Annotated in this window: 51 protein-coding genes and 8 tRNA genes (2 of these 59 cut by a window edge); 12 read left to right on the top strand and 47 right to left on the bottom strand. The window is 41.5% G+C overall.

All coding sequences use genetic code 11. The features are described from left to right. The 4 genes from DW019_RS05865 to DW019_RS05850 form a co-directional block, all read right to left on the bottom strand. Positions 1 to 1,011 carry the beginning of an endo-1,4-beta-xylanase gene (locus DW019_RS05865; protein WP_117478659.1) on the bottom strand. Its footprint begins 1,395 nt before the window's first position, so 1,011 of the gene's 2,406 nt are visible here — the first part of the coding sequence; it begins with the start codon at positions 1,009 to 1,011; the stop codon falls past the left edge of the window. 193 nt (positions 1,012 to 1,204) lie between these two features. Next, positions 1,205 to 3,568, bottom strand: a complete 2,364-nt coding sequence (locus DW019_RS05860) for an endo-1,4-beta-xylanase (protein WP_118442795.1) — start codon at positions 3,566 to 3,568, stop codon at positions 1,205 to 1,207. Positions 3,569 to 3,737: 169 nt separating this feature from the next. Next, the gene (locus DW019_RS05855) at positions 3,738 to 6,212 is read right to left on the bottom strand and encodes an Ig-like domain-containing protein (protein WP_118442794.1); all 2,475 of its coding nucleotides are present in this window, start codon (positions 6,210 to 6,212) and stop codon (positions 3,738 to 3,740) included. A gap of 90 nt (positions 6,213 to 6,302) precedes the next feature. Next, positions 6,303 to 8,834, bottom strand: coding sequence for an Ig-like domain-containing protein (locus DW019_RS05850; protein ID WP_117478662.1), 2,532 nt, complete (start codon positions 8,832 to 8,834; stop codon positions 6,303 to 6,305). A 232-nt stretch (positions 8,835 to 9,066) separates the two neighbouring features. Between DW019_RS05850 and DW019_RS05845 the strand changes: the two genes are divergently transcribed. From DW019_RS05845 to sigH, 3 genes are read left to right on the top strand one after another with little or no spacing between them, the layout of a single operon-like run. Continuing rightward, on the top strand, positions 9,067 to 9,507 hold the full coding sequence (locus tag DW019_RS05845; RefSeq protein ID WP_117478663.1) for a ribonuclease III domain-containing protein: 441 nt from the start codon (positions 9,067 to 9,069) through the stop codon (positions 9,505 to 9,507). 19 nt (positions 9,508 to 9,526) lie between these two features. Beyond that, the gene (rlmB, locus tag DW019_RS05840) at positions 9,527 to 10,291 is read left to right on the top strand and encodes a 23S rRNA (guanosine(2251)-2'-O)-methyltransferase RlmB (RefSeq protein ID WP_117478664.1); all 765 of its coding nucleotides are present in this window, start codon (positions 9,527 to 9,529) and stop codon (positions 10,289 to 10,291) included. Between the two features lie 14 nt (positions 10,292 to 10,305). Further along, positions 10,306 to 10,917, top strand: coding sequence for an RNA polymerase sporulation sigma factor SigH (gene sigH, locus DW019_RS05835; RefSeq protein WP_117478665.1), 612 nt, complete (start codon positions 10,306 to 10,308; stop codon positions 10,915 to 10,917). Between the two features lie 348 nt (positions 10,918 to 11,265). Here the strand turns inward: sigH and DW019_RS05830 are convergent. Beyond that, positions 11,266 to 11,338: transfer RNA gene (locus DW019_RS05830), tRNA-Thr, on the bottom strand. A 207-nt stretch (positions 11,339 to 11,545) separates the two neighbouring features. On the opposite strand from DW019_RS05830, the gene DW019_RS05825 reads away from it, so the two are divergent. Further along, complete coding sequence (locus DW019_RS05825; RefSeq protein ID WP_118442793.1) at positions 11,546 to 11,884, top strand: hypothetical protein; 339 nt, start codon at positions 11,546 to 11,548, stop codon at positions 11,882 to 11,884. On the opposite strand, the gene DW019_RS05820 is transcribed toward DW019_RS05825, so the two are convergent. From DW019_RS05820 to DW019_RS05770, 11 genes are all read right to left on the bottom strand, one after another. After that, on the bottom strand, positions 11,871 to 12,941 hold the full coding sequence (locus DW019_RS05820) for a polysaccharide deacetylase family protein (RefSeq protein WP_118442792.1): 1,071 nt from the start codon (positions 12,939 to 12,941) through the stop codon (positions 11,871 to 11,873). The genes DW019_RS05825 and DW019_RS05820 overlap by 14 nt on opposite strands. A 58-nt stretch (positions 12,942 to 12,999) precedes the next feature. Beyond that, entirely contained in the window at positions 13,000 to 14,001 is a 1,002-nt protein-coding gene (locus DW019_RS05815; protein ID WP_347474405.1) for an ABC transporter ATP-binding protein, read from the bottom strand. After that, on the bottom strand, positions 13,991 to 14,671 hold the full coding sequence (locus DW019_RS05810; protein WP_022376072.1) for an ABC transporter ATP-binding protein: 681 nt from the start codon (positions 14,669 to 14,671) through the stop codon (positions 13,991 to 13,993). Before DW019_RS05810 ends, DW019_RS05815 begins: the two co-directional genes overlap by 11 nt. Positions 14,672 to 14,683: 12 nt before the next feature. Further along, entirely contained in the window at positions 14,684 to 17,509 is a 2,826-nt protein-coding gene (locus DW019_RS05805; protein WP_118442791.1) for an FtsX-like permease family protein, read from the bottom strand. A 19-nt stretch (positions 17,510 to 17,528) separates the two neighbouring features. Further along, the gene (locus DW019_RS05800) at positions 17,529 to 18,680 is read right to left on the bottom strand and encodes an efflux RND transporter periplasmic adaptor subunit (protein ID WP_118442790.1); all 1,152 of its coding nucleotides are present in this window, start codon (positions 18,678 to 18,680) and stop codon (positions 17,529 to 17,531) included. Further along, positions 18,667 to 19,794 carry an efflux RND transporter periplasmic adaptor subunit gene (locus DW019_RS05795; protein WP_118442789.1) on the bottom strand — a complete coding sequence of 376 codons (1,128 nt, stop codon included), beginning with the start codon at positions 19,792 to 19,794 and terminating at the stop codon, positions 18,667 to 18,669. Before DW019_RS05795 ends, DW019_RS05800 begins: the two co-directional genes overlap by 14 nt. A 29-nt stretch (positions 19,795 to 19,823) precedes the next feature. Then, the gene (locus tag DW019_RS05790; protein ID WP_117478671.1) at positions 19,824 to 20,852 is read right to left on the bottom strand and encodes a biotin/lipoyl-binding protein; all 1,029 of its coding nucleotides are present in this window, start codon (positions 20,850 to 20,852) and stop codon (positions 19,824 to 19,826) included. 5 nt (positions 20,853 to 20,857) lie between these two features. Next, entirely contained in the window at positions 20,858 to 22,108 is a 1,251-nt protein-coding gene (locus tag DW019_RS05785; RefSeq protein WP_117478672.1) for an AI-2E family transporter, read from the bottom strand. A 161-nt stretch (positions 22,109 to 22,269) separates the two neighbouring features. Next, complete coding sequence (locus DW019_RS05780) at positions 22,270 to 22,623, bottom strand: SpoVA/SpoVAEb family sporulation membrane protein (protein ID WP_022376078.1); 354 nt, start codon at positions 22,621 to 22,623, stop codon at positions 22,270 to 22,272. Next, complete coding sequence (locus DW019_RS05775) at positions 22,611 to 23,687, bottom strand: stage V sporulation protein AD (RefSeq protein ID WP_118442787.1); 1,077 nt, start codon at positions 23,685 to 23,687, stop codon at positions 22,611 to 22,613. Before DW019_RS05775 ends, DW019_RS05780 begins: the two co-directional genes overlap by 13 nt. Before the next feature lie 70 nt (positions 23,688 to 23,757). Then, positions 23,758 to 23,970, bottom strand: a complete 213-nt coding sequence (locus DW019_RS05770; RefSeq protein WP_022376080.1) for a helix-turn-helix transcriptional regulator — start codon at positions 23,968 to 23,970, stop codon at positions 23,758 to 23,760. A gap of 277 nt (positions 23,971 to 24,247) precedes the next feature. Here DW019_RS05770 and DW019_RS15630 point away from each other — a divergent pair, with 277 nt between their 5' ends. Further along, positions 24,248 to 24,382, top strand: a complete 135-nt coding sequence (locus DW019_RS15630) for a hypothetical protein (RefSeq protein ID WP_022376081.1) — start codon at positions 24,248 to 24,250, stop codon at positions 24,380 to 24,382. A gap of 45 nt (positions 24,383 to 24,427) precedes the next feature. Here DW019_RS15630 and DW019_RS05765 read toward each other — a convergent pair whose 3' ends face one another. Then, entirely contained in the window at positions 24,428 to 24,751 is a 324-nt protein-coding gene (locus tag DW019_RS05765; protein WP_022376082.1) for a helix-turn-helix domain-containing protein, read from the bottom strand. A gap of 225 nt (positions 24,752 to 24,976) precedes the next feature. Between DW019_RS05765 and DW019_RS05760 the strand changes: the two genes are divergently transcribed. Next, complete coding sequence (locus DW019_RS05760) at positions 24,977 to 25,552, top strand: accessory gene regulator B family protein (protein ID WP_022376083.1); 576 nt, start codon at positions 24,977 to 24,979, stop codon at positions 25,550 to 25,552. Positions 25,553 to 25,708: 156 nt separating this feature from the next. Here DW019_RS05760 and DW019_RS05755 read toward each other — a convergent pair whose 3' ends face one another. The 4 genes from DW019_RS05755 to DW019_RS05740 all read right to left on the bottom strand — a co-directional run bounded on the left by DW019_RS05755 (position 25,709) and on the right by DW019_RS05740 (position 28,909). Then, a complete protein-coding gene (locus tag DW019_RS05755; protein WP_118442785.1) occupies positions 25,709 to 26,962 on the bottom strand; it encodes a GHKL domain-containing protein in 1,254 nt (417 codons plus the stop codon). Beyond that, positions 26,959 to 27,702 (bottom strand): response regulator, encoded by a 744-nt coding sequence (locus DW019_RS05750; protein ID WP_117478677.1) that lies wholly within the window; start codon positions 27,700 to 27,702, stop codon positions 26,959 to 26,961. The genes DW019_RS05755 and DW019_RS05750 overlap by 4 nt, the downstream gene beginning before the upstream one ends. Positions 27,703 to 27,713: 11 nt before the next feature. Next, entirely contained in the window at positions 27,714 to 28,037 is a 324-nt protein-coding gene (locus DW019_RS05745; RefSeq protein ID WP_022376086.1) for a helix-turn-helix transcriptional regulator, read from the bottom strand. Positions 28,038 to 28,135: 98 nt separating this feature from the next. Continuing rightward, positions 28,136 to 28,909 (bottom strand): ZIP family metal transporter, encoded by a 774-nt coding sequence (locus DW019_RS05740; RefSeq protein WP_117478678.1) that lies wholly within the window; start codon positions 28,907 to 28,909, stop codon positions 28,136 to 28,138. 213 nt (positions 28,910 to 29,122) lie between these two features. On the opposite strand from DW019_RS05740, the gene DW019_RS05735 reads away from it, so the two are divergent. Beyond that, the gene (locus DW019_RS05735) at positions 29,123 to 31,297 is read left to right on the top strand and encodes an HAD-IC family P-type ATPase (protein WP_118442784.1); all 2,175 of its coding nucleotides are present in this window, start codon (positions 29,123 to 29,125) and stop codon (positions 31,295 to 31,297) included. Here the strand turns inward: DW019_RS05735 and ispF are convergent. The 3 genes from ispF to DW019_RS05720 form a co-directional block, all read right to left on the bottom strand. Further along, a complete protein-coding gene (gene ispF / locus DW019_RS05730) occupies positions 31,290 to 31,775 on the bottom strand; it encodes a 2-C-methyl-D-erythritol 2,4-cyclodiphosphate synthase (RefSeq protein WP_118442783.1) in 486 nt (161 codons plus the stop codon). The genes DW019_RS05735 and ispF overlap by 8 nt on opposite strands. Positions 31,776 to 31,853: 78 nt before the next feature. After that, positions 31,854 to 31,927: transfer RNA gene (locus DW019_RS05725), tRNA-Met, on the bottom strand. A 65-nt stretch (positions 31,928 to 31,992) separates the two neighbouring features. Continuing rightward, positions 31,993 to 32,065 (bottom strand) — tRNA-Val (locus DW019_RS05720). Between the two features lie 158 nt (positions 32,066 to 32,223). Between DW019_RS05720 and DW019_RS05715 the strand changes: the two genes are divergently transcribed. Continuing rightward, complete coding sequence (locus DW019_RS05715; RefSeq protein ID WP_118442782.1) at positions 32,224 to 32,700, top strand: small multi-drug export protein; 477 nt, start codon at positions 32,224 to 32,226, stop codon at positions 32,698 to 32,700. Here the strand turns inward: DW019_RS05715 and DW019_RS05710 are convergent. The 16 genes from DW019_RS05710 to DW019_RS05635 all read right to left on the bottom strand — a co-directional run bounded on the left by DW019_RS05710 (position 32,697) and on the right by DW019_RS05635 (position 44,310). After that, positions 32,697 to 33,185, bottom strand: a complete 489-nt coding sequence (locus tag DW019_RS05710; RefSeq protein WP_117478681.1) for a metallophosphoesterase — start codon at positions 33,183 to 33,185, stop codon at positions 32,697 to 32,699. The two genes, DW019_RS05715 and DW019_RS05710, sit on opposite strands and share 4 nt — an antisense overlap. Next, positions 33,185 to 33,787 carry an XTP/dITP diphosphatase gene (locus tag DW019_RS05705; RefSeq protein WP_022376094.1) on the bottom strand — a complete coding sequence of 201 codons (603 nt, stop codon included), beginning with the start codon at positions 33,785 to 33,787 and terminating at the stop codon, positions 33,185 to 33,187. The genes DW019_RS05710 and DW019_RS05705 overlap by 1 nt, the downstream gene beginning before the upstream one ends. Then, positions 33,780 to 34,961, bottom strand: a complete 1,182-nt coding sequence (locus DW019_RS05700; protein ID WP_118442781.1) for a class I SAM-dependent RNA methyltransferase — start codon at positions 34,959 to 34,961, stop codon at positions 33,780 to 33,782. The genes DW019_RS05705 and DW019_RS05700 overlap by 8 nt, the downstream gene beginning before the upstream one ends. A 7-nt stretch (positions 34,962 to 34,968) precedes the next feature. Then, positions 34,969 to 35,259 (bottom strand): rhodanese-like domain-containing protein, encoded by a 291-nt coding sequence (locus tag DW019_RS05695; RefSeq protein WP_022376096.1) that lies wholly within the window; start codon positions 35,257 to 35,259, stop codon positions 34,969 to 34,971. Positions 35,260 to 35,343: 84 nt separating this feature from the next. Then, entirely contained in the window at positions 35,344 to 35,538 is a 195-nt protein-coding gene (locus tag DW019_RS05690) for a hypothetical protein (protein ID WP_117478684.1), read from the bottom strand. Between the two features lie 83 nt (positions 35,539 to 35,621). Continuing rightward, positions 35,622 to 36,485, bottom strand: coding sequence for a class II fructose-1,6-bisphosphate aldolase (gene fba / locus DW019_RS05685; RefSeq protein WP_022376098.1), 864 nt, complete (start codon positions 36,483 to 36,485; stop codon positions 35,622 to 35,624). Between the two features lie 25 nt (positions 36,486 to 36,510). Beyond that, complete coding sequence (locus DW019_RS05680) at positions 36,511 to 37,194, bottom strand: PilZ domain-containing protein (protein WP_117478686.1); 684 nt, start codon at positions 37,192 to 37,194, stop codon at positions 36,511 to 36,513. A 598-nt stretch (positions 37,195 to 37,792) separates the two neighbouring features. Then, a tRNA-Gln gene (locus DW019_RS05675) sits at positions 37,793 to 37,864 on the bottom strand. Between the two features lie 18 nt (positions 37,865 to 37,882). Further along, a tRNA-His gene (locus DW019_RS05670) sits at positions 37,883 to 37,956 on the bottom strand. A 35-nt stretch (positions 37,957 to 37,991) separates the two neighbouring features. After that, positions 37,992 to 38,065: transfer RNA gene (locus DW019_RS05665), tRNA-Arg, on the bottom strand. Between the two features lie 25 nt (positions 38,066 to 38,090). Continuing rightward, a tRNA-Gly gene (locus DW019_RS05660) sits at positions 38,091 to 38,161 on the bottom strand. A gap of 45 nt (positions 38,162 to 38,206) precedes the next feature. After that, positions 38,207 to 38,281, bottom strand: a tRNA-Pro gene (locus tag DW019_RS05655). Positions 38,282 to 38,432: 151 nt separating this feature from the next. Further along, a complete protein-coding gene (gene hisC, locus DW019_RS05650) occupies positions 38,433 to 39,488 on the bottom strand; it encodes a histidinol-phosphate transaminase (RefSeq protein WP_118442780.1) in 1,056 nt (351 codons plus the stop codon). Between the two features lie 52 nt (positions 39,489 to 39,540). Further along, entirely contained in the window at positions 39,541 to 41,196 is a 1,656-nt protein-coding gene (locus tag DW019_RS05645) for a S8 family peptidase (protein ID WP_182431056.1), read from the bottom strand. Between the two features lie 55 nt (positions 41,197 to 41,251). Further along, positions 41,252 to 42,634, bottom strand: a complete 1,383-nt coding sequence (gene clpX / locus DW019_RS05640) for an ATP-dependent Clp protease ATP-binding subunit ClpX (protein ID WP_243024105.1) — start codon at positions 42,632 to 42,634, stop codon at positions 41,252 to 41,254. Positions 42,635 to 42,708: 74 nt separating this feature from the next. Further along, on the bottom strand, positions 42,709 to 44,310 hold the full coding sequence (locus DW019_RS05635; protein WP_118442777.1) for a trypsin-like peptidase domain-containing protein: 1,602 nt from the start codon (positions 44,308 to 44,310) through the stop codon (positions 42,709 to 42,711). Between the two features lie 752 nt (positions 44,311 to 45,062). On the opposite strand from DW019_RS05635, the gene DW019_RS05630 reads away from it, so the two are divergent. Next, entirely contained in the window at positions 45,063 to 46,490 is a 1,428-nt protein-coding gene (locus tag DW019_RS05630) for an undecaprenyl-phosphate glucose phosphotransferase (RefSeq protein WP_022377593.1), read from the top strand. 39 nt (positions 46,491 to 46,529) lie between these two features. On the opposite strand, the gene DW019_RS05625 is transcribed toward DW019_RS05630, so the two are convergent. Then, on the bottom strand, positions 46,530 to 48,926 hold the full coding sequence (locus DW019_RS05625) for an ATP-dependent DNA helicase (protein WP_118442776.1): 2,397 nt from the start codon (positions 48,924 to 48,926) through the stop codon (positions 46,530 to 46,532). Positions 48,927 to 49,059: 133 nt separating this feature from the next. Between DW019_RS05625 and DW019_RS05620 the strand changes: the two genes are divergently transcribed. From DW019_RS05620 to DW019_RS05610, 3 genes are all read left to right on the top strand, one after another. Next, positions 49,060 to 49,437 carry a DUF1292 domain-containing protein gene (locus DW019_RS05620; RefSeq protein WP_022377591.1) on the top strand — a complete coding sequence of 126 codons (378 nt, stop codon included), beginning with the start codon at positions 49,060 to 49,062 and terminating at the stop codon, positions 49,435 to 49,437. A gap of 190 nt (positions 49,438 to 49,627) precedes the next feature. Beyond that, a complete protein-coding gene (locus tag DW019_RS05615) occupies positions 49,628 to 50,158 on the top strand; it encodes a sigma-70 family RNA polymerase sigma factor (protein ID WP_182431055.1) in 531 nt (176 codons plus the stop codon). A gap of 113 nt (positions 50,159 to 50,271) precedes the next feature. Then, entirely contained in the window at positions 50,272 to 50,988 is a 717-nt protein-coding gene (locus tag DW019_RS05610) for a hypothetical protein (RefSeq protein WP_147353009.1), read from the top strand. Positions 50,989 to 51,040: 52 nt separating this feature from the next. Here the strand turns inward: DW019_RS05610 and DW019_RS05605 are convergent, their stop codons facing one another. The 6 genes from DW019_RS05605 to DW019_RS05580 form a co-directional block, all read right to left on the bottom strand. After that, positions 51,041 to 51,745, bottom strand: a complete 705-nt coding sequence (locus DW019_RS05605) for a PBECR4 domain-containing protein (RefSeq protein WP_182431054.1) — start codon at positions 51,743 to 51,745, stop codon at positions 51,041 to 51,043. A gap of 311 nt (positions 51,746 to 52,056) precedes the next feature. Then, positions 52,057 to 52,209, bottom strand: coding sequence for a FeoB-associated Cys-rich membrane protein (locus DW019_RS05600; RefSeq protein WP_118442773.1), 153 nt, complete (start codon positions 52,207 to 52,209; stop codon positions 52,057 to 52,059). Between the two features lie 12 nt (positions 52,210 to 52,221). After that, complete coding sequence (locus tag DW019_RS05595) at positions 52,222 to 53,856, bottom strand: endo-1,4-beta-xylanase (protein ID WP_182431053.1); 1,635 nt, start codon at positions 53,854 to 53,856, stop codon at positions 52,222 to 52,224. A gap of 2 nt (positions 53,857 to 53,858) precedes the next feature. Next, positions 53,859 to 55,739 (bottom strand): ATP-dependent helicase, encoded by a 1,881-nt coding sequence (locus DW019_RS05590; protein WP_118442771.1) that lies wholly within the window; start codon positions 55,737 to 55,739, stop codon positions 53,859 to 53,861. Continuing rightward, a complete protein-coding gene (gene gltX / locus DW019_RS05585; protein WP_117478697.1) occupies positions 55,726 to 57,192 on the bottom strand; it encodes a glutamate--tRNA ligase in 1,467 nt (488 codons plus the stop codon). The genes DW019_RS05590 and gltX overlap by 14 nt, the downstream gene beginning before the upstream one ends. Positions 57,193 to 57,216: 24 nt before the next feature. Next, on the bottom strand, positions 57,217 to 57,671 hold the 3' portion of the coding sequence (locus DW019_RS05580) for a cytidylate kinase-like family protein (RefSeq protein WP_022377585.1). It continues 157 nt past the right edge of the window; 455 of the gene's 612 nt are visible here — the last part of the coding sequence; its start codon lies beyond the right edge, outside the window; the stop codon is at positions 57,217 to 57,219.

The following is a 57,671-nucleotide window of genomic DNA, read 5'->3' as shown; positions in this document are numbered from 1 at the left end:
CCACTGGCCTTTTGTTGTTTTCCAGCGGGTTTCCGTGATACGAGTCGGCATATAAGCATACGACTGATCGCCACCTTCAATCGGAATCACCTGTTCGTTAAAGTTCAATGAAGACACTTCACTGTAGGCAGTAAAGGAAACGCGGTAAGTAGCACCACCTTCTAATTTCTTGGACAGATTAATCATAGCTCCCTGCCAGCTCTTTGAATTTGCTTCACGGTGGCATTTGAGAACTTTCTTGCCAACTGCACTGTTGCCGGTTGGAAGTGTACTCGAATCAACAACCTCCAGATAATCTTTTCCGGTGTTGTTATCATCTGAGAACGCGCGAAGAATCCATCTTTTCAATCCTTCCGGATCCGGAGTATCCTCGTTTACGCAGTCCGTCGACTTTGTACCCGTTTCTACATCCTCAAAATCTTCATCATACACAGTTGCTGTTGCCGGGTCAACCTTTGCTTCCGGCACTGTTGTAGGGAATGTATCCGGGTCTTTTGCTTCCGGTGCCTTTGCCGTTTTGTAACCCTGGTCAAGTGCACGCAGTGTAGGAACTGCTGTCGGAGCAGCCGTCGGTGTAGCCGTAGCTTTTGCTCCCGGTGTATCAGTTACCTTTGCCGGTGCGGTCGGTGTTGCCACCGGTGCTTTTGTTACTGTTACTTTGCCTGCTTTTTTGACTGTAATCTTACAAGTCTTTTTGTAGGTCTTTTTACCTACTTTGATTTTGGCAGTCAAAACTGTCTTTCCTGCCTTTTTACCTTTGATTGTTACGCTGTTTTTCTTTTTCTTAGAAAGCGTGACAACCTTCTTGCTTTTCACAGACCAAGTTGTCTTCTTAATCTGCTTTGTCTTAACACCTTTCACTGTAACTTTCTTTGTTTTACCTGCTTTTACAGAAACCTTTTTTACCAAAGATGGCTTCTTTGCAGCCTCTGCCTTTGGTGCGCTAAGCGCAGGAATAACAAGAGAAAGAGCTACAGCGGAAACAATGAGTTTCTTCATCTGTCTCTTCAATGTCTTGACCTCCTTTTTTATGTTTTTATAAAAAAAAGCACTACCCGATTCGAGTAGCGCTTTTTTATCTGTATAAGTACTCGTATACGTATTTATATTTTATCATTTTAATAATGAAATAGCAATCACTTTATAAGATTTATGGTATATATAAGCAACATTATATGTGTGTATCACCATATCTCTATATTAGCTAATCCCAATACTGCTTTTTCGCATCAATTACAGCATAGAATGCAGCTTTTGGCATATACAAACCATTGAACAGACATGGGAATTTTGCCGGTCTCCATGATACACCATCATACAAACTCCAGATAATCAATGCTGTGATGTTGCCGCCATTTTTCTTGTTAGTCAAAATCGCATTCATAATCTGGTCATAGTATGCTGCCTGATCCTCATCCGTCAATGGCTTGTCCTCTGTGCTAACCATTGTTGCATCAAGTTCAGTAATCTGAATCTCCAAATCCGGGCAGTTCAGACGGAAGTACTCCAATGCCTTTGCATAGTTTGTTGCACTGTGGAACGAGTCCGTAATGTCCAAGTGTGACTGCATACCAATACCATCACATACTTTACCATCACTATTAATGTAATCTACCAGGTGAATGATATTTTCCGGATTCTGATAGCAGTTATAATCGTTATAAATCAGTTTAACATCCAAACGGTCATATTTTACAAGCATTTCGTGTGCATATTTGAAAGCATCCTTTACATAAGAAGGACGAAGTGTCACACCATGGTCTTTCACAGACTTATCATATGTGCCGTAAATCAATCCCCAATAAGTAATATTCTTAGAGTCTTTCTCCGCATTTGCACTGTGCAGATACTCATTTACTACATCATAGGAGTATAAACAATCTGCATACTCACTGCTCAATACATGGTTCATAACTGTCTTAACATAGAACTCAAGACGTGTATCCATGCACTCTTTGGATGTGTTGTACTTCTGTCCTGTCGTAATTTTATAATTCTGCTGGAAGAAATACTTCGGTGTCTGCTGATGCCATACCAATGTATGTCCACGCAGTTTCACGCCATTCTCATGAGCAGCTTTCATAAGCTTATCTACATTATCAAAATTCAGTCTCGGCACGGCATACTCACCCGTAGCTGATTTGAAACGGTTGTCATCATAAGAAGTGTAGTTATCCGGAATAATATATCCCATGGATTTTGCATCCTCTACTGTGATGAAATCGGTCTTATCCGCAGAAACTTCATCGGTTGTTTTCACAAGTTTACCAATCGTAGAACCAAGAATTGCATCCGGTTTCATTTCGTTACCCGGTGTAACGGCATTGTACTGCTGAGAAATAAACTCGGAACCATTCTTACCAAGAATCGAAGCAATTCCTGCTCCAACGCCGACAATCGGGAATACATCTTTGTAAGTATCCTTCAAAGAATCAATTGTTTTGTCCGGATTTGTCTGCAATGTCTTTGTCAAAGTAATGTTGTCAAGGTAAATGTCATCGTTACCATTTCCGTTATAAGACTCAAAATACAGTGCATAATAAAATTTATCATCCGGTACGGAAATCGTAAATGTTACTGTATTCCATTTTCCTTTCGGAATCTTTGTAATTGTTCCGGAAGTCGGACCAAAGTTACCATAACTTGGTGACAGTTCTTCCAGAGTCTGCTCCTGATAAGAACACATCAAATCGGTGTTCTGGCAGAATACATCTGCCTTAAGTTCATAGGTACATCCTTCATCCAGTTTATCGGTGATGTTCATCATCGGCCCCTGCCATGTTTTATCTTCACGGTGAAGGTGAAGTACATGTGTATTATTTCCTTCAACCGGAAGATCACTTCCGTCTACTACATCCAAATAGTCTTTTGATGTTCCGACGCCACCGTCATCAGCCTTTTTATGTCCACGAAGCACAACTCCTTTGATACCATCTCCGGTAATTGCATCTTCTGTTTTTGTTCCGATTGTAACATCTTCAAAATCTACGTTATAACCAACTTTGGTAGCCGGATCAATCGTAGCTTCCGGTTTCGTAGTTGCAAATGAGTCTGCACTCTTCTTTGGTACTTCTGTCATATTTGGTGTTGCCAACGGTCGGAATGTAGCCACTGGTGTTGCCGTAGGTACCGCTGTTGCAGTGTTTGCCGGTGCTGTTGTTGCCGGAGTCTTCGTTGCGCCCTGTGTTGGTTTTGCAGTAATAACTGCAGTTTTCTTTACTACAGTAATTTTCGTCTTTAATTTATAGGTCTTTTTGCCAACTCTAACTTTCGCAGTCAAAGTTGTTTTTCCTGCCTTTTTACCTTTTAATGTAACGCCTGTCTTTTTCTTTGCCGAAAGAGAAACGATTTTCTTTCCTTTCTTTGGCAATGACCAAGTCGTCTTTTTGATTTTCTTTGCTTTTACTTTTTTTACAGTTACTTTTTTCTTTGCTCCTACTGTCACTTTAACGCTTTTCGCACTCAGCTTTGGTTTTGCTGCAGCTTCCGCCTTTGGAGCTGAAACCGCTGGAACCAATAAAGATAAAGCCATAGCAGAAACAATCACTCGTTTCAAACTCTTATTCATGCTTTTCCCTCCAAATATAAATCCTTACATATATTTCCTATAACAATTGTGTTATAAAACACTTTTTTACTACACGTCCAAATTATAATATCTTTACATGAAAAGAAGCGCCGCTCTTACGAGCAGCGCCTCCCATGATTCAATTTTAGTCAGCCTTATCAGCAATTAATTATTTTACAAGAGTAATGCTCTTCAAAACAATGTGCATATTTGCTGGAAGAGACTGTAACTGAAGGTTAAATCCTGCTACCGTTGCAAGTTCAGAAGGATTTGTCTTAGCAATTGTCAATGTACAAGTCTCTCCTGTATATGGACTAGCAAGCCAAGATTTGTTTGCTGTTGTATCATCTTCACCTGCCCAGTCTGTATCAATACCATCTGAAAATCCATCCAATTTAGCTGTTGCGGCATATGCAATTTTACCATATGTTGGAGCACCTTCTGCACCAGCGTAATCTTCTACTTTCTTGCCGTCTGCATCCTGTACTTCCCATGCAATCTGCAATGCAGTAAAGTCTGCAAGGTCAAGGTTGTTATCTGCAAGATATTTAGAGAAGTCTACATATGTCATTGCTTTTCCAGCCATAAACTCAAGACCTGCTGCAGAACTTGTAGCTGCTACACCAGCGCCTTCGCCAGGATTTGTTTTAGCAACAACACCATCACTTGTCAAATCAACATATACGTTGTTGTCTTTGTAAAGAGTAATGCTCTTCAAAACAATATGCATATTAGCTGGAAGAGACTGTAACTGAAGGTTAAATCCTGCTACTGTTGCAAGTTCAGTAGGGTTTGTCTTAGCAATCGTCAATACAGATGTCTGTCCTGTATATGGACTAGCAAGCCAAGATTTGTTTGCTGTTGTATCATCTTCACCTGTCCAATCTGTATCAATACCATCTGAAAATCCATCCAATTTAGCTGTTGCGGCATATGCGATTTTACCATATGTTGGAGCACCTTCTGCACCAGCGTAATCTTCTACTTTCTTGCCGTCTGCATCCTGTACTTCCCACGCAACCTGCAATTCATCGTAGTCAGCCATATCAAGGTTTTTGCTTGCGAGATATGCAGAGAAGTCTACATATGTCATTGCTTTTCCAGCCATGAACTCAATGCCTGCAGCAGATTTTGTAGCTGCTACACCTGCACCTTCGCCAGGATTTGTTTTTGCTACAATATCATCGCTTGTCAAATCAAATTTGTGAGTTTCGATTACAGTAGGCTCTTCCGATGGCTCTTTAACTGTAATTTCGACAGAACCAGTTACGTTGCTTCCATCTGTAGATGTTGCAGTAATTGTTGCTGTACCTTCTGCACCCTTCTTAGCTACTACAGTACCATTGAAGTTTACAGTTGCTACGTCTTCGTTGCTGGATGTCCATTTAACAATCTGACGAGTTGCATCAGCAGGTGTAACTGTAGCTGTTACAGTTGTAGTCTTACCAGGAGCAATCTCTGTCTTAGCAGCTTTTACATCAATACCTGTAACAAGTTTGTCATATTTAACTTTTACGAAGTCAATTCTGTGAATTGTTACTTCAGCACCAGAAGACTGTGGGCAGAATGCGATAGCTGTCAAATTCTCTGGGTTCATTCCTTTACCCATAAGCATAGAAATAGGAATGAAGACTGTACGTGTCTTGTAAGCTGCTTTTACTGTGTTACCGGCAGTGAAAGTAGATTCAGCTTCCCAAATCTCATCATCTGTGTGGATCCATCCGCCTTCATATGTCTCAGAAGAAGAAGAACCTGGGAAACCAGCGGAACGAAGCTGGTCATTTCCGTTATAAGTACGGCAGTTCATCTCGTTCTCTGATGTTACTTTAACACGAACGTAGTCATAAGCAGACATGTCTTTTGTACCATTGTCATAACCCATGAATCCTTCACCACGTGTATCAGAGATATCAATGATGTCATCATCTTTGGTTGCCGGGTTGATGTAGTAAGATACACCGGAGTTATAATCTTTTGTGGATGTGAATGTTACAGAACCGTCTTTGTTGTACAAAGTACCATCTTTAACAGTCTCACCATCAGAACGTTTAGCATCACAAGTAAATGTAGTCTCATTAAGTTCTGTCAATGGAACATTGTATGTAGCAGACTCATCTACTGTGTAAGTGCCGGCTTCTGTTTTGATTACGCTTACAGGAGCTTCTGTAGGTTTTGGTGTAGCAGTTGCTGTGCTTCCACCATTGTTGTTATTGTTGTTTGCCGGAGTTGCTGTAGCTTTTGCTGCATCTGTCTTAGCAGGTACCGGTGTTACATTAACTTTTCTTGCCTTCTTAACAGTAATCTTGCAAGTCTTTTTGTAGGTCTTCTTACCTACTTTGATTTTAGCAGTCAAAGTAACTTTACCAGCTTTTTTACCTTTAACTACTACGCTTTTAGCTTTTTTCTTGCTAAGAGAAACAATTTTTTTGCCCTTCTTATTGAGAGACCATGTTGTCTTCTTAACTTTTTTCTTAGATGTTACTTTAACTGTTTTTTTCTTACCAACAGTTACGGTTACTTTCTTCGTAAGCGTAGGCTTTTTAGCTGCTGCTTCAGAAGAAGTGTTTGGTGCGATTCCTGCAAGACTGAAAGCCATAACTACAGCCATTGATTTTGCAAGAACGGATTTGATACTTTTCTTCAAAACTCTTACCTCCTATTTTATAGTATTGTTTTGGTTTTTATTTGTAAAGCATGTTTCCCGCTTTCGCAGGAAACAGCTTTTACAACATGATTATTTATATTCCGGATATTTTTCCGGGTTTGCTTTGATTTCTTTATCAGTAGGATTTGTATTTTCTTTCCAATCTTTACTGAATACCAAAGACTTCAATTCATATACATGTTCTGGTTTGTTAGCATCAAACTTGTTAGCTTTCAATACAACATAACGAACATTCGTAAGATTTCCTTTCGGTGTTGTACCATCCACTTTAACATTCTTTGAATCAACGCCATCAATCCAGTTGCACCACCAGTTTTCTTCTACACCGGCTTCACCATAACTTGTTCCCTCATAAGAACGAATTGCATGAGATCCTTCGAAGAATGGATAAGTAGCGAACTGTACCTGTTTGGTCCAGTATTTATCCTGCTGGAAATCTGCTGTATCCGGATACAATTCAATCGACATCTGCTCTGTTGCTTTACCACTTAATGCAACACCTTTGTAGTTTGACAAATCATATGTCTTGCCAAGATCCAGTACATACATATCTTTGTTTGCCTGAGTAAACGCAAGACTTAATACTCCACCAGCCTGTTTAGCACCATCTACTGTAGAATATACTTTTGTTGTCTTATCATCGTCAGCTTTCTTAGGCATAATCTTCAATGTAGAAAGATCAATTGTAAGATCAGACGCTGCAGCAGTTCCTTCAACAACTTCTACATCAAAGGATGTCTTAACACTAGGATTCTTTGTTACAGCTGCCGTCAAAGTAACCTTACCGGTGCCAACTGCTTCCAGTACAGGATCCGTTTTGGAAGAATCAACTTTCAAAACTTTTTCATCACTGGATGTCCATGTCAACTGAGTCTGAGTTGTATTATCCGGTGTATAAGCAAAGTTATCAGCAGACATACTCAATTTCATGCCCTTAACCATCTTAGTTGGAGCATTTTCAATTTTAACTGCTGTACAAGGTGTCTCACCTTCCAATACAGATACATTATCAATATAAAGTGTCAAACTTGCGTTAGTGCTTGGATATCTTCCTGTATAAGTACTTCCAAGTACCAAAGAAACATTCTTTTGGTTCAAAAGACCGGTCTCTGTGATATTACCTTTAGTCAGGTTCATCTTATTTGGATGCCATCCTGCTTTGTATTTATCACTTTCGCTCTCTTTGAAACCAATGGTACGGTTTTCATTCTTCTTCTCTTTTGCCCAGTCATCATACATCATTGGGAGAGAGTGGTTATTGTATACCATACCCTCGAACTCATCGCCCTTATTTGGAACGGTGTAGTTCTCATCCTTACCGGATGCATGAGAAGAATCAGCGGAGAATTTAATCAGTTCTTCAGAGATTCCCTTCTTCTCAGCGTCTGCTTTCTTAAGAGAAGTTGCAAAGTAATACTCCGGTGTAATTTTACCATATTTTGCAAAGTAAGCATATGCTGTCTTGTACTTCACATCACCAGTGTTGCTTGCTACCACGCGGGACTCGAACTTAATACCGGAATACTCATCGAGTTTTTTCTGCAGTTTCAAGTTGAAGATAGGTGCATAATCGTATGCCTGTGTATCACCGGTATACTCAATCTTTAAGCACTTGTTCTTAGGATTTTCAGGGTCAGTTGCAACTGTCATTTTACCAACGTTGCTGTTCACATACTCTTTACCCTTAGTAGCTTTACCAGCTGTTCCCTGCTCTTCATCGCTCTCCCAGTTATATCCTACCGGATAACTCTCGAAGTCTTCTACAACGGTCTGAGTTCTTGTGTCTGCCGGCTCATAGTTTGGAGTCGGAGTAGCTGTTGCAGGTTTTGCATTAATTTTAACATTAATCGTAACCTTCTTATTTGTACCGTCTTTGGTGTATCCGTAAATCTTTGTAGTACCAGCTTTAACCGGAGTAACTACACCGTATGGAGATACATAAACAACCTTAGAATTCTTTGCTTTCCATTTCATTCCTTTATAACCAACTTTTGTTGGGGAATATTTTACATAAAGCTGTGCTGTCTGCTGATTTGTAGTAGCAGCTGCTTTATCATCGTACTTAACTGTCATAGTAAGTACACTCTTCTTGGTAGAAACGAATTTTGTCGTTTTCTTCGTTTTCTTTGTACGCTTTGTTGCGTCAGCCTCTTTTGTGTTTGTTACACTTGTTGTAACAACAAACTTGCTAGGCTTAACGGATTTGATTGGTGTACCAATCTTAATTCTCAACGTAGCTTTCTTTTTCTTATTTGCTTTGGAAGCAATTGTAATCTTAGCAGTTTTGTTTTTCTTACCTACTGCCTTGACATAAACTTTTCCTTTAGATTTAACAATCTTAGCAACTTTTGGATTACTTGATTTGTATGTAACCTTTTTGCTAATCTTGCCGGATTTTGTAACTTTTACTTTAATCTGTTTTTTCTGGCCTTTTTTCAAAACCAGTTTACCGCCGTTTACAACGGGGCTTTTCACTTTGACAGACTTGATTTTTGCTTTTGCATCAGCTGTCGTTCCTGTGATTGACAAAGATGTCACAACCATAGCCAGGGAAAGCACGCCGGCCAATGTCTTTGTGACAATTTTGGATGTCTTGCTCATGATTATCCTCCTTTAATATATTTAGCATGTACAGACACTCGTACACATTGAATGTAGTCTCATTGTACCATCCTTTATGGGAAAATGCAACCAAAATAAATAAAAAATACCCACTTTTTTGGATAAGTTGCACATTATTTTTTCTCATTTCTTGACAAGAACTAGGAAACTGTTACAATGGGGACAGATACAAGCGGTCACACGCATTTTGACCGGTATGAGAGGAGAACGAATGGAACAAGCACATCATTTATTAGACCTGATACACTCGTATTTTCCACATGAGTCTGCCGATATCCGGACGATATCACCACTGAAACTGGCTTATCTGGGAGATGCTGTCTACGAAATCATTATCCGCACATTAATCATGGAACGAACAGGTGGTCCTGTGAAAAATCTGCACAAAAGAACGAGTGAGTTTGTCAATGCCGGCTCACAGGCAAAATTGATTTTGTGTCTGCAGGACGATTTATCTGAGGAAGAAATCCGCATTTACCGTCACGGGCGCAACGCGAAAACGTCTTCTGTGGCAAAGCACGCAGACATTCATGATTACCGCAACGCTACCGGTTTAGAAGCTTTGTTTGGCTATCTTTATCTGAGTGGCAGATTAGAGCGCGCCATTGAATTATGCAAAATCGGTTTCGAACGGCTGGATATTTTATTATAGAAAGAAGAGGATTTTAATCATGAAAGAAGAATATAGAGAAGAAAATACAACAAGTTCACGAATCGAGGGCCGTCACAGTGTCCTTGAGGCTTTGCGCGCAGGCAGCCTGATTGAGCGTCTTTTTGTACAGAAAGGCTGTCAGGACGGTCCGGTTCTTACTATTTTAAGAGAGGCAAAGAAGGCAGATGTCATGGTGGACTTTGTCCCAAAAGAACGTTTGGATTTTATGAGCGAGACAAAAAATCACCAGGGCGTGGTTGCCGTTTTGTCCGCTTTTGCTTATTCCACGATTGATGATATGTTTGCACTCGCAGAGAAAAAAGGTGAGACACCGTTCTTTTTTATACTGGATGGTATTGAAGACCCGCACAATCTGGGTGCCATCATCCGTACCGCAAACCTTGCCGGTGCCCACGGCGTGATTCTTCCAAAGCGACGTGCTGCTGGATTGACTGCTACGGTAGTCAAAGCGTCTGCCGGTGCCATTCATTACACACCGGTTGCTAAAGTTACTAATATTGTGTCCACGATTGAACAGTTAAAAGAAAAGGGAATGTGGTTTGTCTGCGCTGATATGGATGGCGAGCTGATGTACCGCCAGAATCTCACCGGACCAATTGGCCTTGTAATCGGCAACGAAGGAAAAGGCGTCAGCCGCTTAGTAAAAGAACACTGCGATTTCATTTCATCCATTCCGATGAAGGGCGATATCGACTCACTTAACGCATCTGTAGCCGCCGGCGTTCTTGCTTACGAAATTGTACGTCAGCGTATGAACCACTAATTGAGGAGGATTTTATGTTTGATTATCACGCAGCAAACGATGAAACAATCATCGCCCGCTCCCACGACGGCGATGATGCTGCCACAGATTTTTTACTAGAAAAGTACAAGCCCCTTGTCAAGAAGAAGGCTCGTACTCTTTTTCTGATTGGCGGCGACAATGATGACCTAATTCAGGAGGGAATGATTGCCCTCTATAAAGCCATCCGCGCTTTTAGGGCAGACCGCGAAAGTTCTTTCGTGCACTATGCCTCTCTTTGCATTGATAATCAGTTATACAACGTAATCAAAGGTGCAAACCGGCTCAAAAATTCACCGCTCAACACCTATGTTTCCCTCTACTCACCGCTCAACTCCGATACGGAAAACAATTCCCGCGAGACACTTGCTGATACGCTCCAGCCTTCCGAACTTATAAATCCGGAAGACATCGTAATCGACAAGGAAAATGTAACGGACATCGAGAGCCACATCGAAAAGCACCTGAGCAAGTTTGAAAAAGAAGTAGTAACTCTCTACCTTGACGGCAACGATTACCAGCAGATTGCCGTAGTCCTTGGGAAGTCTCCAAAATCCATCGATAACGCTTTGCAAAGAATCCGGGGGAAGCTGTTGAAGATTCGATAAGAAGATGAGAAGCTGGCTCGTTGGTTTTTGGCGGTTGCTTGCGCCGGTTGCTTTTAGTGGCTATTTTTAGGGGTTGGGGCAGCATACAAGCAACTCTTTTACTCATAATTTGTCAATATGGTTGCATTTTCCGGTCGATTTACCCCATTCTTACGATAAAACGCAGTGAAAAGACAACTCTTTTTCCTATTTTCATGCATTTTGGTTGTTTTCATATCAAATAATTTTTTCAGCATGCAACGCTTTTATGATATAAAGCCCATTTAGGTTGCTTTTGATACGCCAAAGGCTTTATGGCAAAAAAAATAAGACCTACCGGTCTTACACAAAACTTTTGAATCCTATAAAAGCTGTTAACGGGACTCGAACCCGTGACCTCCGCCTTACCAAGGCGACGCTCTACCACCTGAGCTATAACAGCACCGTGGTCATAAAAGACCTTACGAGTTGATATTCTACCAAAAGAATTGATTTGTGTCAACTATTTTTTTGCTCTCATAACCTTCTTTTAAACATCTGGACTGATAAAATAAAACACCAACACTCACTTGCCCCTAGCATTTTCCCACCATTTGAATTAAAATAAACCTAACAAAACCATCACAAAAACACTCAGGAGGATGCTGCTATGAAGAAACGCTTACAGTTTTATCTGAACTACTACGAAACATTAACATCAAAGAAATCCCTGACCACCGCAGAGGCCGCCAGGGAACAAGAGCAATTGCTCATTCAAATTCAATTTTTTCAGCACGAACGCCTGATTCACTTAATCGTGACGGCACTTTTTGCACTACTCACGATACTAAGTTTATTCGCCAGTCTGCTTCTTCCAAAGCAGCCGGTACTGCTTGCACTGGATGTATTATTCCTTGTGCTTTTAATTCCATACATCTTTCATTACTACCGCTTAGAAAACGGCGTACAGAAGTTGTACGAATATTACGACAAACTTAATTGCCGGTGAAACCGCCATATGCTTTTCCGTTGTGCATAACAGCACCTTTTCGCTTGGCAAGCTCAGAAACCGTCAAGATGTCATAATCATTTTTTACAAGCCACGGAAGAACCTTCTTCAGCGCCTCCACGGTAGTCGGGTGAATATCATGCATCAGAATAATGCCTCCATCTTTGACATTTTTCTTGATTTCCTTCATGATAGCTTTTGTATTTTTTGATTTCCAATCCAACGTGTCGGTATTCCACAGTACCATCGGATGTTTCAATTTTTTACGCATTTTCTCACTGATGGCACCATATGGTGGACGCAGCAGTGTAATGTCGTAACCAACCATTTTTTTTACTAAGTCAGCAGTCTTGTCATACTGCATGTTCACTTTTTCCATACTCAGTTTTGCTAAATTGGCATGATCCCACGTATGGTTTCCAATTTCACATCCCTGTGCCACTTCCTGTTTCAAAACTTCTGCGCCTTCCTTTACACGGGATCCTACCACAAAAAAGGTCGCATGTGCCTGATACTGTTTTAATAAAGCAAGCACTTTTGGTGTATTCACTGTGCTTGGACCATCGTCAAACGATAAGGCAACCGCTTTCGAGCGAATCTTTGGCACAGGTGTCGGAATGGTCTGCGGCGCAAGTGTCGGAACCGCGGCAATTTCATTTGCAACCCCATCCGGCGCATAGGTTGCCTGTCCCTTTTCAGGAACTTTTGTCTGCTGTGACGCAGCACTTGCACTATTCGCTGCCGCCGTCACTGCTGCCGTTGCCTGTGCCGTCTGTGTTACCGTAACACCGCTTCCACTCGCCACAGCCTGCCCTTTTGGCTGTTCATCATCAGAGAACTCAGCCTGAACCAAGCAGACGGCACCCACTGCAATCAGCACAATTACTGCAATGAGACAGACAATCCATCGTCCTGACACTGCCTGTCCCATACTGCTTCGATATTTACTTCTGCTTGAATATGAACTGTTTCCTATATAGTTATCAGAGCCTTTAGAAAAACGGCTGCGCCTTCTTCTTCGTCTCTCGCGATTATTATAACCTTTCATATAATTCATCTTTACACCTCATTCCGAGAGCAATTCCCTGCTCCCATTACGTAGCCCTAGTATAACACTAATCTTTCGGCTTTTCAATGACGATTTTCCCTCCAATAAATTCCAGTTTTACTTTATTTCCATCCATTCCCATTTGTTCCAGCAACTCACTTGGAATCTGCACACGTCCGGCGCGGTCAAGAACCGCAAACTCTTCCTGCGTCTCTTCTTCCTGCCAGTCAATGTCCAAATGTTCCATGCGCTCGCGGTAATCATTTTTCATAATACGCTCGCTGCTCGTTTTCCCATCGCGGATAGAAACAACACGATTTACCTTTTTTGCCAACTCTTTATCATGCGTTACAATGACAATCGTAAGTCCGAGTTTCTCATTTAACTTGCGGAACATTTCCAAAATGTCATCCGCAGTCTTTCGGTCAACGGCACCGGTTGGCTCATCCGCCAGTAACAGTTTCGGATTATTGGCAAGCGCAATTGCAATCGCAACTCTTTGCTGCTCACCACCGGAAAGCTGGCTTAATTTACTGTCCTTTCTGTGTCCAAGACCTACCAGTTCCAGAAGTTCCAGTGCCCTTTTCTTTTTTTCCTCCTCAGAAACTGCCTTTTCTTTTTCTTCCACAAAAAGCATCGGTGTCATTACATTTTCCCACGCAGTCAAATAAGGAAGAAGATTTCTCGCATTGTTCTGCCACACAAAACCAACGGTACTTCTCTTATATTTAACCAGTTCGTTTTCCGTCATTTGAAAAAGATTTTTGCCATCCACATACAGTTTACCCGCTGAAGGCCGATCTAATCCACCAATCATATTTAAAAACGTGGACTTACCGCTTCCGCTGTTTCCAATAATTGCCATAAGTTCTCCACGCTTCACGGTCAAATCCAACCCTTGAAGCGCCAGCACTTCAATATCTTTGGTCTTGTAAATTTTAACCAGACTGTCACACTCAATCATCACATCGTCCGGCACATCCATCGTCTGTTCCGGATTTTCCATTGTAGATTCAGGACTTTTTATTTGTTTTACTTTGCTAATTTTTTCTTTTAATTTAATCTTCATCGGCAATCTCTCCATCCTCAATATGATAGATGCAGTCGGCAATCTCCATCAATCCGGTATCATGCGTCGTCATTACTATGGTTACTCCCTGTTTTTCAATCAGTTCCTTAAAAATCTTCATCACCTGAAGCCCTGTGTTACTGTCAAGCTCCGCCGTCGGCTCATCGGCAAAAATAATCTTTGGCTTGTGTGCAATCGCACGTGCAATCGCCACTCGCTGCTGCTCACCACCGGAAAGTTCCTGTGGCATATGATGCATACGGCTTCCGAGACCAACTAATTTCAGACATTCTTCCGTCCGCTTTCTCCTGTCCCCTTTGTATCCGGCGAGTCTGAGAACAAACTCAACATTTTCGTAGGCGGTCATCATCGGAATCAGTGCCACCGACTGAAAAACAAATCCAATCTGCGTTTTCCGCATCTGCTCCCTGTCATGTTCCGGCAAATCTTGAATCGGTTTTCCTTCAAATAAAATTTCGCCGCTTTTCGGATAATCGAGTGCACTTAAAAGATTCATCAGTGTCGTTTTACCGGAGCCGGAACGTCCTCGGAGCATCGTAAGTTTCCCGGTCGGAATCTGAATGTTAATGTTTTTCAAAACCACTAACTCCTTGCCACCGGCAATCGGAAAGCTTTGAATCACATCTTTGGTTTCTATCATATTTTCCATTCTGACACCTCCCTAGTCTTCACCAAGCTTCAACGCCTGGGAAATATTAATCTTACTAATCAGCTTACCAAGAACTACCATGCAGATTACAATTACGATGCCGATGACACTAAAGAGGCGAACCATGTCAAGTGCCTTAAACACCACTTCTAACGGCACCGTCTGGTCGGTCGAGGCATAGAAAATCTGCACCAGTGGCACAAACAAAATGGATGACAGAACACCTAGTCCGGCACCAATCAGAATGGAAATTCCGGAACTGAAAATCTGTTCATTAATTAACATCTGAATAATCTCTTTTTTTGTCATGCCCATCGCACGGAACACACCAAAAAGCAATTCTCTCTGCCGGATTGACAAAATCCAGTAAATCAAAAATCCGGTACTGCACAAAATCAAGATAATGATAAAACTCATCGTCAAAATACCATTGGTTCCTTGGAACAGTGCATCGTTTTTAACGTCTACCAGTTTGGATGCCACATCATCAAACACCGTATATTCGATGCCGTTTTTCTTCGCATAATCGTAAATAAATTTCGAAGAACCGTTGGTCTGAATCCACACCTGATACGGCTTCACGCCAAGCGTCTGCTGAACCGGTGCCAGATTGGCAACAATCAGATAATGGTCTGTCGTCACAAGCGTATCCTGCTGATTTAGTTCATGCGTCTGCTTCACATAACTTGGGAAATAGTCAAAGAACCCATACACAACTCCTGTCATTTCTTTTTTATCTTTTGTCGCATAGGTCACTTTATCCCCCAGCTTGACACCCATTTTTTTCTGAAAATTCATGCTCAGAAGAATGGCATCCGGATTACCCGCCATCGCATTCAAATAATTGTTCAAATGCGTCGGCAAAAGTGTCGAATCAAAATCACTTACCGTCAATCCAAAATTTTTCGTGTCAATTGCCATCAACGAAGTTTCTGTTTCATTGTCACTCATTTTTTTGCCAAGTGATGTAGAAATCTCATCCTCACAGTAAACTTTCGTTGCATGTTTTACACCTTTCATGCTCTCATAGGTCGAAAAATCCGGCTCCGTATAGGATACTTCCTTATCCGGATTATCCGCAAGGAACGCCTCATTACTCTCCCATTGCTCTTTGAGAACAAGTGTTGCTCCCGTTTCATACCGGATATTACTCTCCGAATTGGAAAGAATCGTCCGCGCCACCGTTGCGTTAAAAATACCAAGTGCAACCGTCAGCATCAAAAAGACCATCATAAAGCTCTGTTTTCCCTTTGTTCTCAAAATCTGTAAAAACGAAGCGAAAAATGCCGGTTTCCAGCGTTTTTTCCCAATCAGATAAACAAGTTTAATCAAAAGCGGCTGGATGCGCAGCGCTACCAGACTGGCACTGATGATAAACAGCGAAGAACAAATAAACAAAAACGGGTCTAACGATTCTCCTTCTAGCATCTGCGTCATAAGACTTTCCTTCTGCTCTGTAAAATTATACAAGCCATACAGAGAAATCACGAGCAGTATCACATCCATATATACTCTCTGGAAAATGTTTTTATGCTTTTTGTTTTTGTTTCTTTTTACATTAACAATCGTAACGTTGGCGTCGCGGAAGACCGGTAACACCATGAACGCAATGGATATAAGCATCGCACCAAGCATATACAAAAATACCGAAGTACCAAGCGTGATATGTAATGCTTTTCTTTGAATAAATTCCAAAAATCCATTCGTTGAGCCAAGTGCTTTACATAGGAAATAGCCAAGCGGCAGTCCCACAACAGCACTCATCGCTGACAAAATAACGGACTGCAAAAAATAAATCAGTATAATTTGTTTCTTACTCGAACCACGGCTTTTTAGCAGGGCAATTTCATTTTGTTCCAAATCTAACATCTGTCTGGAAATCATAAAAATGAAAGCCAGCAAAAGCGCCAGTACCGGGAACTGTAAAATAAGAAGTGTTGTGCGCACTTTCTTTGCAGATGTCTGGTATTCACGGAGAACCTCCAAGTAAGCCGGCTCATCAATTTTACAATTATATGCATCCGATGTTTCCTGCATCATATCTTCCGTTTCGCTTACGAACGAATCAATCTGCTCAGCAGCCAGTTCTTTGTAATCGAAAACCAACGACCATGTGGTGGTCATTACAAAAGACTGTTTCTTTAAGTTTATAAAATCACTTTCAAATACTTTTGGTGAAATAAACAAATCCATATAATAATCGGACGGAGATTGTACCCAGTAGGTATCATCTGCCTCTTTATTTGTAAACACACCAACAATTTTTACTCGGATGGCATTGCCCTTAGCATCCATAAAACGGTTGAGCTCAATGATGTCACCCACCATAATATCTAATTTGCTCATACATTTCTGGGAAACAATTGCTTCCAATGCACCATCTGCACCCACTTTATCCTGATACATTTTTCCGGACAACATCGTGCTGTGTTTCTCCAGTTCTGACAAACTGCTGATTTTAATTGTCTTTGTCATGTCATCTTTATTGCGGGTTCCTACATAGTGTCCTCTGGTTTTTGACGACTCGTTATATGTCACAAAATAGCTTTGCTCCACATCAAGGCGGTCTGCTGCACCGGCAGCCTCTTCCTTCATGCTCTGATATTCCTTTTCCTGTCCATCCTGCCCTTTCATGTTGGCCTCAAAAGAAATCACACCCGGGTTTTGATTCTCCTCTTGGATATACTCATCCAGTTTTGAGGACAATGTTTTCTGCAGTGCCGCTCCTTGATACATTGGATTGCTGCAAGCAATGGCAATCAACAAAATATTACCGATTAAAAGACTTACAACCATCCATTTTTTATGGAGAAGTTTCTGCTTGATAAAATGAATCATAACGACTTACCTCTCCTTTCTACTTTGATACAATCGCCAGCGTCTGGCCTTCTTCCAGACCTTGGTTTACCAAATACGTTTTTTCCTGTTTATAGTTACTAACAATATAGCGTTTATGTAATTTGCCGTTTTCTACAAGATAAACAAAATTCTTGATTTCCTCATTCTCCGTTTCCTCGTATACGGCATCCGCATCGACAAGTAAGGCATCCTCAATTTTCAAACTCACTCCTGTGATGTAAATGTTATATTTTGAAAATTGGTAGGATTCTCTATCTTTCTTAGAAAGACGAATTAACTGAGCACCGCCGCTTTCATTTTGCTGCTCACCGCCATTGTCATTTCCATCCTGCAAATCCTGCTGCAAATTATCGGTCGAAATCACTTTGCCTTTTAAGTGATACTTAATACTATCAAGTGTTGCTCCCAAACCAACATCTACCGTCATGTTATACCGCAGACCGGAAGCATCTTCTGCACTTAACAGAAAATCTTTTTTATCACGAATCAGCATAATATTTTCACCGGACGCCTCATCACCGATAGAATCCGTTATCTCTGCAACTGTTCCGCTGTACGGAGACGTAAGTGTGGCAGATTTCCGTTTTTGTACCAAATCGTTATATTCTTTCTCTTTTTTCTGAATGGATTTTCCCTGCTTCTGCAAATCTTTGTACTCACTTTTTAATTTGTTTAACTGTAGCAGTGCCAGTTTTTTTTCAGTTGCATCCGTGAGCGTTTTTATCGTTCTTTCCTGCTGCAGCACTTCGTTTCTCTTGCTCTTTAGGTTCACGTCATACTCAGACCTTGCCTGTTCCGTTTCCAGCTTTTTCTTTTTTAACTTTGTATCTGAAATCTTTACGTGATAAGTGGCAAGTTTTTGTCCCTTCACTACCTTCTGTCCGTTCTTTACCAAAATCTTATCCAGATAGGCATTGGAATCTTTAATCGTTACTGCTTTATCATTCTGATAAACCAAGCTGGCTGTCGCCGAAATTTTCTCTTCGTAGGTACCTTTTTTCACCTTCGTCGTTTTATAATGCTCTTCTTCCTTTTTGTTTGTATCTCCTTGATACAGCATTACTTTGGACTTCTGCTGCTCACCGCTTCCACAGGCGGTAAGCACCATACATAAACCAAGGAGAATTGCCAGTTTTTTAATCCTGCACATAGACAACATCTCCTTCCTTTAATCCTGACATAATCTGTGTATACGCATCGGTCTTTGTTCCCAGTGTCACTTTCACTTTCTTTTTCGCATCTCCATCCATACGGTATACATAATGCTCGCTTTTTGCTTTAAAAACCGCATTGCTCGGTACAACCAAAGCGTCTTCTGTGGCATTGTTGTAAAACTCCAGCGTCACTGAATCTCCAACCGAAACATTCGCATCTTTTTCATAATCAAAATAAGTACTTGTCGGGAGATTACCCATCTCCACATCCATCTGTGAAACGTCCTGTTCCTGTGCCGTTACTTTATATTTTTTTCCATTAATCACGGCCTGGTAGCCGCTTGCACGATCTAACACCGAAGAACCAATGTATTCGGTGCGAATCTGTGTTTTATCCATATCGGCAATTGTAATCACCGAAACACCGCCTGTCACAAAATCTCCGGGCGCCAGATTTTTCGCAATTACTTCTCCATTTACCGGGGAATACAACCGGTTCAATTTGCTTGTTTTTTTCGCATTTGCAATATCACTTTTTAATTCACCGATGTACTGTTTCTGCGTCTGTTTCTGCAATTTCAACCGTAGTCTTTCCGTTTTGATTTCTTCCTGTTTCTGCACAATCTGCTTACCAAGGTTGTTCTTATCTTTCGTATTTTTCGCTTGCTTTTTCTGTTTTTTCACCGCTTTTAATTCGATGTTTAACTGCTCGATTTTACTCTGAGAGGAAGCATTTGTCTCCGCATTTTCTGCAATCTGAGATTCTAACTCCTTCTGCAAATCTTTCACCGTCGATTCCGAACCGGTAAGTGTAGCCAAAAGCTGACCTTTCTTTACCTTATCGCCAATTTCTACTTTCACGGCACCAGCCTGTCCCGAATTTGCAAAATAAGCGCCAACCATATCCGGCACTACCTCGCCGGAATAGGAATTCACACTACTTAAATTCATTTTCTTTACTTTTGCCGTATCCACATCAACGCCAACCGGGTCTTTGAGTTTTGGCACGTTCGCTGTCGATTCCTGTCTGCCACAGGCAGAAAGTCCCATCAGCGATAAAATCAAAAGTCCCATCACCAATACACGATACTTTTGCACTTTACAATTCATGGTTTCCTCCCTTTTTGCAAAATACTCCATTAGTTTGTCAATATCTGCTCGTTTTCTTTTAATCCACCGGTAATTTCGATTTCATTCTGAATCTGTTCTCCGGTTGTAACTTCTCTCGTTTCCTTTACTCCCTCTTTTCCCTCTATGTAAACAACTTTTTTGCTTCCCATATCAAAAACAAGTGCTGACGGAACATAAAGAACATTTTTCTTTTCTTTCAAAACCAAATCTACTGTTCCTGTTACTGCATTTTTCAAAGCCAATTCCTGCTTCGGGACAAAATAAATCTGTTTCCCTTTTCCTTTTTTCACCGTGGTCTTGTACTGCTGTCCCATAACCGTGACGGTTGCCTCACTTCCCTGCGAAAAATGGGACGTATATTCGGTTTTACAGGAAAACCGGTTCTTCTTCGCCGCCCTTATCGTGACAAGTAGATTTTCCTGATTTGCATAACCGCCCTCAAGCGATTTTTCTACAAATGTCACCGTTCCGCTAATCGGCGCCTTCAAAGATGCTTCCCGTATCGTTTCTTCCAAACTTTGAATATCTAATTTTGCTAATTCTAAACTTGACCGGCAGCTCTTAATCTGCGCATCATACTGCGTCTTTACGTTTTCTTTTTCTTCTTTACTGCCACCTGTATGATTTAACTGCTCTAGTTCTCTCTGCCGCATCTGTTTTGCCTGACTAATCTGAAGGGTAAGCGTACTCACCTGACGTTTACTGGTCTTTAGCGACTCTTCTTCATCTTCCAGATATTCCTGTAAAAGGACATCACCTTTTTTTACGTGCTGCCCTTTGGAAACACACAATTTCTTAATGCGGATACCATCATCCGTACCATACACATCGGATTTTTTCGTACCTTCATACCGAACGGCAATCGATTCGCTTTGAATCATATCCCCCCTCGTAACAGTATATTTTCCTACATTTTCATCACTGTACTCTTTTACTAACGGTGCTGCGTCAAACTCTTCTTCTGTTGGCAGAATACCACATCCACACATCATACAAGCTGCTATCCCTATACATAACAAACGGCTGCCCCTTCTCATATCCTTCATCCTTTCTTATTTTCGTCCCCCGGCTCCCAGGCATCATCCCATGCCTTGCAGTAACATTCTGTCTCCGTCGGCAACTGCTTTTTCGCAAGCCGTCCGGCACAGAACCGTTTCACCATGCGGTAAATAACGGCAAACACCGGGACTGCACAAATCATACCTAAAACTCCAAACAAGGAGCCAAAGAATAAAATGGAAAATAAAATCCAAAAACTCTTTAAGCCAATGGAATCACCAAGAATTTTCGGTCCTAATACATTTCCATCAAACTGCATTAAAATGATAATTAAAATCAAGAACAAAACACCTTTGCTCGGACTTGCAATAAAAACCAGCACCGCACTCGGAATAATACCGATGTACTGGCCAAAAAACGGAATGATGTTTGTCACACCAATTAACACACTTATCAAAATGGTGTACGGAATTCCCGCAATGTTCATAATGATAAATGTCAATACACCAACAATCAGGGAATCAATAATTTTTCCGCTGATAAATTTTGCAAAAACACCATGCGTTTCGCTTAACACAGACAACACGCTTCCCGCTCTTTTTGCCGGCAGAACCGCAAAAATCAGTTTTTTCGCCTGAGCACAGAAGTTTTCTTTTCCTGCCATTAGATAAATGGAAACGATAAGCCCGATAAAAAAGTCAACCAAAACACTGGTTGCATCCATAACACCGTCGGTAATTGCCCCCAAAAACTTATCACTATTTGGAAGCAAATCATTTTGCAGCCAATCTAACAATTTATCAAATATATCTTTAGAGGCTTTCGTAAAATAATCCGCAAATTCCGGATTCGATTTAAAAATATGAGTACCCCAGTTCTTCACATTGTTATAATACTCCGGCATACTCTTTGCAAGCCCTGTGATACTGTCAATAATCTCCGGTATTACTAACATCATAATTCCAAACACAACAAATATCGCCAGAAGAAGCACAAAAAACACGGAACATCCCCTCGCAACATTTGATGCTTTTTTCTTTTTCCCCTTAAAAATTTTACTCCACAATGGAATAAATATATAACGGTCCGATTTATTCACAAGCGGACTGAGAAGATACGCAATCACAACGCCTATGTACACCGGCATCAATGCCGAATTAAGTGCGCCAAATATTTTCCCAAGCCCCGTCAAATTACTCGTTATTGCATAAACTACTAACGCTGCCACAATAACAAAAAATCCCGTGAGTCCGGCGTACCAATACTTTTCCAATTCCTTCCCCGGTCGTTTCAAACAAGCTCACCACTTTCTATAAACTCTTATTCACTATATGCCAAACCGACAAGGGGTATCAGCCAAACGACACGACACCCCTTTGCCCCTTTGGAAAACATTGTATCACAACCGCTTTTTCAAGTAAATGTACAAAACGATAAAAACGTGGATATTTTACATCATTTCATTTTTGATTTAAAAACAAGGCTTGCCAGATATCCCATAATTAATGCACCGGAAATACCGACCGCCGCACTTTCTAATCCCCCATAAAAAGTACCGATAAATCCCTGCTTGTCAACTGCCTCTTTAACGCCCTTAAACAATAGATGCCCAAATCCAATCAGCGGCACGGATGCGCCGGATTTTGCCCAGTCGGCAAATGGCTCATATAGTCCGAAGAAACTTAAAATAGCACCTGCACAGACAAGTCCTACCATAATTCGTCCCGGGAGCAGTTTCGTATTATCCATAATAACCTGCACAATCGCACAAATTGCACCGCCAATCAAAAACGCTGTTACATAGTCCATTCTCCCACCCCCTTTCCGGAGCCGGAAATTCCCTCCAGCATGACTGCGTGGGCAATGCCCGGTATCGAATTTCCCTCGTTAAAACTTACTGTAGATAGCAGCGCACCGGTCGGAACAAACAGTACCCTTTTCCACTCCTTCTTTTTCATTTTCTGAAGAATATATCCGCAAAGTGTTATCGCACTGCATCCGCACCCACTGCCGCCGGCATTGGTTCCCTGCTCTTTATTGTAATAAATTTCGGTACCGCAGTCGAAGTGCTGTTTTTCAATGTCGTAGCCATAGCCCCGCAGCATATCAATCAAAATTCTCTGTCCAATGGTTCCCAAATCGCCGGTCACAATACAGTCATAATAATCCGGTCCGATTCCCATATCTTTAAAGTTATGAAGAATGGCATCGCAGGCAGCCGGTGCCATACAGGCTCCCATATTCATGCTGTCTTTAATTCCATAATCGGTTATCGTTCCTGTTGTAATCCCCGTCACTTCCACATAACCGGTCTCTTTGCGTTTCCATTTTGCCCGTGAAGATGCTAAAACCACTGCGCCACTGCCCGTCACCGTCCACGTTGCAGAATACGGACGCTGGCTGCCATAGGCAAGCGGATAACGGAACTGTTTCTCTGCACTGGCAAAATGACTTGAGGTTAATGCGACCACATAATCGGCAAACTCTCCATCAATGAGCATTGCTCCAATCGCCAGAGACTCTCCCATCGTTGAACACGCACCATATACACCAAACATCGGGATATTGAAATTCATGATACCAAAAGAAGTAGCAATTAACTGTCCAAGCAAATCTCCTGCCACTAAATAACGGATTTCCTGCGGCTCTAGTCCCGCTTTTCTCAGTGCAATCCGGGTCGCCAGCTGCTGCATTTTGCTCTCCGCTTCCTCCCACGTTTTTCCGCCAAACAAAGGGTCTTCCTCAACCATGTCAAAGCACTTGCCAAAAGCACCGTTTCCTTCTTTTTCCCCGGCAACACTGCCCGCACCAATGATAATCGGCGGTCTGGAAAATAAAACGCTCCTTTTGCCTACCATTTTTTTCTCATTCATAACCATGTATCCTTTCCGCTTAACTTAGGATTTAGTATGGTTTATGGATTTGTTCTTTATACATTTGAGATTAAAATTCTGCGTGACCTTCTAAAAGATAATCATAAGAAGTTTCGAGTACACGAGTCAATTGCATTAACGTATCAACAGAAAAACCAAAGCCCTGCTTTTCAATTTGAAAAATAAATTTAGGCGAAATCCCTGACATATCCGCCAAATCACCTCTGCTAAGCCCCTTTTTCTTTCTTACCTCTTGGATTCTCAATCCAATTTCCTGATTCATTCTTTTTTCCTCCTTCTTTTCTTCACCAAAGCAAAGACATGCTATTTTATCATTCCCCAAAAAAGCCTATATTCTTTTTTCATAACGCATCCCTTTTATGGCATGAAAGCATTATTATTTTCCAATTTCATAGAAATCTATGCGTTTATTCTAAAAAATCTTGCACTTATGCATATTTGTCCATTTTAAAAAACTATCACCTTATACTGCTTTTGAAGTGGAACGGTGGGGAAGGCGCAGCGCTAAAGGAATCTATGCAGAAAGGAGATACTCATTCATGAAAAAGTTTAACAAATCTTTTTTGTACAAAATCAGCTCTTTATGTATCGCTCTTGGCGGTCTTATCTATGCACAGGGAATGTGCATGATGTTTTTTGGAGAGCCTGACTTCAAAGAAGTAAAAGAAGATTAAGAAAAAAGGCTGCAAGTCACTTTCGATTTGCAGCCTTTTTACAATTTACAAATCCCCCCTCTTCATGATTTCATATAACGAAGATAACATAAGATACACTTTTCCCAGTTGATTTGGTTCAAATTTTTCTATCAACTCTATAATTTCATTTTCATAAGGAAACTCCGTATGCCCTCTAAGCAGATAATCACAGGATGAATCCAGTGCTTTGGTCAGTTTTAACAATATGTCTACCGAGAAGCCTGTGTGCTGCCGTTCAATCTGGAAAATATATTTTTCCGATACTCCCGACATCATGGACAAGGTATCTCTTGTATATCCTTTGTCCAGTCTCACGTGTCGTATTCTCTCTCCAACCTCTTTGTCCATTGTAAATTCCTCCCTTTTCTTTATTTAGAGATGAAATATTTTATCATTTATAAACAATTAAATGTTTTTATTTTCATAACGTATTTATTTTCTTGCACAAAAGCAATTTTCTTATCCGTTTTCTACTATATGACGCTTTTATTCCGTGCAGTATTTACACTTACGCATATTTTTCCTCTTCCATTTTTTTCTTTTCTATACTGGCTTGCAAAAGGAGGGAACAACATGAGTGTCTATGATAAATCGCTGGAACAAATTCAAAGTTCCTATCAGTTTACAGACTTGGAAATGGCAAAAATGGACTACACATTAAAAGTGTTCGCCTATGAGTTATCAAAGCTCGTTTTCTTTTTCGTATTTTTCGCTGTCATCGGAAAATTTTCAGAATTTGCAGTTTGCTTGGTTGCTTTATTGCCGTTTCGCTGGATTTCCGGCGGTATTCATCTGAAACATTATTGGAGTTGTTTTATTTTCAGTTTTTGCTTTTTTGCTGTTATTTTGTTCATGGGTGAAATGTTTACACTTCCCCTGTATGCACAAATCAGTTTGTTTGTTTTAAGCAATTTACTTCTCTTTTTTATCGGACCTGTTCCCTCTGCCAAAAGAAAGGTAATGACAAAAAAACAGTATACAAATAAGCGTTTTTTGTCTTCTTTAATTCTTTTGGTTTACACCATTCTTTATTTTGCCCTGCAAAATGTGCCCCATCGCTCTGTCGTTTTTTGGAGCATCATTTTACAAATTATACAATTAATTTGTGCCAAGTTGACACGGAAAGGAGAGATATATGAAAAAGATTAACAAATCATTCTTGTACAAGTTTAGTTCCTTGTGCATCGCTCTGGGCGGTATAATTTTTTACCATGGTCCATGCTTAATGTTCTTTGGTGAACCTGAATTTAAAGAAAAATAAAAAAAAGGCTACAAATCATCTATTTGCGATTTGTAGCTTTTTTTCTAAATCACAATCCACAGTTCGAAACAATCACCCCCATCCCTTTGTCCATTCTGAACAATTAAATCACCCTTATTTTTATGAACCAGTATCTTGACATCATAGAGTCCGATTCCACGCCCTTCACCTTTTGTACTATATCCATACTCAAATAATTGCTCTAGTTCATCTTGGCTTTTCTTATAATAAGCATTTGCAATATAGATTGATACCTTTCCCGCATTTCCCTTTTGTTCTTGTATTTCAATCCACATCTTCTTTTGTCCATCAAATTCTTCCTCCGCTTCAATTGCATTATCAAGCAAAGTACCTAAAATCTGTACCCAGATAACATCAGAAACACCTCTATGCAGCATACTACACGAAAAAATCGTATGAACTTCAATCCCCTCTTCAATCGCTTCATTAATTTTCTCATATATTAATGCCACCACCGCTGGCTCTTCCAAAACAATTGCATCCGTTGGCAGTTCGTAATCCCATATTCTTCCTAGAAATTCCTTCTGCTTCGCAACTAATTCGTCGTAATTGTCATATAAGCGATACATCCCAAACGCTGTATCAAACTGATTCTTAACTTTATGCTGTCTCCTCCGAATTTGCGAAATAATCTCGGTAAAGCTTTCCAAATACTTTTTACGCAATTGATTTTCAATTTTATTTTTCTGTATTTTTGATATCAAAAACCACATAACCAAAATACAAACTGTAATGTAAAAATATTCCGCTACGACCAATTCTTTAAATGCTCGAAGCACAACAACTGGGGCAAAAATCATTAAACTCAAAAACGCAACAAAGAAATATGAGACATCCCAGCGCTCAAAAAGCCCCATAAGCCTATAAATTTTTAGTTTTGACAAGAGTGCGCTTACAACCACTAACAGCGTAGATGATATTGCCTCTAACCAGCCATCTGCCAAATCAAGAGGCACAAAATAATAAACTCCCTGAGACAGTAACAATTCAACAACACCAAGTATTATTAAGCCCATTACACACATAGCCAGTGTCTTTACAATTCCATCATGATAACACCAATAAATGTATGCATATAATAAAACATATCCAATCACAGAACATATCTGAGGCAGCCCAAAATACATAAAAGCTGCATAATATAACATATTTCCTAAGAAGTATACCCCTGCCTTTTTAGGCTCTATGTGATACTGTTCATCTCCCAGAGCTTTCACCACCAAAACAATCCCGACCCATTCCATCAATGTTATATAGATCCAAAGCCAGCTCATCATCTCATCCTTTGCAATTCTTCAATTTCATCTAAAAATTGTTTCTTCATTCTTGTTCCAATTTCTATGAGTTCGTCCCGTCCGCGCAGTTTCACATAGCGGTTCACGGGATCCACATACTCCAAATAGGCGTAGTTCACCGCAATTCCTTTGGTTGGAATCAAAAATTTCTGTGTTCTAATTTGTTTTAAAAAGTGATTTAGGGATAGATTTGGAATTTCTAACTCATCATCCGTCTTAATAATATATAACTTCTTATGTCTGCTAGAAAGCATAACAATATCCTTTTCATGCACAGCGTAAGAAACTTTATCTTTTCTAACAAAACAGACGGCATCCTCCAAAACTGTACTGTGCATTTTACGGAATGCCTGCATGACGACCTTACGGACACGACTTTCTTGAATTGGTTTTTCTATGTAATCATAACAATGTATCTTTCGTAAAAGTTCTGCCTCAAGTCCAATCAGACTTGTTACAAAAATAATATCCACACCAAAATATTCTTCCTGTTTCCTTACATACTCTGCAAACTTTATCCCTGAAAAATCATTTGCAACTTGTGGTTTTAATATAATATCTACAAAGAACAAATCAATATGATTTTCCATCATACATGCAAGAGCAGGTCCCACCTCAGAAAATGCATACGCCGTAATTGCATCATCACATGATTCCACAATACGCTTCAATGCAGTTCTTGTGGTTTCCATATCCTCCAAAATAAGTACCTTTTTTCGCATCACATATTCTCCTACAACATTTCTTCAACATAAGAAATAAGGCGGGCAAGAATAAGTTTTTTCTCCACACGACTTGCCGTAAGCCAAAGCTGCCGCAAATGATTGTCAAAATCAGGCTTATTACCTGTTAAAAGATAAGTGATATCAATCTCATATTTATCATACAACATCTGTGCTTTATCAGAAGTTAATAAAGAGCAGCCCGTCTCAATTTTACGATATGTATTCACATCCCAGTGCATTTCTTCTGCAAATTCTTTTTGAGTCATATGCATCGATAAACGGAATCCTTTCAACCTTTCACCAACAGCTTTCTTAGAAAAGCTCTCCTTCAAAAGAAAACACCACCTTTAACCTTCTTTTTCCTATATTTTATCAATGTGTTTTCTCTTTGTAACTGCACTTTATATTCCGCTTTATCGTATTTATTTTACTATCCGAGAGCCACATCAAGAACCATCATCAGTGTAAAACCAACCGCCACACCGATGGTTGCTATATTGGTATGCTCCCCCATTTGTGATTCCGGAATCAATTCTTCCACCACAACGTAAATCATAGCACCTGCCGCAAACGACAAAAAATAAGGGAGAAATGGAACAATGATACCGGTTAGCAAAATTGTAAGCATCGCTCCCACCGGTTCAACAAGCCCGGACAACACGCCATACAAAAAAGCCCTCTTTTTCGACACACCAAGACTGCAAAGAGGCATAGAAATAATTGCTCCTTCCGGAAAGTTTTGAATCGCGATTCCAAGCGCCAGGGCAAAAGCACCCGAAAGTGTAATCCCTGTATTGTCAATCAGCACTCCCGCAAATGTAACACCGACTGCCATCCCTTCCGGAATATTATGCAGTGTCACCGCCAGCACAAGCATGGCTGCCTTCCCAAGTTTCGTTTTCGGTCCCTCCGGCTTATCACTATCCAAATGAAGATGTGGAATCACACTGTCTAACAATAACAAGAATATCATGCCAAGCAAAAAACCGACACACGCAGGAATCCACGCAATGCCGCCCGCCTGCTCCGTCATCTCAATTGAAGGTATAAGAAGCGACCACACTGAAGCTGCAATCATAACACCGGCGGCAAACCCCAAAAGCATTTTCTCCAGCTTTTGATTCATACTTCCCTTCATGAAAAATACCATGCCTGCTCCCAATGTTGTTCCCAGAAAAGGAATCATTAATCCAGAAAAAATCATCAATTACCTCCTTGTTTTCCGACAACAAACCATCCTTTGGTTATCTTATTGATATGCCAAAAAAGCTCGTCTTGTTATCCATGTTTGTTCGTTATCGCCCACAGTATATCACAACGAGGGGGGGGCTGTAAAATGCTTCCTTGGAAATATTTCTTTATTATTGACCCCATCCCCATTCTCCGATATACTTAAATCAGCATAGGAGGGATTCACATGAAGACTACATCAAGAACCATTTCACAAATTGTCCGGGCGCATACGCTTACCTATTTCAACTTGCTGAATGTAATTTTAGCAGGTTTTATCATTCTCTCCGGACAATATAAAAATATGCTTTTTATGGGAATTGTCATTTCCAATTCTTTGATTGGAATTATTCAGGAATGTAAGGTAAAATCCCTCATCGATAAACTTTCCGTAATCACGGCAACAAAAGCGAGAAAACTTGCAGCCGATGGCACAATCACAGAAATTCCGATTGAATCCCTGGCAGTTTCCGACACCATACACATTATGACAGGCGACCAGATTGTCGCAGATGGTGAAGTTCTTACCTCGGATGGATTAGAAGTCAATGAATCGCACCTGACCGGCGAGTCCATTCCGGTATTTAAAAAGCCGGGTGACTTTCTCTATTCCGGCAGTTTCATTGTAGCGGGTTCCGGCACGGCAAAAGTTTTGAAATCCGTTGAAGACAGTTATGCAGCCAAATTAACGAAAAAGGCACAGACGAAACGTCGGGCAACGTCTGAAATGCAGGATGCCATTAAGCGAATTATACGCTATGTTAGTTTTGCCATTGTACCAATTGGTGCTGCCCTTTTCTGTATTCAGTATTTCCGTGCGGACGACACCTTATCAAATGCTCTGGTAAGTACGGTTGCTGGTGTTCTTGGCATGATTCCGGAAGGACTGGTGCTCTTAACCAGTGTTTCCTTTATTCTAGGCGTAGGACGCCTTGCGAGAAAAAAAGCACTGGTGCAGGAAATGGAAGCAATTGAGGCGTTAGCCCGCGTAAATGTATTATGTTTAGATAAAACCGGAACGATTACCACCGGCGAACTGACCGTTGATGAAGTAATTCCTTTCGGTGTGGACAAAGAAATGATTCACGATATCATGGGGACACTTGTCTATGCATTTACTGAAACAAATGCCACAAGCACGGCACTACAGGCTTTTTTCAAAGAAACTGATACATATTCGGTAACTGACAGTGTTCCATTTAGTTCCCGACGCAAATTTATGGGAATCCAAACGAAAGACAAATGTTTTCTTCTTGGTGCTCCGGATTATCTCACAAAAGATGACGAAATATTAAAAAAAGCAGCCACTTACTCCAATGAAGGACTTCGTGTACTGCTGCTTGGTTCATGCCAAAAATTATACAAGGATGCAAAAGAAATCGAGGAATTCACCCCACTTTCTCTTATTGTACTCTCTGACTGCGTAAAAGAGGATGCACTCGATACATTCGCCTTTTTTGCAAAACAAGGTGTAGCAGTCAAAGTCATTTCCGGCGACGATCCGGTTACTGTTTCATACATTGCAAGACTTGCCGGAATACCGGGGGCAGATGCATATATCGATGCCGGAACACTTCCGGACGATATCGATGAACTTTGTAAAATAGCACCAAAATACAGCGTATTTGGGCGCGTTACACCGGAAAAGAAGCAGGCACTCGTTCACGCCTTCCAAAACGCCGGACATGTTGTCGGTATGGTGGGCGACGGCATTAACGATGTTCTCGCACTCAAAGATGCTGACTGTGGAATTGCCATGGCAAACGGAGCGGACGCTGCAAAACAATGTGCACACATTGTACTGATGGATTCCAATTTCGCCTCTATGGAAAATATCGTAAAAGAAGGACGAACTACCATTGCCAACATTGAGCGTGTCAGTGCGCTCTATCTGACAAAGACAATTTACTCCGTCCTTCTGTGTACCATATTTATTATTATTGGAAAATCCTATCCGTTCATTCCGATTCAGCTCAGCTTAATTGGTGCTACGGCAATCGGAATTCCAAGTTTCTTTCTTGCCCTCGAAAAACACGAAGAGCCGACAACAACCGGATTCTTACGCCATGTCCTGCGTATTTCGCTTCCTGCCGCACTCATTCTGTGTGTCGGAATTTGCGCCATCCAGTTTTTGTCCCTTCGTTTTGGTTTTACAACAGCATTTCATCAGACGCTGAATCTGTTAGCCGGTGGCGTTGTCTCCCTCGGTGTCGTAGCACGTGTCTGCCATCCATGGACAAAGCGCAGAACGCTTTTATTCACCCTAATGACAATTATTTTCGTTTGCGCCATCCTTGTCGCACCACACTTTTTCGGAGTCTTGTCCCTGCGGGAATTTATTCATGTAATATCATTCATATAAGAACAGGTTCTTCCTCTAACAAACAGATCGCCTGTGCCGATATGCCCTGACCGCTTCCGGTGAAACCAAGCCCTTCTTCCGTTGTTGCCTTAATGTTAATCCGGGAAACATCTACACACAAAGCTTTCGCTACATTTTCACGCATTGATTCAATATACAGACGCATCTTCGGTTTCTGTGCAATAATGGTTGCATCCACATTTCCAACAACATATCCCGCCTCTTTCACTTTGCCACGGACACACTCTAACAGCCACAGACTGTCTGCACCACGATATTTCTCATCATTGTCCGGAAAATGTTTGCCAATGTCACCAAGAGCAGCCGCACCGAGCAGAGCATCCATAATCGCATGCAGTAAAACATCCGCATCCGAATGACCTAAAAGTCCCAGTTCATAATCGATCGTCACACCGCCAAGAATCAATTCTCTATTTTCCACCAAGCGGTGCACATCATATCCCATTCCAATTCTCATCGTGTCTTACCTCACTTTCTTCTCATGCTATGTCAAGATATACAAAAGACCTCCGAAGTTACCTTCGGAGGTCTGTAGTAGCGGGAAAGGGATTCGAACCCCCGACACCACGGGTATGAACCGTGTGCTCTCGCCAACTGAGCTATCCCGCCATCTAAACTGCCAAGACGAAACTGTCTTGACATATATAAAAACTTTTCACAATTGAAAAGTTCAATGGGACCTACAGGGCTCGAACCTGTGACCCTCTGCTTGTAAGGCAGATGCTCTCCCAGCTGAGCTAAGATCCCATGCGTCACTCACAGCGACTTCTTCATTATACCAAAAACATCCATTTTGTCAACACTTTTTTCAAAAAAATTATACTTTTTCTTGACGCTCCCTACACATATCATGTACAATATGGATTGGACTTATCCAACAATTGTTTATTATTAGGAGAAATATTATGTTTGTAAAATATCTGATTTTGTTTTTCATTTCCATGGTGCCTATTGTTGAACTGCGTGGTGCCATCCCTTATTCCGTTGTTTTCGGACTGCCGCTTATACCATCTTACATCATCTGTGTAATTGGTAATATGCTGCCGGTTCCTTTTATCTACCTTTTCGCAAGAAAAATTTTGATTTGGGGTTCCGATAAAAAGGGCATTGGCAGGTTCTTCCGATTCTGCTTGGAAAAAGGCGAAAAGGGCGGACAGAAATTAAAAGAAAAAGCAGGACGAGGTACATTCGTCGCACTGCTTCTCTTTGTTGGTATTCCGCTGCCGGGCACCGGTGCATGGACCGGTACACTCGCTGCCAGTCTTCTCGATATGGATTTTAAATCCTCGATTTTAGCATGCATGGGTGGCGTACTGCTTGCCGGAATTATTATGGCCGTTGCCAGCACCGGCGTATTCAACGCAATTTTAGCACTTTTTTAGTAAGGCATTTCACACATACGAAAATCTATTTTCCCATCTTCACGAATTTCCATCACCGTGTAGGTGGGAATTTTATTATCCTGTCTCGGTTTTGAAATACTCCCCGGATTCAAAAGAATCAAATCATCGGTTTTCTCTAAATACGGCACATGCGTATGTCCAAACATAACAACATCGGCATGATTTTGCAGCCCAAAGTAGCGCAGAGCGTCCGGCGCCCCGCCATACGAAAGATATCGGTGTCCATGACACATCGCAATGCGCTTGCCGCCAAATTCAATCACCATACTCTCTTTGAGCGAAGATGAAAAGTCACAGTTTCCTCTCACCATATAAACCGGATACGGCGTCAGCGAACGGATATAAGCTTCATCATTTCCTACATCCCCAAGATGAAAAATCGCCTGAAAATCCGGATACCTGTCCATCGCTTTTACAAGATTTTCGGTTCTTCCATGCGAATCACTAAAAATCAGTGCCTTCATTATGCCTCGCCTCTCTTTTTCAAAATCTCAACCATTTTACGGATTGCAATGCCGCGGTGGCTGATTGCATTTTTCTCTTCCGGCTCCATTTCTCCGGTCGTCATGCCTCGCTCCGGCAGATAAAAAATCGGGTCGTAGCCAAATCCATTCTCTCCTTTTGGCTCTTTAGCAAGTTTTCCTTCAATAATTCCCGTTGCCGTATCAACTGTTCCGTCCGGGTAGGCACAGGCAATCACGCAGACAAACCTGGCGTCTCTCTTTTCATCCGGCACACCCTCACAGCGTTTGAGAATCTCCGCATTTTTAATTGAATACGGGGTATCTTCTCCCAAATATCTCGCCGAATAAATTCCCGGCTCTTTGTTCAGATAATCTACCTCAAAACCGGAATCATCCGCAAGAACCATCTCACCGGTCTCTTCCATAACTGCTTTCGCTTTAATCACAGCATTTTCTTCAAATGTCTTTCCGTCCTCTACAATATCAATATCCACACCAATATCTTTCATAGATAAAATCTCATAGTCATCGCCTAGCATCTGGCGGAATTCGTTGACTTTTCCCTGATTTCCAGTTGCAAAAACCAATCGTTTTTTACTCATTTTCTTTTTTATCCTTTCTTCTCACCGGCGGTTTTTCGCCCATGTACTGATACAAATACGTTTTCATCATGCCATTGTAAATTTTACGGTTTTTCGTTGCTTTTTTTCGGTTTCCGCCCGCTGCCACAGCCTTTTGCGCATCCTCATATCCACTTAGCAAAAAGAACGACCACGTATCATTTTCCGACATCACACGTCCAACCGTTTTGTACAAATCAAACATTTCTTCTTTGGTCGAGAGACGCTCGCCATACGGCGGATTGCTGATTACAAAACCATACTTTTTCGGTGTATTAAAATCAGCCACATCACGCTGCTGGAAATGAATGTACTCATCCACACCGGCAAGTTTTGCATTTGCCCTCGCCATTTTCAGCACCTCATCGTCTATGTCATATCCCTGAATATGAATCTCTGCATCATTTCGGATAGCGTCTTCCGCTTCATCAATCGCATCGTACCACGCCTTTTTCGGCACGAGATTTTTCCAGCTCTCCGCAGTAAATTCACGGTTCATCCCCGGCGCCATATTCAAAGCAATCATCGCTGCTTCAATTGGTATCGTTCCACTTCCGCAGAATGGATCAATCAGCATACGATCGGCATGCCACGGCGAAAGCAGAATCATCGCTGCCGCCAATGTTTCCGTAACCGGTGCCGGTGCCGTAAATTTGCGGTAACCGCGTTTGTGAAGCGACTCTCCGGTCGTATCCAGCCCAATCGTCACAATATCTTTCACAATACTAATCCGAAGTGGGTAAGACGCCCCGGTCTCTTCAAACCAATCCGCGTGGTAGGTCTGTTTGAGTTTTTCAACCATTGCCTTTTTCACAATTTTCTGAATGTCCGACGGACTGAACAATTTACTGCTCACAGAGTTTGCCTTCGTCACCCAGAACTTTCCGTCTTCCGGTATGTAATCCGCCCACGGAATTGCTTTTACCGCCTCAAACAAATCATCAAAACTTGTCGCACGGAAGCTGTCAATTTTCAGCAAAATTCGTTCCGTTGTACGCAGAAAAATGTTGGCACGGGCGATTGCCGCCGCATCTCCAAAAAATGTCACTTTGCCATTATCCACCTGCGAAATTTCATAACCAAGATTTTGTATTTCACGTTTCAGCACCGCCTCCATTCCAAAATGACACGGTGCAATCAATTCATACTGTTTCATAGTAACCTCATTTTTTCATTTCTTCGTATCCTCCGGCGATACTGGACGCCCATTTCCCTTTTTTTGCCAGTTCTCTCGCCGCCTGCAGACTATGATTTCCATGGTCGCAGTAAAAAATAATTCTGTCGTAGTTCATCATTTCTTCCTGATACTGTGAAAGTTCCTCATACGGGATATTCCACGCACCGGAAATATGTGACGTTGCAAATGCTTCCCTGCTTCGCAAATCCACGAGAAGTGTTTTACTGTGGTAAATATATTTTGACGCTTCTGAAAAAGACACCAGATTAGGTTTCATATCATACCCTTTTCTTTTTAATCTATTCCAGCCTCTGCGTCATTATGACCAAAGAGCCGGTCTTAATCGACCGGCTCCGGAAAATTAATAACAATCTTTGGAATTGTTTGCAGCAGAATCTTTTGCACGGTTCTTGCTGCTATTTTTGCTCGCATTCTTACTTGCATTTTTACCAGCGTTTTTACTTGCATTTTTACTGGAATTTCTGCTTGTATTCTTGCTATCATTTTTGCTGTTATTCTGAGCATCGTTATACTCATCTAAAAAATTCTTAGCCATGATTTCCTCCTTCGCTGCATTCTTGTGAATACGTTACGAAATTAGTATGTCACATGACTGATTTTTTATGCAAAAATTTAATGTCAGGCTTTTCCAACTGAACCAAATAATTCCATTTTTTCTTTTACTGTTGCTTTGATTGCTTCTGTACCCGGAGCAAGCAGTTTACGTGGGTCAAAACCTTTACCTTCCAAATCTTTGCCTGCTTCAATGTAAGCACGTGTTGCTTCCTGGAACGCAAGCTGGCACTCTGTGTTTACGTTAATCTTAGATACACCAAGAGAGATTGCTTTCTTAATCATATCTTCCGGAATTCCGGTACCACCATGAAGTACAAGCGGCATCGTTCCTGTTTTCTCCTGAACAGCAGCCAACGTCTCAAAGCTGAGTCCTGCCCAGTTTTTCGGATATTTACCATGGATATTACCAATTCCTGCTGCTAACATGGTAACACCAAGGTCAGCAACCATCTTACATTCGTTCGGATCTGCACACTCGCCGGCACCAATGACACCATCTTCTTCACCGCCGATTGAACCAACTTCTGCTTCAATAGACAATCCTTTTTCTTTGCAGATTCCTACCAGTTCTTTTGTTTTCTCAACGTTTTCCTCAATCGGATAATGAGAACCATCGAACATGATGGATGAAAATCCTGCCTCGATACAAGCTTTTGCGCCTTCATAACTGCCGTGGTCAAGGTGAAGAGCAACCGGAACTGTGATGTTCAATTCCTCAAGCATTCCATTTACCATACCAACAACAGTTTTATAACCGCACATGTACTTTCCGGCACCTTCGGACACACCAAGAATAACCGGTGAATTTAATTCCTGAGCTGTAAGAAGGATTGCCTTCGTCCACTCAAGGTTGTTGATATTAAACTGGCCAACCGCATATTTTCCTGCTTTTGCTTTGGTTAACATTTCCTCTGCTGAAACTAACATAATAAATTCCTCCGTTTTCATTTATTTAGACAGATGGGAAGTTTTTCGCTGTTTTATTTTTTAAACGTTCATTTTTCTTCGCCAGCTGTTCCATTTGCTTTTGATTAATATAATGCCCAATCATCTCATTTTTCTTCATTAGAGCACATCCGTACAAAAAACGTCCATCGTCAAGCGGCATCGTCCTTACGATTTTTCCAAACAAGGCAATTTCCGTAACTTTTTTTTCGTACTGCGCCATGTATGTCATATAGACGAATGCACCATCTGCGTCCTTTAATTCTTCCTTGTAAATAAAGGCAAATCCGGTGTTGCTTAAATCTTTGAGATGAACGATTTTTTCACGCCCGCTATGCCCAATTCTTGCGTGAATTTCTTCTCCGATATACAATCTGTATGCTCCTCGCCGGTTGTACTCACGACCTTCATTCGCTGCCTCGGATGCATAATAAATCTTGTGTTTGTGGCGAATACAATCCATCTTCGCCTCTTTCCACAAAATCGGTTTGTCATCTTCACGCATATACATAATGTCTACATCAACCTGGTCGCTCTGAACATTCAAAATTTTCTGGTCTTTGCGAATCGGCTCAAACAAAACATCATGCTTGTGCTTTCCCTGCACGATTGTCTCAAACTCAAAATGTTTGCCATCAATCGTAAGCAGTAGTAAAACCTTAGCCCCCTGCTCTAATTCTGATAGTAACAATTTAGACTTTCTCCTTTCCTTTGTAACCCCATATAATATAGGATAACACAATTGGATTGGTTTTTCAATAAGCGGTGACGACAGATGGGTAATTAATTGCTGCTATTTTTTTAGATTCCGTGTTTTGTTAAGAAAAGTTTGCATCACGTGGGCGCTCCCGCTAAGACAAATACGCAGAAGTATCGGCATGCCAACTACGCATGCCAGATACTTGCGCATTTGTACCCACGTGATACAAATCTTTTCTTAAACAAATCACTGGAATTCTTAAAAGATTAGCAACAACTATTTACACATACCTGCCCTGCACACACATCTTCAATGAAACTAACTCTACATTTTTCCCGTAATGATTACTAATCTTTTTGTTATCAAACTTAGGAACAATAGGAAGCTTCCCGCATGGGTTTTAAGCACGTCGGTATGAGGGTTGTCAGGTGTTTTTCTGACAATCCCATACCGCTACGTGCTTAACGAGCGAAAGCGCCCATGCGGGAACTTCCTGTTGTTCCTTAATTTGAAAAGAAAAAGAATATATAACACCAAAAAAAGGACCCACTTCCAAGCGTTTCACTTAGAAGTCAAGTCCTATTAATAACTGGGCTAGCTGGATTTGAACCAGCGAATGTAGGAGTCAAAGTCCTATGCCTTACCCCTTGGCGATAGCCCAACATCCCGTAAAGGGAAGGGTGGGTAATGGGATTCGAACCCACGGCCTTCAGAGCCACAATCTGACGCGCTAACCAACTGCGCTATACCCACCATAAAGGATAAGCCGCATACGGCATTTCCTACAGCGTGTCAGGAGGGATTCGAACCCCCGACCCACGGCTTAGAAGGCCGTTGCTCTATCCAACTGAGCTACTGACACGTAGCAATGCTGTTTGCACCACAAAAGCGGGTGATGGGAATCGAACCCACGTATCTAGCTTGGAAGGCTAGTGTTCTACCATTGAACTACACCCGCATAGGGTTTTTTATACAATTAAGCGACTGTATAAAACAGTCGCAGTCGGGGTGACAGGATTCGAACCTGCGGCCTCTTGATCCCAAATCAAGCGCTCTAGCCAAGCTGAGCCACACCCCGGATTGAACACATATTTTTGTGTCTTTCCAGCGTCTCTGAGCCGTGACGCAAGACCTATTATATTATAGAACCACCTGCTTGTCAACTAATTTCTCAAAAAAATTAAGACTTTTTTCTTTGGTCGCTCTGTCGTGCCAATCTTTCGTTCTTTTTATGCCATAATACGGTCGATTGCCTGCAGCAGACAATCCATCTGTTCATCTGTTCCAATCGAGATTCTGAGATAATCCTTAATCCGCTCCCCATTAAAATGACGAACGAAGATTTTTTCTTTTTTCAGTTCTTCAAATAACCAGCCGGCATCCACTGAATTCGGTTTTGCAAACAAAAAATTTGTGCTGGAATCAAGCACCTCAAATCCACGGCGTCTCAATTCTTCTTTTGTCCGCTCACGAGTTGCAACCACCATTTGTTTCTTTTCCTGAAAATACTCCTCATCAGCAAGAGAAGCCGCCCCCAACGCAATAGATTCTCTCGTCATCGTATACGAGTTAATTGACTCTTTAACATCAGTCATTGCCTGAATCAAACGTTTATTTCCCATCGCATAACCGATACGCATACCTGCCATGGAACGTGATTTCGAATATGTGCGCACAACAAGCAGATTTTCATATTTTGGCAGAAGCGAAAGTGCGCTCTCTCCGCCAAAGTCAATATAAGCTTCATCCACAATCACAATGACATCCTGATTTGCCGCAATAATTTCCTCGATTTCATCCCGGCTTAACGCAAGAGAGGTCGGGGCATTCGGGTTTGCAATAACAACGCCGCCATTTTCTTTTTTATAATCATCCGGACAAATTCGGAAATCGTCTGTCAGCTTTGGACACTCGTACGGAATCCGGTAAACATTAGCCCAAACAGGATAAAACGAATATGTAACATCCGGGAAGAGAATCGGCTTATCGGAATTAAAAAACGTAAGAAATGCAAGTGCCAGAACATCATCTGAACCAACACCGACAAATACCTGTCCGGCATCCAGTCCATGATACGATTCAAGTGCTGTCACTAATTCTTTTGCTGCCGGATCCGGATATAGGGCAAACCGTGAAACTTCCATTTCTTCGTGAGCCTTTTTTACCCCCGGTGACGGCGGATATGGATTTTCGTTTGTATTTAACTTTATAATATCTTTTACCTGAGGCTGTTCACCCGGAATATAAGGAACAACCTTTCGGATATTTTCTTCCCAAGCTTTCATTGGTACCCTCCTCTTTTTTTCTCCCTAAATATACTCCTTTCACCCTCTGCCGTCAATAGTCTGTTATACTCCGGTACGCATCAACAATGCCATAACCCCACTCGGTATTCGGATAGGGTTCTCCTCTTGGCACGGCCCCCCGGATGAGCGCCTCACGCACCGTATTACTGTTTGCACCGTCATCTGCATATTCCTGCATAAAAAGTGCGCTGATTCCTGCTACAAAAGCCGCTGCTACACTTGTTCCCGTCATTGTGCCATATCGGTTTCCCGGATACGTTCCCGTCAGTTCCACGCCGGGTGCAACAACTTCCGGCTTAATGTAGCCAAAAGGAGTAAAACCACGCCCTGCCCGCAGATACAGGGCACCATCTCTTACGTCGTATGCCGACACTCCCGTCACAAATGGCGTTGTCGATGGATTTGTAGCCGTCATATCGGGGTCCGAATCTAAAAATACAACTTCCTTTTCCAAAAACTGCTGAATCGGAAGCCACATGGAAAAATTAGGAACTTCATAATCAAACTGTGTTCGCACTTTCCAAATTCCGGTCGTTGGATTCTGAAAGCGAAAAACGACAACCTGCTCTCTCGTCAGTTCCTGCGCTACACCAAAATAAATTTCGACCGTTGTATTTTCCGGCACAAACCGATGCTCATAGCGGATTCCTGAAACCGCACGGATTTCGCGAATTGTCTCCCCGCTCGGTGAAATGACATCCACCGACAAGTTTCCCGGCGTCTGCCACCACAACTGCCCCATAAATCCATTCATATTTGCGGATACACTGATATCTATCGTATCTTCTTTGCGGCGTATTGTGTGATGATGTCTTGTATTTCCCTCATTCCCCACACACGTTACAATTGCCACACTGCCTACCGACAAATACCGGTTCAAATAAACGCCAAGCGCTGTACTTCCGTTGTGGTTTCCCATACTGCTGCCCATACCAAGGCAGAGAATGATTGGCTTTCTCTCCTGCGCCGCCACGGAAAGTAAATAAGCAAGCCCGGTCATCACATCACTTTCCAGATAAGCTGGCACATCCGACGGGATTCTATAATAATTTCGATAACTTTCATTCGCCTGACGGCATTTAACAACAACCAATTCAGATAATGGTGCCACCCCGGAAAATTCTTCGGCCCGGTTCTCGTTTCCTGCCGCTACCCCCGCCATAAATGTTCCGTGACCAATCTCATCCTGACTTGGCACAATTTCAAACGGATTTTCCGACGAAAGTGCCTGATTCAGCTGCTCCCTTGAATACATCCGTCCGTACGGAAATTTTTCATTTCCAACCCCTTCTTCTACACTCTGATCCCAGATTGACACAATCCTTGAAGTTCCATCCGCCGCCACAAATGCCTTATGTGTAAAATCAATTCCGGTGTCCACAATCCCAATCAGTACACCCTGTCCATATAAATCAAGGGACGGCTGCCTGCGAATGCGAAGCACACCACTGGCTTCCAGCGCTTCTTCACTCATCAGACCAAAGACATTTGGAATTGCTGAAAAACCATATTTTTGTATCGCCTCACCATTTACATTTTGAACCTGCTGGTAAATAATTGCCTGCCTGTCATCCAGCCGAATATAACAGTCCGGGTTGTACACTTCCCTTACATACCCCTCACCACGGTAATTATCCACAACGTAAATGAGAACATCCTCTGCAAAAACTGCTTCCCTGCACTGCATAAAAAAACCTCCTGCGCTTTGTTTCATCTTACGCAGAAGGTCTTACTTTTATCCATCAGCCATTACTTCGCATCAAAATGGTAGGAGAACCTTTTCCTTCAATATAATCTTTGGTAATGATAACTTTGCCAATCATTTCATCTTTCGGAATTTCATACATAATATCCATCATAAATTCCTCGATAATGGAACGGAGTGCTCTGGCACCGGTCTTCTTTGCCGCTGCTTTTTTCGCTACCGCCATCATGGCATCATCCTCAAATTCCAAATCCACTTCATCCATCTGCAAAAGTTTGCGATACTGTTTCAAAATAGCATTTTTCGGTTTTTGCAGCACCTGAACTAACAATTCCTCATCCATTGCCTGTAAGGAAAATACAATCGGCAGACGTCCGATAAACTCCGGAATCAAGCCATACTCGCGGATATCTTCGGTTTCTACTAAACGGAACAAATCTTTCTCATGGTCATACTTATCCCGAAGTTCCGAACCAAATCCAATCGTTCCCTGACTGGTAAGACGTTTTTTTATGATGTCTTCAAGCCCCGGAAAAGCTCCACCACAGATAAATAAAATGTTGCTCGTGTTCACCGTTGTCATCGGAACCATTGCATTTTTATTGGTTGCGCCAACCGGCACTTCCACATCGGCACCCTCCAACAATTTCAAAAGTGCCTGCTGCACTGATTCTCCACTTACATCGCGGTTATTGGTGTTCTGCTTTTTCGCAATTTTATCAATTTCATCGATATAAACAATACCCCGCTCTGCCAATTCTACATCGTTATCTGCATTGGCAAGAAGTTTGGAAATAACACTTTCTACATCATCGCCAATATAACCGGCTTCTGTTAATGCTGTGGCATCTGTAATCGCAAGCGGTACCTGCAAAAGGCGCGCCATCGTCTTAACCATAAATGTTTTTCCACTTCCGGTTGGTCCTAACATCAGCATATTCGACTTTTCAATTTCCACACCGTCATCGGTCTGCTCGGCAAGCACACGCTTATAATGATTATAAACGCCAACAGACAGCACTTTCTTTGCCTGCTCCTGCCCCATCACATATTCATCCAGGTTTCCTTTAATGACGTGAGGTGCCGGAAGTTTGTTAATATCCAGTGCCGGTTTTTCCTGTTTTTTCTTCTTTTTCGTTTTCACCTGATGGCGCTCCTGAAATTCATTCGGTGGCTCTAAACCCATACTGCCAAGATTCATCATATCCATTCCCGGAAAACTTGGCATTCCCTGCATTCCTATCTGGTCGAACGTTTTCTGCATACAATCCGAACAAATTGTAATTTGATTCGGAATGGTAATCATTTTATCTACTTTACTTTCCGGACGATGGCACAAATAACAAATTTTTTCGTAACCATCGGAATCCTTTTTATGATTCTTATCATCCGGATTCATCTCTTTTATTTCTTCACTCATAGTTTCCTCCATTTTTAGCACAAATCCCACCGCACAAATATGCGGTGGGACTTATTATACCCGATTTCACTCAATTAGTAAATACTTCCGCCCCAAGGTACTACCTGAGAATTGTCATTATCATAATTGTTGTTATAATTATCGTTATTATAATTCTGACCGGAATCATTTTGCTGTTGTGTCGAACCATCATCCAATCCATCTAATGTATCTTTACCTTTGAGCACAACATCTACTTGTTTCGCTTTATAAGTTCCGTCGTTGCTTCGCTGAACGGTAACTTTAATGGTCGTACCGGCTTTTGTACTGTTTACCTTTTCCTGTACTTCCTGAATGGTCTTAACCGTCTGGTCACCAATCTTGGTAATAACATCGCCCTGTTTAATGCCAGCCTTATAAGCAGCACCGGTATCGGATACTGCAGCAACATACACTCCAACCGGAATACCATATGCTTTGCTTACACTTTCTGAAATGTCTCTTCCGGTAATACCCAGATAACCTTTTTCGCTGTCTTTCAAAACTTCGCGGTCCATCAAGTCATTGATAACAGAAACTGCATCACTCATCGGGATCGCATATCCCATACCTTCAACATTTGTTGAACCGTAGGAGAAATATTTGGACGAGTTGATACCGATTACATTTCCGTTTGTATCAATCAAAGCACCACCACTGTTACCTGGATTAATCGCTGCATCTGTCTGCATCAAAACCTGCGTCGTACTCTTTCCGCTTCCATCCGATGCAGACACTTCACGGTTTTTCGCACTCAGATAGCCAACAGTTACAGACTGTCCATAACCAAGAGCATTTCCGATGGCAATTACCATCTGTCCGACTTTCGCCTGATCTGAATTTCCTAAGGAAGCAACGCGAATACTTTTCTTCGTGGATTCTTTGAGGGAACTTAATTTAACGGTAATAACCGCAAGGTCATTCGACTCACTTGTTCCTTTTACCATCGCATCCGCTACCTCATTATCGTTAAAAGTAACTGAAATTTTATCCGCATCAGCTACAACGTGGTTATTTGTCACAATCAAGAGTTGGTCATTATCCTGCTTTACAATAAATCCGGAACCTGCTCCCTCGGAAGAATAAGTCTGTCCAAAGTAAGAAGTCTGGGTACTCTTCTCTGTAATCGCAACAATCGATGGCATAACCTTTTCCACGATACCGGACACATCGGCAACCGTAGCTGCTGAACCGGATACCGTTGTCAGGGCAACACCATTATTGGAACTGTTATCCACGCCCTGAATCTCGCTCTTTGTTCCGAACAAATCAGATAAGCCCTTATTTACTCCAAAGAAACATCCCGCTGCAATCACGCCAAATAAAACTGCACTGACTAAAATTTTAGGAATTGACATTCCTTTTTTTGCTTTCTTTTCTTTTTTCTTTTTCACATTCTGCGCTTCAACATTCTGGAAACGGTACGTATTATCTTCAGATGGCATCGGTGACGGCTGCACCGGCTGCTCATAATAGGTATTCTGCTGCTGTGCCGGTTCCGGCTCCGGCTGCACCGGCTGGTTCTGATTCTGGTTCTCAGTCTGCGGCTCCTGTGGTTCCTGTGAAGCCTGTGGTGCCGGATTGTCAACCATGACAAATCCATTGGCATCGTTGTTATTTTCTATGCTATTGTTATTTCCCATGTTGTTTTCGTCCATGCTAAAACTTCCTTTCGTCTTAAGTTAGGTTTATTATAGACAGTAATTGTGTTGAGAATGTGAATGATTTATAATATTTGCGTCTTGTGGGCGCTCTCGCTTGACAAATTGCGTAAGGGTATCGGCATGTAAAATACACATGCCGGATACCCACGAATTTGTACCCACAATCCACAAATGTTATAAATCATCTATAAGCAATCAAATAGCTCTGATGTGGCGGCAGGAAGGTTATGCAACCAAAATCCTTACAAACTCCCAAAAACGTTGCATGATTTTAAATTTTTTTCAAAATCATGCAACCAAAACGACTACAATTAAGAGAAAAAGTTGCATTTATCCACGAATTTGTCCTGCCAAACTCGAATAACACGGCTGAAATGCAACCTTATGAGCCAAATCAAGCCAAAAGCGTTGTTCTGTGCAAATTAAAAAACCATTAAATGTGTTTTTGCACCTCTCCACCCCTTCCTACTTAATGCTGTCAAGTGCCTTTTTTAATATTCCAGCAGTTTACCGGGAAGGATTGCAAAGAATGTGCTAGGTACACGCAGGTATCTGATATGCGAATTTTGCATATCGATACCTCTGCGCGTACCTTAAGCGGGAGCGGCACATGAGTAGCAATCCTTCCCGGTAAATTGCGAAAATAAAAAAGCCGCTGACATTTTTCTTGTGAAAAAGGCAAAAATGAGATATACTATTTATACTTATGGACATACTAAACTATAAATAGAAAGGACTGGATTGATTTGATTAAGGGAAATCAAAAACTCCTAAATCTTTTTCGTATATTAATAGACACGGCAATTATTGTATTTTCGTTCATCCGCGCATATTACCTGCGCTTTAGCAACGATAGCATTTTAATTCGGTGGGAATGGATTGAGGAACCGGTCGGTATTTACGGCTCGTTAAAGGATTACATGCAAATTTTGATTATGCTGATTCCTTGTTACCTCGTTTCCTATTATTTTTTCCACTTGTATGACCCCAAACGTACCAAGAGCAGAAAATCAGAAATTTTTAACATTTTAAAATCCAATGTTGTAGGAATTCTCTACTGCGTTGCCTTTCTGTTTTTTATTCGCAATGGTACTTACGCCCGTTTGTTTATTATTATTTTTGTTACGCTGAATTTTATACTGGAAGTTTTATTCCGTTTTTGCACGACAACACTTCTTCGCAAGATTCGCAGAAAAGGAATGAACCACAAACATATTTTATTAATCGGTTACAGCCGTGCCGCAGAAGGTTACATCGACAGACTATTGGCACATCCCGAATGGGGTATTTCCATTCATGGTATTTTGGACAACCATAAACCGCTTGGCTATTCTTACCGCGACATTCATGTGATTGGGCGAGTAGACGAGTTAGAGAAAATGCTGTCCGAAAATGATTACGATGAAACAGCAATTACGCTGAGCATCGACCACTACGACAGTCTGGAAGGGATTGTTGCCGTAACAGAAAAATCCGGCGTTCACACAAAGTTTATTCCGGATTACAACAATATCATTCCAACCCGTCCGTATACCGAAGATTTGGATGGACTGCCGGTCATCCACGTGAGAAATATTCCGCTTTCAAACTCGTTTAACCGTTTTTGCAAGCGTGCAATTGATATTGTAGGTGCGCTGCTTTTAATTATCCTGTTCTCCATTCCGATGGCAGTGGTGGCAGCGATTATTAAAATCACATCGCCGGGACCTCTTATTTTCAAGCAGGAGCGTGTTGGTCTTCACAATAAGCCGTTTAAAATGTTTAAGTTCCGCTCAATGGAAGTGCAGGACGCCTCAAAAGAAAAACAGGCATGGACGGTGCAGAACGACCCCCGCGTAACACCAATTGGCAAATTCATCCGAAAAACCAGTTTGGATGAATTACCACAGTTTTTCAATGTGTTAAAAGGCGATATGAGCCTTGTCGGACCAAGACCGGAGCGTCCGTTCTTTGTGGAAAAATTTAAGGAAGAAATTCCTCGTTACATGATTAAACATCAGGTTCGTCCGGGCATCACCGGCTGGGCGCAGGTAAACGGCTACCGCGGTGATACATCCATCCGCATGCGAATCGACTGTGATTTGTATTACATTGAAAACTGGACGTTAGGACTGGATATTAAAATTTTATTCCTGACAATTTTCAAAGGTTTCGTAAATAAAAATGCATACTAAAATTATGGCGGACTCCAAAGAATATGGAATCCGTCGTTTTTATTCCTGCCAAAACTCTGCAAGCAGTTCTTTCATCTTTTCACAATTCACAACATCAAATGGGTACCATTCCCTCGGGAACAAATCCTGATACTGCTTTTGCATAAACCGCTCATCCAAAAGAAGAATTGCCCCTTTGTCGTTTATTGTACGAATCACTCGTCCACCCGCCTGAAACACTTTATTTACTGCCGGATACAAATAGGCATACGAAAACCCATCCCCTTTTTTCTCCTCGTAATAATCCTTGAACAACTCCCTTTCATGGCAAACCATTGGAATCCCGGTTCCTACTACGACCGCGCCAATCAGACATTCTTCTTTCAAATCAATTCCTTCACTGAAAATGCCTCCCATAACGCAGCACCCAATCACGCTTTTGTCTGTTTCTTCAGAAAATGCCTCCAAAAACTCTTCTCTCTCCCGCTCACGCATTTCGGGCATCTGTACAAGAATCTTCTGATTCTCTCTATTAGGAAGCCTTGTTACAATTTCATCCATAAAACGGTACGACGGGAAAAAGAGCAGATAATTTCCCTCCTTTGCTGAGATAAAACTGTCAATGTACGCCGCAATCTTTTCGTATTCTGTCGCCCCGCGCCTTGTATATTTTGTCGTCACATCGCGGGCAATCATCACTTTTCTCTGTTCCGGTAAAAATACGGATTTAGCATAAACCGCGGCATCTTCCTTCTCCCCGCCAAGCTGTTCTTTATAGTAACGGATTGGCAAAAGAGTCGCCGAGAAAAAGATGGTGCTCTGCACCCGTTCCATCACTTCTTTCAGGCAGCCGGACGGGTCCATGCACTGGATTTTAATGCGAAACTTCCGCTCCTCATCATAATCCAGATAAATCCGGTCACTCTCATCAAATTTTTCCAGCACTGCAAGAAACCGGCGGACATCAAAATAAAGCGATAAAATCGTGTCACGCTCTGGCAGTACCGGATATTCTTTTGCCACCAATTCATAATCTCCTGCCACACGAAGAAGAGCAAACTCCAGCATTCCCGCATCCGAAATCACTTCAAATTCGTCGCACTCTTTTTTCCATGCAAGCAGCACACGGTTCGCCGCCTCCAGCGATTTTTCAAATTTCCGCAGTATATAATGTACTTCCGGACGTTTTTCGTGTCGTTCCATCGCCTTCACAATCTTCTTTACTGCAAGAAAATCTTCTTTCACAAGCCTCGCACTATACATTTCCCTGCCGCGCTCCACAAGATTGTGTGCCTCATCCACCAAAAGCACCATATTTCCTTTTTTCTCAGTCGAAAAAAATCTCCGCAGATACACATTCGGATCAAAAACATAGTTGTAATCACAAATCACGGCATCTGCAAAAAGGGCGGCGTCCAACGCCATTTCAAACGGACAAACCTGATGTTTTTCGGCATATTTCTCAATCATATCCCGGCTCATTTTATGCTCATGAATTAACATGTCGTAAACCGCCTCATTCACTCGGTTATAATGCCCTTTCGCACGCTCACACTCACCCGGATTGCAGGAAACCGTGTCCATTACACACATTTTTTCCTTTGCAGTAATCGTTAGGGTTTTAAAAAGCAGTTTTTGTTTTCCAAGCAGTTCAAAACAGTCTTCCGCCACCGTTCTTGTTATCGTTTTTGCCGTCAGATAAAAAATCCGATCGCAAACTTCTTCTCCCATTGCCTTTACCGCCGGAAAGACTGTACTAATCGTCTTCCCTACCCCCGTCGGCGCTTCAACAAACAGCCGCTTTCCTTTTTCCACCGTATGATAAACCATCGCCGCCAGCTCTTTCTGCCCCGGACGATAGGAAAACGGAAAGGTAAGTTCCGTAATGGATGCATCTCTCTGCTTTTTCCAGTCATACTGATAAACCGCCCATTTTTCATATTCATCCATCAAATTCCGAAACCACTGTACAATCTCAATTCGTGAAAAAGTCTCCCGAAACCGCACCACCTGCTCGGTCTCCAGATGACAATAGGTAAGCTGCACTCCGATTTCATCCAGATTTTCATTTTCTGCCACGATATAGGCGTAGCACATTGCCTGTGCCTGATGGATAAACAACGGCTTTTCCAAATCCTGCACCGGCAGATACACGCCCTTAATCTCATCAATCACTGTCAAATCGCCATCGGTAAAAATGCCGTCCGCACGCCCTTCAATTTTCAAGGAAAAATCTTCTTCATATTCGGCACTCTTAAATTTTTGTATTGTAAATAAAGGAACCTCGGATTCATATCCAACGCCCATACTTTTTTGTATTTTTCTGTGAATACGGCTGCCAAGCTGCATTGCCTCTACATTTCTCACACCCGCGCCGCCACTTACAATATCTCCCTCGCGGAAAACAAATTCCACTAGGTTTCTTACGGATATTTTAATCGTCTTTTCTTTGCTCATACCTATAGTATAAAACGAGGACGGCACGGACGCAAGGGGCTAAAATACAATGTTAGTGCCAGAATAGTTGCATTTCCGCTAAAAACATGATACAGTTTAAGAAACAAATTATAAATCTGAATTGGAGGAAATTATGGCAGATATTAATTATGAAGAATTAGAAGATTTGACACTTACCATGGAAGATGAAGACGGCACAACGACAGAGTGTGAACTTCAGTTTGTGTTTGAATATGATGGACAGGATTATGGTGCTTTTTGTGAGGCAGAGAATGAAACCGGTGAGTTTTATTTCTTCTCCATTGATGGCAGTACAAACTGGAAAGGAGAAACCGAGTTAGAAATTGCGCCGGTCGAAGATGATGCCCTGTTAGAACAGCTTGTCGATGTTTTGCAGCAGATTATTGATTCCGAGATGTCGGATATCGATGTCGAAGATGAGGACGATGCAGAAGAGGATGAAGACGACAGCGTCTGGGATGAATTTATTAATAAAAAATTAGAGGACTAAAAAAGTCCCTTTGTGCAGAGACGGGATATCGCTTCGCGATATATTCTCTCACAAAGGGGCTTTTTTTATTTGTTTGTGTACACTTTTCACTGACTAAAATAAAGGGAAAGTTTTTTCTTGAAACTTTTTCCCCTCCCATGACAATATACTTGTGAAAGATGTCTTTTGAGCAAAAGAAAGGAAGATTCATGTGACAAAACAAGAGTTTGATGAATATGTGCAGGCGCAGGGTGCTGACATCCTTCGATTCTGCCGCATGACAACAGCGAGCAAAATAGAGGGGGATGAACTTTATCAAGATACGATGTTGAAATTGCTGGAACAATTACAGCATTTGAATGTTGATAAAAACCTCAAAAGTTACACGCTGTCTGTAGCCATCTTCCTCTGGAAAAATCAAAGAAGAAAATATGCAAGGCGAAAGCGGCTGGCATCCTTTGAAAGTTATGAAGCACAGGATGAGAGCGGCAATTTGAAAGTTATTTCGGCTGACACTAAAACACCGGAGCAAACGGTAGTGCAAAATGAAACCAATGCACTGGTGCAAAAAATGGTTTTTGATTTACCGGAAAAGTACCGCACGGTAATCGAACTATTCTACTCTGCCGATTTAAAAATTCCAGAAATTGCCACTTGTCTGCAAGTTTCAGAAAATACGGTAAAGAGCCGACTGCGCCGCGCAAAAATGATTCTTAAAAAGAAATTGGAGGCTGCCTTATGATGAATGATACTGAATTTGAAAACATCTTAAAACAAGCACTCAGACCGGATATTTCCGATGAGGAAATCCTCATAAAGGAAACTCCGTCTAGGTCAAAAAGGAGGAAAAGCACTATGAGAAAACATCGAATAATACAAAGCGCCATTGCCGCAGCCGCTTGTCTGGCACTTATTTGGGGCATTGGATATAAAACTATTAAACCGGAAAAAGCCCAGAACACAGCCGTCACAAATTCCTTTGTTGTGAAAGTCAACGCAGCAGAAATCAAACACACAAAGAAAAATCAGATGAGGGTCTATGCCAATCCCGGTTATACCTCGATGTGGTGTGGCGGCGAGGCAGGCAAACAGTTTGTTTCCTACAGTATAAATGCCCCGTTGCAGTTTGAGGGAAACAACATTAAAACGGTCACATACCGCATCAATAAGGGGCATTTCTTTGTTACAAAAGCAGAACACTCCAAATATTTCAAGGAGGGCGAATTGTGCAAAGGAAGCTCTCAATCAAATTACCGTTTCTTCACCATAAACGCAAAAGAAACGCCGGAAAAGCAGTTTACTGTAAGTATAACCGATGACGACTGTAAAATTTCTTCTGCCGATGCAACGGCACTTTTCGATGGAAAAGCAGAAAGCGATTCGGAATTACACGCAAGAAACAAAGCACTTGGCAATGTTACCATAACCTGCACTGCTACATTTAATGATGGAACACAGAAATCCGTGAATATCAAAGTAAAACACCAGAAATTAACAGGAGCACAAGTTCAAAATTCAAAATTTAACAAAGACAAAAAGTATATCTTCGTTACCTTTGAAGTAGATGCCTAGAAAAAGAAGTTCCTTCGTGCAGAGACGAGATAACGCTTTGCGTTATAGTCTCTCATGAAGGAACTTCTTTTTCTAACTGGACAAGTGGATTAATACGCTGCCTGATTTGTGCGGGTAACAAATAATATTCTTCCTGCAATAAGCCTTTTTTTATCTCAAAAAATATTTTCTCGTATTTCTCTTCATCTAAATTTCTTTGCAATATAAATATTATCTTCTCCGGTTTTGACACTAATTGGGTAATTGGAGTAGTAATCAATGTTGTGGGCATTGAAAGTTTGGTTTTATCAACAATATTTGTGCCTTTTAAAGAAATTCTATGATCATATCCGACGACACCTGAACTATTACCTATCGCCATCTCAAAATCATTATTTTTTGTCACTAAATCCTTTTCTCCGATTTTATAACACTTGCTATTTTTCAAATCCAACAATTGGTTCAAAACCGATACCTTCGAATACATATTAGATACTGAATGAACAGGTGAGCAATCTTCCCTTTTTATTTTTCCTTCTAAACATGCTTGATAAAATTCCGCAGCACCTAATGTTTGACTCTTAACTCCGGCAAGATGCATGAAATTGTATTTATGCGCAAAAACCTCATACGCCTCATATGGTTTGTTTTTTCCACCGCTAAATATAAGCAACAATGCACTTTCCGCATACTTTGAATAAATTTTTGCGCCTAAATGTAATTGTGCTAATAACTGTAAATCTGTTAAATGCTTTACTTTTCGTGTTTGGTATTTCATTTATCCCCTTTAGATTAAAAGAGAAATCTTTATACAAAAATATAAAGATTTCCCTTCTCAACTAACATATTAACTGGTTTCATTCTGGTGCTTGCCACCATATAATCAGGCTTTTCACCCGACTTGATAGATTATCCTCATATTAGAGTAAACGCAAAGTTGTTATCGCTGCCAGTACAGCGGAGGTAAACTCCTTATACCTCGTATCCTATTGATATAGGAGAAAGGAACTTCCTTTCTGGTACTATTATTATATACCAATTTTTAAAAACATACAACAACTACTTTACGATTTTTTATCGTATTTGTACTTATTCTTTTTTTTTCGACTTTTTGCCACAGTTTGCACAATCACCATGGCATCCGGAACACATCGAGGAACCACGGTCATGCGCCACATAAGTAATCACAAAGATAGCCGCAACCACAATTAATACAAGAATCAGAACACTAATTGGATTCAAACCAATCCCTCCTTATTTGGCAGCGTTCAGCACAGCAAAATAAGCTGATTTCGCTGCATAGTCTGCTCCAAAGAGCAATGGATAACTCGTTTCTCCTTTGAAATCAGACAACCAGGAATCCCCATCGGTAAGTCCCCAGAAGGTAACACCGGTAATATTGATTTTCTGATTTCTTCTGCTGTCTACCAGCATGTTAAATAATGACTGGTATTTTGTTGCTACACTTTTCTGGTCAGCTGCTGTCCGGAATGTATTATGAATATCTAACTCCGTCAACTGAATTTCAATCTTGCCCGGATCAATCTGGTTGTACTTCTGAATTGCTACCTTTACCGCAGCAATTGTCGGACTTGTCATGGAGTAATGAGACTGCATACCAACGCCGTCACACAAGCCTTTGTCATACAAGTCTTTTACCACCTGATAAATACGGTCTCTTTTTGCCGCTGCATACTCATTGTAATCGTTTAAGAAAAGTTTCACATCTTTATCTGCATATTTACGGGCAAAAGTAAACGCATCTGTCACATAGCCGACATCACCATATACTTTATACCAGTTGGATGATGTGCGCATCGTACCATCATCATTGACCGCCTCATTTACAACATCCCATGCATAGACAACACCCGGATAATTTTCCTGGCAGTATGTGAGAACCTTCTTAATATAGCTTTCCATTCGTTGACGCATCACATCCTTAGAAACAAGTGACTTGTCAACATTATAATCTTTATGGAAGAACCATTCCGGCGTCTGACTGTGCCATACAAGCGTATGCCCACGCAGTTTTAATCCGTTATCACTGGCAAGTTTCAATACTTTCCGAAGAATTTCTTCGTTAATCAAAACATTGGTGTCGGTTCCGCGTGTCTGATTTTCTTTGCTCAGAAGTGACTCCGGTTTCATCTGGTTTTCCATTGTAATCGAATTAAACTGATTGGTAATCAGTGCCTTCGCTTTTGCGTAGGCTCCGGCTCCCTCAAGCTGCCACGTAGTCACCGCTGCACCAATCTTAAAATCTTTGATGTAAGCGGTCTTTAACGTATCACTAAGCACCGGTGCTTTTACCGTAACTTTTACCTTGATGCGCTTGCCGCTGTAGGTCTTTGCACGAACCGTCGTTTTTCCGACATACTGACCGGTTACAACACCTTTGCTTGTAACGGTAGCCACTTCCGGATTGTAAGACTTCCACATCACTTTGTCGTTTGATTTCTTTGGTGAAACTACACCGGTCAATTTCACAGAATCAAATTTATTTAAAACAATGGAATTGACACTCTTTTTGTCTTCGTCCACAATACGAAGTTTCTTTGCCCCCTGCAAAACCGTAACACGGCACTTTAATTTCTTCTTTTTTCCACGGTAGGAAACGGTTGCTGTTATGGTTGCTTTTCCTTTTTTCTTTGCCTTCACTTTACCACGTGAAGAAACACTCGCAATCTTTTTCTTGGATGAACTCCAGCGCACCTTTGCCTTTCCTTTATTTTTCACCTTCAGCGTAACCGATTTTCCGGTTGCCAAGGTAACCGATTTCACATTTAATTTTCCCTTTACAGACGCCTGTGCCTGTTCTGATGCTGTCAGCCCTGCCACTTCAAACATCATTACTCCGGCAAGCACATAAGCTATTGCTTTTTTCACCTTCATCTACCTCGCTTCTTATTTATTTTATTCTTCAGAGCCGGCGAAATTTCATATAAAAATGGTGACGGCTCCGCCTCTTTATGGAAACGCTCTTTCACAAATGACAGATGCAAATATGTTTTTGCACGTGTCATTGCCACGTAAAGCATACGTCTTTCTTCTTCTAAATTTCCCTCTTGAACAGCCTTGCGGTACGGTACAATATCCTCATTTAATGTCGGCACAAACACAACCGGAAATTCCAAGCCTTTGGAGGCGTGCATCGTCATCAATGAAACACCCGGTTCTTCTTTGACCTGCTGCTTCTTGTGCTCCTGCCGTATTTCCTCCAGCGTATCCCCGTAATTTTCTACAAAAGAAAGGAACTCCGGAATGCTCTTTTTGTCGCGTGCCATCTCCTGCATTTCATCCAGCACATCAAACCAGTCATCGGCATTTACATTTCTCTCATCGGCATAAGTCTTCAAAAATTCATCGTAACCAATGCCTTTTCGTATAAAATGAATTGCCGCATAGGGTGAAAGCGATGCCAGATTTTTTAAATCATACTCAAAATTCCAGATTCGCTCTTCCATCCACTCCTGATTTTTCACCGCATAATAGGCACGGAGTTTATCAAAACTTACTTCTGATTCTGTAAAAGCCGTACGGCTTAAGTATCTGACCGGGCGGTTTGCAATCTTTAAAAATTTCTCACGGCTCCGGTTTCCAAGTGCAAGCTGCAAATAGCACATAATATCTTTTGCCATCCAAGTATCAAATAAATTCGGAAGATTTTCCCGCATGGTAAATGGAACTCCATGTTCCATCAGTTTCCCGGCTAGCAAACGCATCTGCATATTCGTCCGAAATAACACCGCCATCTCCTGATACGCAATGCCTTCTTTCTGATACATCTGTATCTGCGCCACAATCTTCTCGGCTTCATCCGGTAAATTCTCGCATTTTTTCATATGCACCGGCTGTTCCTTGCCCTTGTTTGCAACAATATGTTTTTCGTACCGTTCATTATTTTTTCCAATCAGCCGTTCTGCCGCTTTCATAATCTCATCCGAACAACGGTAATTTACGCCAAGCACAATCTGTTTTGTGTCCGGGAAGCGTTTCGGGAAAGAAAGCATGATACCCGGCTTAGCACCGCGGAATCCATAGATTGACTGGTCATCATCCCCGACAATAAACAGATTATTCTCCGGTTCTGCCAACATACAAACCGTCTCGTACTGCAAACGGTTGATATCCTGGAATTCATCAATCAGTAAATACCGAAACTGTGCCTGCCAGCGTCTGCGGATATCTTCTCTCTCTTTTAGAAGCTGATATGTATATACTACCATATCATCAAAATCAAGACAACGGTGTCTTTGTAGTTTTTCCTGATATCCCCGGTACATTTTCTGAAAAATTTCAGCGGAACACGCCGAGGAAAAATAACAGTCTATTTCGATTCCTTCCCCTTTTACACGGCTGATTTCTTTTTCAATATCGGAAAGAAATTCTTTTTTATCGTCCACCTCGTATCCGGTTTCATTGAGTGTTTCTTCCAGAAACCGATATTTTAATGCCGGAGTTGCAATGTCTTTTACCTCATAATGGTACGCCAGCCGCAAAATCTGAAAAAAAACAGAATGGAACGTTCCAAATCTGACTGGCAGACGCCGTCCACCCGTCATCATTTCAAAACGTTCCTTCATCTCCACTGCCGCTGCTTTTGAAAATGTTACAACAAGAATTTGTTCCGGCTTAACTCCATATTCATCAATCAATGCTTTCACACGATTGGTAATAACATAGGTTTTTCCTGCACCGGGACCCGCTAATACCATAGCAGGTCCATCCCGGTGCATAATTGCCTCTTTTTGTTCTTTATTGCACTCCATTAAGCAACTCAATTCCTTTTCTAATTCGCTTTAATGACTCTTCTTTTCCAAGAATGTCCATAATCTCATAAGCACCACCCGGTGTCATCTGTTTACCGGAAACCGCTGTACGAAGCGGCCACAGCGCCAATCCATTCTTACATTCTTTTTCAGCCACATAATCTTTTACTACTTTTTCTACATTTTCAAATGAGAAATCCGGTAATGCTTCTAATCGTGGAAGCATCTCGTTCAATACTTCCAATGAATTTTCACTGTTTGTTTTCATTTTCTTATGAGTGTACATCGCCACATCATATTCCGGCAATTCTTCAAAGAAATCAATCTTCTCTGTAATATCCGGGAATACTTCAATTCGTGTTTTTACCAAATCCGCAATTTTTTTCAAATCCAAATCTTTGGTAATCACTTTTTTGATAATCGGAAGTGCATGTTCATAATACGCATCATCGGACATCGCCTTGATATATTCACCATTCATCCAGCGAAGTTTCACAATATCAAATACTGCCGGTGATTTATTAATTCTATGATAGTCAAACACTTCTTCCAATTCTTTCAAGCTGAAAATCTCACGGTCATCCGCCGGACTCCAGCCAAGTAAAGCAACATAGTTTACAATTGCTTCCGGCAGAAAACCAAGTTCTACCAAATCCTCAAAGGAAGAATCACCACGGCGTTTGGATAACTTTTTATGCTCCTCATCCGTAATAATCGGACAATGAATATAGGCTGGCACTTCCCATCCAAAAGCCTCATACAGGCGATTGTACTTCGGTGCGGAAGACAGATACTCATTTCCACGGACAACATGTGTAATCTCCATCAAATGGTCATCAATTACATTGGCAAAGTTATAGGTTGGATAACCATCTGACTTAATCAGAATCATATCATCCAATTCATCATTTGGTGCTGTAATTTTTCCATAAATTACATCATCAAAGGATGTTTCTCCTTCCGTCGGGTTGTTCTGGCGGATAACATACGGCACACCTGCTGCCAGATTTGCCTCAATTTCCTCTTTGGTCAAGTGAAGACAATGTTTGTCGTACTTTGCAGCCTTTTCCCCTCTTGCTTCTGCTTCATCATGAAGTTTCTGCAGTCTTTCCTTTGTACAAAAACAGTAATAAGCCTCTCCTTTTTCTACGAGTTTTTTCGCATACTCAAGATATATACCGGTTTTTACACGCTCGCTCTGTACATAAGGGCCATAGCCGCCATCTTTGTCCGGACCTTCGTCATGCTTAAGTCCTGCCTGGTCCATCGTTTTATAAATCAAATCAAGAGCACCTTCAACATAACGCTCCTGATCGGTATCCTCAATACGTAGAAGGAAATCTCCGCCTTCATGTTTTGCAATCAAGTACTCATATAACGCTGTTCTTAAATTGCCTACATGCATTTTACCGGTCGGGCTCGGTGCATATCTTGTTCTAATTTTTTTACTCATTGTCTTCGTTCTCCTTTAATCTTATTACATCTGGTCTAAATATGCTTTCAGACACGCAACGGTGCCATCAATTCCGCACAAGTCACTACGAATAGCAAAATCATAATTAAGCACGTTATCCCAGCGTTCACCAGAGTGATACTTATAATAGTTCGCTCTGCTTTTATCTTTTTTCATAACCATTTCTGCTGATTTTTCTTTCGGAATTCCCTCTACCTCAATCGCACGTTTAATGCGGAAATCGAGTGTTGCGCGAATAAACAGATTGACTACATTTTCCTGATTTTTCAAAATGTAATCCGCACATCTGCCAACAATTACGCAAGGACCTTCTTTTGCCACATTGCGAATTACCTTCGACTGCGCTAAGAAAATACGGTCATCTAACGACAAACCGGAAAATCCGACATCCTGACTGGAAAATACATTCATTCCCATCGCAATGGAATAAAGCAGACTGTTGCTTGCTTTATCTTCTG

Origin of the sequence: Clostridium sp. AF37-5, assembly GCF_003477605.1 — a bacterium.
Lineage (GTDB): Bacteria > Bacillota > Clostridia > Lachnospirales > Lachnospiraceae > Eubacterium_F.
Note: the sequence above shows the minus strand (reverse complement) of the source record. Positions and strands in the feature narration are given on the sequence as shown.

Bases quoted from the DNA above. Each gene is read 5' to 3' on its own strand.
- DW019_RS05715 (WP_118442782.1), top strand. From the start codon at position 32,224: ATGTTTGTAAAATATCTGATTTTGTTTTTCATTTCCATGGTGCCTATT.
- DW019_RS05590 (WP_118442771.1), bottom strand. From the start codon at position 55,739: ATGGAGTGCAATAAAGAACAAAAAGAGGCAATTATGCACCGGGATGGA.
- DW019_RS05635 (WP_118442777.1), bottom strand. From the start codon at position 44,310: ATGGACGAAAACAACATGGGAAATAACAATAGCATAGAAAATAACAAC.
- DW019_RS05815 (WP_347474405.1), bottom strand. From the start codon at position 14,001: ATGAAGATTAAATTAAAAGAAAAAATTAGCAAAGTAAAACAAATAAAA.
- DW019_RS05790 (WP_117478671.1), bottom strand. From the start codon at position 20,852: ATGAGAAGGGGCAGCCGTTTGTTATGTATAGGGATAGCAGCTTGTATG.
- DW019_RS05645 (WP_182431056.1), bottom strand. From the start codon at position 41,196: ATGCAGTGCAGGGAAGCAGTTTTTGCAGAGGATGTTCTCATTTACGTT.
- DW019_RS05770 (WP_022376080.1), bottom strand. From the start codon at position 23,970: ATGAATCAGGAAATTGGATTGAGAATCCAAGAGGTAAGAAAGAAAAAG.
- DW019_RS05775 (WP_118442787.1), bottom strand. From the start codon at position 23,687: ATGAATGAGAAAAAAATGGTAGGCAAAAGGAGCGTTTTATTTTCCAGA.
- rlmB (WP_117478664.1), top strand. From the start codon at position 9,527: ATGAAAGAAGAATATAGAGAAGAAAATACAACAAGTTCACGAATCGAG.
- DW019_RS05845 (WP_117478663.1), top strand. From the start codon at position 9,067: ATGGAACAAGCACATCATTTATTAGACCTGATACACTCGTATTTTCCA.
- DW019_RS05820 (WP_118442792.1), bottom strand. From the start codon at position 12,941: ATGAATTATATGAAAGGTTATAATAATCGCGAGAGACGAAGAAGAAGG.
- sigH (WP_117478665.1), top strand. From the start codon at position 10,306: ATGTTTGATTATCACGCAGCAAACGATGAAACAATCATCGCCCGCTCC.
- DW019_RS05810 (WP_022376072.1), bottom strand. From the start codon at position 14,671: ATGGAAAATATGATAGAAACCAAAGATGTGATTCAAAGCTTTCCGATT.
- DW019_RS05860 (WP_118442795.1), bottom strand. From the start codon at position 3,568: ATGAATAAGAGTTTGAAACGAGTGATTGTTTCTGCTATGGCTTTATCT.
- DW019_RS15630 (WP_022376081.1), top strand. From the start codon at position 24,248: ATGAAAAAGTTTAACAAATCTTTTTTGTACAAAATCAGCTCTTTATGT.
- DW019_RS05755 (WP_118442785.1), bottom strand. From the start codon at position 26,962: ATGATGAGCTGGCTTTGGATCTATATAACATTGATGGAATGGGTCGGG.
- DW019_RS05750 (WP_117478677.1), bottom strand. From the start codon at position 27,702: ATGCGAAAAAAGGTACTTATTTTGGAGGATATGGAAACCACAAGAACT.
- DW019_RS05605 (WP_182431054.1), bottom strand. From the start codon at position 51,745: ATGAAATACCAAACACGAAAAGTAAAGCATTTAACAGATTTACAGTTA.
- gltX (WP_117478697.1), bottom strand. From the start codon at position 57,192: ATGAGTAAAAAAATTAGAACAAGATATGCACCGAGCCCGACCGGTAAA.
- DW019_RS05700 (WP_118442781.1), bottom strand. From the start codon at position 34,961: ATGAAACAGTATGAATTGATTGCACCGTGTCATTTTGGAATGGAGGCG.
- DW019_RS05690 (WP_117478684.1), bottom strand. From the start codon at position 35,538: ATGGCTAAGAATTTTTTAGATGAGTATAACGATGCTCAGAATAACAGC.
- DW019_RS05735 (WP_118442784.1), top strand. From the start codon at position 29,123: ATGAAGACTACATCAAGAACCATTTCACAAATTGTCCGGGCGCATACG.
- DW019_RS05795 (WP_118442789.1), bottom strand. From the start codon at position 19,794: ATGAATTGTAAAGTGCAAAAGTATCGTGTATTGGTGATGGGACTTTTG.
- clpX (WP_243024105.1), bottom strand. From the start codon at position 42,634: ATGAGTGAAGAAATAAAAGAGATGAATCCGGATGATAAGAATCATAAA.
- DW019_RS05740 (WP_117478678.1), bottom strand. From the start codon at position 28,909: ATGATTTTTTCTGGATTAATGATTCCTTTTCTGGGAACAACATTGGGA.
- DW019_RS05760 (WP_022376083.1), top strand. From the start codon at position 24,977: ATGAGTGTCTATGATAAATCGCTGGAACAAATTCAAAGTTCCTATCAG.
- DW019_RS05625 (WP_118442776.1), bottom strand. From the start codon at position 48,926: ATGAGCAAAGAAAAGACGATTAAAATATCCGTAAGAAACCTAGTGGAA.
- fba (WP_022376098.1), bottom strand. From the start codon at position 36,485: ATGTTAGTTTCAGCAGAGGAAATGTTAACCAAAGCAAAAGCAGGAAAA.
- DW019_RS05805 (WP_118442791.1), bottom strand. From the start codon at position 17,509: ATGATTCATTTTATCAAGCAGAAACTTCTCCATAAAAAATGGATGGTT.
- DW019_RS05710 (WP_117478681.1), bottom strand. From the start codon at position 33,185: ATGAAGGCACTGATTTTTAGTGATTCGCATGGAAGAACCGAAAATCTT.
- DW019_RS05850 (WP_117478662.1), bottom strand. From the start codon at position 8,834: ATGAGCAAGACATCCAAAATTGTCACAAAGACATTGGCCGGCGTGCTT.
- DW019_RS05825 (WP_118442793.1), top strand. From the start codon at position 11,546: ATGAAGAAACGCTTACAGTTTTATCTGAACTACTACGAAACATTAACA.
- DW019_RS05800 (WP_118442790.1), bottom strand. From the start codon at position 18,680: ATGTGCAGGATTAAAAAACTGGCAATTCTCCTTGGTTTATGTATGGTG.
- DW019_RS05765 (WP_022376082.1), bottom strand. From the start codon at position 24,751: ATGGACAAAGAGGTTGGAGAGAGAATACGACACGTGAGACTGGACAAA.
- DW019_RS05610 (WP_147353009.1), top strand. From the start codon at position 50,272: ATGAGAAAACATCGAATAATACAAAGCGCCATTGCCGCAGCCGCTTGT.
- DW019_RS05620 (WP_022377591.1), top strand. From the start codon at position 49,060: ATGGCAGATATTAATTATGAAGAATTAGAAGATTTGACACTTACCATG.
- ispF (WP_118442783.1), bottom strand. From the start codon at position 31,775: ATGAGAATTGGAATGGGATATGATGTGCACCGCTTGGTGGAAAATAGA.
- DW019_RS05705 (WP_022376094.1), bottom strand. From the start codon at position 33,787: ATGAGTAAAAAACGATTGGTTTTTGCAACTGGAAATCAGGGAAAAGTC.
- hisC (WP_118442780.1), bottom strand. From the start codon at position 39,488: ATGAAAGCTTGGGAAGAAAATATCCGAAAGGTTGTTCCTTATATTCCG.
- DW019_RS05780 (WP_022376078.1), bottom strand. From the start codon at position 22,623: ATGGACTATGTAACAGCGTTTTTGATTGGCGGTGCAATTTGTGCGATT.
- DW019_RS05695 (WP_022376096.1), bottom strand. From the start codon at position 35,259: ATGAAACCTAATCTGGTGTCTTTTTCAGAAGCGTCAAAATATATTTAC.